The organism is Streptomyces sp. NBC_01520 (assembly GCF_045040375.1).
GTDB lineage: Bacteria > Actinomycetota > Actinomycetes > Streptomycetales > Streptomycetaceae > Streptomyces.
In genome coordinates this window covers 6,985,623-7,043,293 of the sequence record NZ_CP109404.1, presented here as the reverse complement: position 1 = coordinate 7,043,293, position 57,671 = coordinate 6,985,623, and the positions used below count along the sequence as shown (strand labels likewise).

Genomic DNA, 57,671 nt, shown 5'->3' with positions numbered 1-57,671 from the left:
CGTCAGCAGGCCGACGGTTACGTCCTCCAGGACGCTTTCCTGGCGGCCGTCCGCGTCGTCTTCCACGCCGGCCGTGCTGACGGACTCGGTCTCGTCGAAGCCCAATCGGTCGTCCACGGCCGGTACGTCCATCACGGCGACAGGGTCGCCCGCACCCCCGACAGCCCGCTCGACCTGGAGTCCCTGACCGCCGTGGCGAAAGGTACGCGGGGGCGGGTCGTGGCGATCGAGGCCGTCTGGGACGGCGACACCGTCCACGACTGGTTCGTCAACCTGCTGGCCGTCACCGCCGACCCGCCGGGCGAGAACCGACTGGCCACCGTTCACCGGAGCGCGGCCGTACGGCACCTCGGTGGCGAGGACTGCGGCCCGCTCCACCCGTCCGCGGTGGCCGCCGGCAGGGCGGGCAGGGCGCTGGCCGTCCGGCTCTCCGTACCGTTCCACTTCGCGGGCCCGCACACCCCGGACGACGAAGCGCCGCGCTTCCGGCTCTGAACTCCGATGGGGCCGGGGCCCTTCACGTGGCGCTCCGTTCGCTCGCCTCGCGCAGGTCGCGGTCCACCGCGCGGTCGTACGCCGGGTCCGGTGCGCCCTCCGGGCTGCCCGGCCGGCCGGTGCGCAGGAGTGCGCGCCAGCGTTCCTGGCTCCAGTCGGCGGGGGCCGTGGTCCGCATGAAGTCCTCGACCAGTCCCAGGAACCGGACGGGGTCGAAGTGGTACGGGAAGTGTCCCGCGCCCTCGAAGATCTCCAGGCGGCTGCCGGGCATGGCCGCGTGGGCACCGTACGCGTGGTGCACGGGCACCACGCTGTCGCGTGAGCCCCACAGCAGGAGCGTGGGCATGCCCTGGGTCAGGTAGCAACGGTCCAGCATCGTGACCACCTGGCCCCGCCAGTCGACGACCGCCCGCAGGGTGCTGATGAACGCGCTGCGGGAGGTCGCGTCGGGGAGGGCGTCCACGAGGTCGACGAGTTCGTCCGCGTCCTGGCCCAGATCGGTGTCGAGCGCCTTGATCAGGCGGGTGAAGAGGCCGACCTGGCGGCGCATCCCGGGCAGGCGCAGCGTGGACAGCATCAGGTCGGCGCCCGGCAGGGACACGGCGCGCAGGACGGGGTTGACCTCGCGTCCCACGCCGCCCGCGCTCACCAGGATCAGCCGGTCGGTGCGCTCGGGGTACTGGTACGCGAACTGCATGGCGACACCGCCGCCGAGCGAATGGCCGACCAGGGTGGCGCGTTCGATGCCCAGGACGCCCAGCAGGTCCCGGATGCCGTTGGCGTAGGCGGCCACGGAGTAGTCGGCCCGGGGTTTGTCCGAGGCTCCGTGTCCGAGGAGGTCCGGGGCGATCACCGTGTGGTGGCGGGCGAGGCCGGGGATGAGGTCCGCCCAGGTCGCGGAGGAGTCGCCGATGCCGTGGATGAGGAGGATCACGGGGCCTTTCCCCGCCATCCGGTAGGCCCTGCGGTATCCGTGGATCACCCGGTGCCGCAGTTCCGCCGCCTGCTCGCCCCCGTGCCGTGGTGCGCCGGTCACACGATCGCCCCCTGCTCACGGTCCGTCGTTCCGGGTGGTTGTCGCTGCGAGGATTCCTGGGTGAGCGTAGAAAGCTTCCGCGTACAGGCGGTTTCCGCGGGGTTTCGGGCGGTGCCCGGATGGGATCCCGGGGTGGGGCGAGGGCATGCCGCTCATTCCGTAACACGCACGTAGCAGTGGGGGGTCGCGCGCACCCTATGATCGCCCTAGCACATCCGCCGACTTTCTGCCGCGGTTTCGTGCGTCTCCCTCTCCCTGACCGGGTACGGCACCGCGCTGCTCTGCCCGCGAACCCTGGAAGGCGGCCTGAATGGTCTCTCCCGTACGTATCTGGCTCAACCGCACGTACGCGGAGAACGTCTTCTTCATCGATCAGCTCCGACATAATCCTGACGGCCGGCCGGTCGAGGTCCATGCCACGCACGGGGATCCCGACTCGCCCGTACTGGCTGCCGCCGACACCGCGGCGCCGGAGCCGGAGGGTCTGACCCCGGCCGCGTACGCCGAATTCGCCCTGGACCAGTGCGCCCGGCGCGGTATCGACGTGTTCGTGCCCGTCCTGCACCAGGCTGCGGTAGCCGCGCACCGTGAGGAGTTCGCGGAGCTCGGGACGACGCTGCTGGCCCCGCCCGTCGAGGCCTGCGCTCTCTTCCAGGACAAGGCGACGGCGTACGAGACGGTTTCGGCCGTGGGGGTATCGGTGCCACCGTGGTGGCGGGTGCGTACCGAGGACGAGCTGGTCGAGGCCGTGGACGCGATCGAGGCGAGTGGCGGCACGGCCTGTTTCAAGCCGGCGGCCGGTGCGGGCGGGGTCGGGTTCCGCATCATCACCCGGGCCCCGTTCTCCTTGTTCCACCTGGGTGGCTTCCCGAGCCCCTACGTACCGTTGGGTCTGGTCATCGAGGCGCTGCGGAGCGGCGAGGGCTCCGTCGACTGGCTCGTGATGCCGCGCCTGGACGAGCCGGAGGTCTCCGTCGACTGCCTGACCGGTCCGGACGGTGCGGTCAGGATGGCGGTGGGACGTACGAAGAACGGGCGGCGGCGCGGATTCACGCTGCGGCCGTCGCTGACCGAGCCCGCCCGCCTCATCGCCCGGACGTTCGGGCTGCACTGGCTGACGAACATCCAGTTCCGGATGTACGAGGGGCAGCCGGTCCTGATGGACGTCAACACCCGTCCGGCCGGTGGACTGCACCAGCTCTCCCAGTGCGGCATCAACGCACCGTGGGCGGCGGTGCGCCTGGCACTCGGCGACGACCCGGGCGATCAGACTCCTGACTTCCTGGGCGCGGACTACTCGGTCATAGCGGGACCGCGGGCGCTGCGGCCGACGGCGGTGCCGGTGCAGCGTCCGGAGGAGCCGGCTGCCGCCCGCCCTGCCCCTGAAGGGGTCGCCGCCGCGCTCTGAGGCGTGCGCGGGGTGGTCGTGCGGCAGGGTGGGCACCCTGTACATCGGCGTGCGGACGCCGTGCTGTAATGCGTGGCGAAGCCGCCGTGGTGGGTGGCTCGGGGGAACAGGGACATGATGGTTCGGACGGTGCACGTGGCCGGAGTTCTGCTGTCGGCTCTGCTGGTGTCGCTCGTCGGCAGCGACAGTGCCGGTGTCGCTGCCGAGGCGCGGATGACGGCTGCGGCCGGGGCCGCTCGGAATTACCAGCAGGCCATGCTGGAGAAGGACTGGAAGACCATCTGCGAGGCTCGGACGGAACTCCTGCGTGGTGGCAGCGTGGCCGATTGCCTGGACGGGACCGAGGGGCTCGGTCTCGATGACTACGGCCATCTCCGCATAAGTATCGGCAGCGTCTTCGAGGTTGAAGCCGCTGGTCCGCATCCTGCGGGCGTCGGCCTGCGGATATCGCTCCATGAGGTGGACATGCACTACGCCGTCCGAGTCGTTCCCGGTGACGGGAGTATCTGGCTCATCGACCAGTCGTTTGTCCTCGACACGAGCGTGGGTGCGGGCGTCGAGGACATCCGCGAGGGGCTGCAGGCCGGGTGACGGCGGGCACGGGGCCGTTCCGGGCCGACTGGCCGGCTGGTCGGCTGGTCGGCTGGCCGATTGTGCGGGTGCGGAAGCAGGCGCCCGGCCATGCCCGCGCGGCGACGCGCTCGCCGGTCCGCAACGACTTCGGCGGGCTCGGCATCGGCGATCCGGCCTGCGACCTGGCCATCGACTTCACCCTGATGTCGGCCAGGTGCCGGGCCGTCTTCCGCGCACGGCTCGGCGTCGACGACGCCACCTGGACCCGGGGCCGTGGCTGGGCCTTGACCACCGGTCTGAACGCCTACACCGCCTACGCCGCCGTCAACCCCCGTGTCGCCGCGCAGACCACTCGCCAGATCACCGAGGCCCTGATCGCTGACCGGCCCAGGGGGCTCAGGCCCACGTACGGAAGGCCGCGCCGTCAGTGCACGCGGCGCAGGCCGGCGACGAGGATCTCGACCGGTCGACGCGCGTCGTAACGGATGGCGGCACCGGCGCCCGCGCAGATGCCGCCGACGCCCCCGATGCCACGCACGAGCTCGCAGGCGTCCATGTCGGAGCGGATCTCCACCACCTCGGCCTCGGCGTCGAGCAGTTCGCTGCATACGGGGACGAGGCTGACCGGCCCAGGGGCGGACCCCGCCACGAAAGGCCACCGGGGAGGGGCCGTTCCCCATGGGCCGGATCGATTCCAAGTGAAACCCGAGCGGTCCGACGACCTGCGGACAAGGGCGTCTCAAGGCCCTTCGTGGAACCTGCGGGTGGAGCCATCCCCCAGGGGCCCCTGGGGGATATCCCCCACTGAAGTCGGGGCCTTACCGGATCGTTCGGGTGACGCGGAATCCCTACGTTGTGGGGTGGAATCGAAGAACCGTGCCGCACATCTCCCGGAGGATCCCCCGTGACCGCCCCGACGTACCGCCCGCCGCGCACCGCCCACCCGCTCATCGGGGCCTTCGTGCGCTTCGTGGTGTGCGGGGGCGGTGTCGGGCTCGCCTCCGGCGGTGTGCTCGTGCTGCTCAGCGAGCGGATACCGCTGGTCGTCGCCAACGCGCTGATCACCGTCGTCTCCACCGTGATCGCGACGGAGCTGCACAGCCGGATCTCCTTCCGGAGCGACCGCAGGGGGTGGCGGATCCACCTGCAGTCGGGGCTGACCGTCGCCGTGAGTTACGCGTTCACCACCGGCGCCCTGCTCATGCTGTACGCCGTACAGAACTCCCCCTCCATGGTGGTCGAGCAGACGGTGTACCTGTCGGCGTCGGCGGTGGCCGGGGTGGGGCGGTTCGTGTTGCTGCGGTTCGCGGTCTTCACCGGGCCGGCCGTCGTGCAGGCGGAGGGCGGCGCGGCCCTCGGCAAGTCGTCCGTGGTCATCGCCGCGTGAGCGCCCGTCGCTACGGGCGGGAGGCCGCCCGGCAGGGCCACCCCGGCCCGCCGGCGCCCCCGAGGAGCGATGACACACTCGTCATGACAGGTCAGGGCGTGTTTTCGTAGGACGAACAGCACGCTCGTGAAGCCTTGTTGAGCCCCCTGCGCGACTCCCGGAATCGCCGTCATGAATCACTCCGAGAACATCGATCATGATGCGGTGCTGCGCGCACGGACGCTGCTGCTCGGATCCGGCGGAATCACCGTCCCCCATGAGGCCGACGCGTACAGGATTCTCGCCCGGGTGAGCCCGGCCACCCATCTGCCGCACCTCGCCCGAACGCTGCTGACGTTCAGTTACCTGAAGCTGGAGAAGCCGGAGTTGCGGCTGTCGTACTGACCGAGGCCGTCGCCCCGGCCCGGGTAGTGACCGAGGCCGTTGCCCCGGCCCGGGTAGTGACCTAGGCCGTCGCCCCGGCCCGGCGGATGGACGGGGCCGAGCCGAACCGGGCAGCGCCCTGACCGGCCGTTCGACCCTGCTCCTCGCCGGCAAGCGGTACGGCGAGGCGCTCGCCGACTTCCGGGAGGCCACCGACCGCACGTGACGCGGAGGCCGTCGCCCTCGCGTGACCCTGAGGCCGTCGGCCCGCTCGCCTGGCCCGGAGGCGTGGTCCGGGGCTCCTCTACGATCGTCCGCGTGTGCGCACATGTGATAGTCGCGGAAGACGACCCGAAGCAGGCCGAGCTCGTACGCCGCTACCTGGAACGCGAAGGACACGTGGTCACGGTGGTGGGGGACGGTCTCGCCGCCCTGGAGCAGGTCCGGCAGGGCACGCCGGACCTGCTCGTCCTCGACGTGATGATGCCGCGGGCCGACGGGCTGGACGTGGTACGCGTACTGCGCGCCGAGGAACGGGAGTTGGCGGTGCTCATGCTGACCGCCCGGTCCACGGAGGATGATCTGCTGCTCGGGCTCGACCTGGGTGCGGACGACTACATGACCAAGCCGTACAGCCCGCGCGAGCTGATGGCGCGGGTACGCACCCTGCTGCGGCGCACCCGGCGCGACGCGGATCCGGATCCGGTCGACGGGCACGTGCTGCGGGTGGGGGCGCTCGCCGTCGATCCGGTACGTCACGAGGTGGCGGTGGAGGGCGTGCGGGTCGAGTGCACGCCCGGTGAGTTCCGGCTGCTCGCCGCGATGGCCGCCGAGCCCGACCGTGTCTTCGCCCGGGAGCAACTGCTGGAGGAACTGCACGGGTTCGACCGGTACATCAGCAGCCGGACCGTCGATGTGCACATCATGAACCTGCGCAAGAAGATCGAGCGCGCACCGCGCCGGCCGGTCCGGCTGCTCACCGTCTTCGGGGTCGGCTACAAGCTGACGGATCCGGCGAAGGGTGGCGCGCGTGCGTCGGCGCGACGATAGCGGCGGCAGCCGTCACCACCGGCTGCCGCTCCGCAAGAGTCTCCTGGGCCGTCTGCTGGCCGTGTCGGCGCTCGTCGCGGCGTGTTCGGTCGCCGCGACGGCCTGGCTGGCCGTGCAGACCACTTCCGGCGCGATCAAGCAGGAGCAGGGCCAGAACCTCACCGCCGACAGCCGTGTCCACGACACCCTGCTCGGATACGCGGCGGAGCATCCCACCTGGGACGGTGTCGCGACGACCCTGCGCAAGCTGGCGGACGACTCCGGCCGGCGGATCACACTGACGACGCAGACCCGGGAGATCCTCGCCGACACCGCGGGGGCCTCTCCTCCCCCGCCGGCGCTGCCGTCCCAGCCGTCGGCGGTCGTGGACCCCATGTCCGTGGACGCCGCCCTGTCGTCCGGGACGGAGGCCGGGACGGAGGCCGGGGCGGGATCCGTGAGCAGGTCCGTGACCGGTTCCGTAACCGGTTCCGTGACGACCGACGTGGGGGCACGGTCGGGCACCGACCGGATCGATCCCCGCGCCGTCGGCCCGTTCCGCCTGCCGTCGGCCGAGCGCGCGTCACTGATGGGCATCGCCAAGAAGGCGGCAGCCTGCCTCGACCAGGAGGGGATCGCCTCGGACGTCGTGGAGGGGCCGAGCGGGCGGCCCCGGCTGCAGGTCGTGGGCAATGACCCCGCCCGTGTGCAGGGCACCCTGTGCCCCACGGACGCGCTGGGCACCCCGACCCCGACCGAGGAGAAGGCGCTCGCCGCACTCAACGAACTGGTCGACGCGTGCCTGGACCGCCAGGAGCGGGAATCCGTGCGGCTCGACCTGGACCTCTCGTGGGGCCCGGGCACGGGCAGGGAGCCGGAGGTGGCCCCCGGCGCGACGGCGGAGCCCGCTGCCGTACCCCGTGAGGTCGCCCGGCCGACCCCGTCCCCCTCCTTCACCGTTGACGCCCTCACCAGTGAGAACGACCGGGCCATCGCCTCGTGCGTCGGCATCGCCCGCCAGGAACAGCTCAGCTCCTACGTCGCCTCACCCGCGCTGCTGTTCATCAGCGATCCGAGCGGCGGCGCGGTCCCCGGCTTCGAGCTGTCACCCGCCAACACGGCGCGGATCACAGGGGTCGCGGCACTCGTCCTGGCCCTCACCGTGGGCGCGTCGGTGCTCGCCGGGGCCAGGCTCGTACGGCCGCTGCACGCACTCACCGGAGCCGCCCAACGCATGCGGGACGGCGAGGACTCGGCGCCCGTCGTGGTCACCACGGACAACGAGATCGGCAGACTGGCCGTCGCCTTCAACGACATGTCCGCACACCGCGCACGGCTGGAGGAGCAGCGGAAGGTGATGGTCAGCGACGTCGCCCACGAGCTGCGCACCCCGCTGAGCAACATCCGTGGCTGGCTGGAGGGGGCCCAGGACGGGATCGCTGATCCCGACGCCGTGTTCATCTCCTCGCTCCTGGAGGAGGCGGTGCAGCTGCAGCACATCATCGACGACCTCCAGGACCTGTCGGCGGCGGACGCGGGCGCGCTGCGTCTGCACCCCGAGCCGGTACGGATCGGGGATCTGCTCGCCCACGTCGCGGCGGCCCACCAGGCACAGGCCGACATGGCGGAGGTTGCTCTGACGGTGGACTCGTCCGGGGCCCCCGTCCCCACGCTCACTGCCGATCCGGTACGGCTGCGGCAGGCGGTGGGCAACCTGGTCTCGAACGCCGTACGCCACACCCCGGCGGGCGGCCGGGTGACGTTGCGGGCGTACGTCACCGGAGCCGGGGAAGAGGTGGCGGTGGAGGTCGCCGACACCGGCAGCGGTATCCCGGAGGAGGACCTGCCCTACGTCTTCGACCGCTTCTGGCGTGCCGAGAAGTCCCGTAACCGCCGCACGGGCGGCAGCGGTCTGGGCCTGTCCATCGTCCGTAAGCTCACGGAGGCGCACGGGGGAACGGCCCACGTGGTCAGCACGGTGGGCGAGGGTTCGGTCTTCACCCTGTGCCTGCCGCCGGCCGGCCCCGAAGGCACGGAGGCCGCCGCGGTGCGGTGAGTTCCGCCCGGCTCCGGCGGCGGCCTTCGGTTCCGGGCCCTGATGCGATGAACACAGCGTCCTGACAGCTTCCTCATAACTCCACTCCAGTCTGTCGTCATGCCCGGCGCCCGCCACGCATCCGCAGGCGGGCTCCACCAACGCCGGGCCGGAATCGGAGTCACTCAATGTCCCCTCGTGCGTCCCTGCGCGCCGCCGTCCTGACCGCCGTCGCGGCCGGCGCGGTCCTCCTCCCGTCCGCCGCGGCCTTCGCGGACGACGCGGTGAAGCCGAAGCCCACCCCCGAGGTCAGCACCCCCGCGACCGCCGAGCCCAGCCCCGTGCCCACGCGGGACGGCACGTCCGACGCCGAGCGCAAGAAGGCCGAGCCGACGTCGGCACCGGTGCCGGCCGAGTCCGTTCCCGCGGGCACGCTGCCGCGGGGCGGCGTCGCGGCCGGTGAGCGTGCGGCCGAGGAAAGCGGCAGCGCCAGCGCGCTGTACGGCTCGGCGGCAGGCGCGGTTCTGCTGGCCGGCGTCGGCACCTTCGTGCTGCGTCGCCGTTCCGCCGCACACCGCAACGGCTGACCTGCCACGGGTGGCGCCGCTCCGCACGACGGGGCGGCGCCACTTTCCGTAGGCCCGACGCCCCAAGCCCGTACACACCTCCGTACGGCCAGAGCCCCAAGCCCGTACGCACCTCCGTACGCCCAGAGCCCCTACGCCCGGAGCCATCATGTCCCGTACCGCACGCGCCTTCCGGCGGACCGTCATAGCGTCGGCCGCCGTCTCGCTTTTCCTGGTGCCGCTCGCCGGCTGTTCGTCGTCCGGTGCGGCGGAGCCCTCCGCCGCAGTCCAGGCGCCGGGCTCGACCGTCGAGGAGTCCGGGGAATCCGGGGAACGTCTGAAGGCACCGGCGCCCACGCAGGTCACCATCCCGTCGATCGGCGTGACCAGCGAGCTGATGCGGCTGGGACTCAACGCGGACGGCACCGTGGAAGTGCCGCCCGCGGAGAAGGGCATGACGGCGGGCTGGTACGCGGGCGGGGCCGTTCCCGGTGAGCCCGGGGCCGCCGTGCTCATCGGTCACAACGACACCCGGTTGGGAAAGGCCGTCTTCCACGACCTGAAGAAGATCACCAAGGGGGCGGTCATCACCGTCCTCGGCGGGAGCGGCGAACGGGCCCACTTCACCGTCACGGACACCGAGACGGTGAGCAAGAACTCCTTCCCGACGGAGAAGGTCTACGGGTCGACGAGCGAGCGGGTGCTCCGGCTCGTCACGTGCGACGGTTCGTTCGACGCCGATGGGCACCCCGTCGACAACCTCATCGTGTACGCGACGCTCCGCTGAACCGGCGGGCCGACAGGCCGGCGCCCCGTGCGCCGGGCAGCCGCGCGGCTCGCGCTCCACACGTCCGGCGTCGCTACAACTGCCCGTCGTACTCCCGGCATCCGATGTCTACCCATGGGTAACTCCTCCTGCTTTGATGGGCGTCACCAGCTCGACCCCCCACCCCACAGCAGGAGAACCCGTGCTGCACACCGCGATCCGCCGCGCCTCCGGCGCGACCCTGGCTCTGGCCGCCCTCACCGCCCTCACCGCGGCCGCGCCGGCGGCGCACGCCGCGGAGGCCCCGGCCGGGCCCCCGTCGCTGCGCGTCCTCACGTACAACGCGTTCATCTTCAGCAAGACCCTCTATCCGAACTGGGGGCAGGACCACCGGGCCGCGGCCATACCCGGGGAGGACTTCTTCCGGGGCAACGACGTCGTCGTGCTCCAGGAGGCCTTCGACAACGCGGCCTCGGACGCGCTGATGCGGAACGCCGCAGGCCAGTACCCGTACCGCACCCCGGTGGTGGGCCGGAGCAAGAGCGGCTGGGACGCGACGGGGGGCTCCTACTCGGCGACGACACCGGAGGACGGGGGTGCGCCGTGCTCAGCAAGTGGCCGATCGTCCGCAAGGAGCAGCACGTCTACAAGGACGCCTGCGGCAGCGACTGGTGGTCCAACAAGGGTTTCGCCTACGCCGAACTGAACGTGAACGGCGCCCGGGTGCACGTCGTGGGAACGCACGCGCAGTCGACCGATCCCGGGTGCGGTGCGGGTGAGGCCGCCCAGAAGCGCAGCCTGCAGTTCCGGCAGATCGACGCCTTCCTCGACGCGAAGAACATTCCCGCGTCCGAACAGGTCGTCGTGGCGGGCGACTTCAACGTCGACTCGCACTCCTCCGAGTACGCGTCGATGCTCGCCGATGCCGGACTGGCGGACGCCGACGCCCGTACCGGACACCCGTACTCCTTCGACACCCGGGACAACTCGATCGCGGCCGAGCGCTACCCCGACGACCCCCGCGAGAACCTCGACCACGTGCTGCACCGCGCCGGGCACGTGAAGCCGTCCGGGTGGACCAACGAGGTGGTCAAGGAGGAGAGCGCCCCCTGGACGGTGACCAGCTGGGGTACGGACTACACCTACACGAACCTCTCCGACCACTACCCGGTGGTGGCATCCGGACGGTAGGGCACGGACCGCGCGGCGGGGCATCGGTACGGGGTCGTCATACGCACATCTGGCCCTGATTGCCCCGTCTGCGGGGCTAGTAGGGTGAGGGAACGCGCCCCCTACCCCGCACCGTCGACCCACGCCCATGACCGGGGAGACCAGGACTCTGCCGGCTCTGGCACCCGGTTCGACGGACACGACCTTCGTGATCAAGGGGTACGACGAGGTCGTCCCGCACGACATCGTCCGGGGCGACCACTCACACCCCTTCCATGAGCTGTTGTGGAACGAGCGCGGCGCCACCTCCGCGGTGGTCGGTGCCCGGGTGTGGACGGTCCTTCGCTGGGGCTGTGGGTGCCCGCGGGCACACTGCATTCCGACTCGGCCGCGGCGGGCACCTGGTTCCGTGCGAGTTTCTTCGGCTTCCGCACCACGGCGTCGATATCCGACACGCCCGCGGCCGTCGGGATCACGCCACTGCTGCGGCTGCTGCTGGAACGGCTGGGTGAATCCGGTCTTCCCGCCGCCCAGCGCGCGGCGACCGAGGTGCTGGTGCTCGACGTGCTCCGGCCGTCGCCGCGCGAACTGCTCGTCCAGGTGCCCGCCCTCCGCACTGCTGTGCCCGATCGCCGAGGCGGTACGCGCGGACCCGGGCAACCTGCGGACGCTGACCGACTGGGCCTCCGCGCTCGGGGTGAGCACCCGCACGATCACCCGGGCGTTCCACAGGGAGCCGGGGGCGGGCTTCGCACGCCGGGTGGCGGCGGTGCGCGCTCAACACGCGGTCACCCTGCTCTCGCGGGGCTGGGACATCGAGAGCGTGGCGGAGCAGGTCGGCTGGCTACCGGTCGGCGAGCGCGTTCGGCGCGGCCTTCCGGCGGACGACCGGAGTGACTCCAAGCACGTTCCGGCAGAACTGAGCGGTCCCCGGGGCACGCTCCGGCAGAACCGGGCGATCCCCCGACTGCCGCACATGCCGATTGTCAATCCGGCACCTGGGAGGTCTTCTTGTGGGTTACGGCATTTTCGGACTTCCGGGACCGGTATGAACCGTCCTCCGCCGATATCCCCTGGGAAAATGGGTGAACAAACGGCGATTTACAGGTCATTTTAACGTCCCATCAGCCTATGCATCCATACGGCTTGCCCTGATGCTCGGAACGTACCTGAGCACCACACCCCAGGACGAAGGGCACAGACATGGCTGACTGGAAGAACATCCCCGGCGGACTGACCACGATCTCGGTGGGGTCGCGGACGCACGTGTGGGGAATCAACTCCCTGGGCCAGATCTACCGTTACACCGGCCACGACGCGAACCCGTGGATCGGAATCCCGGGCAAGGCGGTCGACATCGGCGTGGCCGCCGACGGCACCGTGTGGCACGTGAACTCCGCCGGCGCCATCTTCCGCTACACCGGAGACCAGGGCTCGACCGACTGGGTGAGCGTCGCCGGCGGGCTGACCCGCATCTCGGTGGGGTCGCGGACGCATGTGTGGGGAATCAACTCCCTGGGCCAGATCTACCGTTACACCGGCCACGACGCGAACCCGTGGATCGGAATCCCGGGCAAGGCGGTCGACATCGGCGTGGCCGCCGACGGCACCGTGTGGCACGTGAACTCCGCCGGCGCCATCTTCCGCTACACCGGAGACCAGGGCTCGACCGACTGGGTGGGGGTCACCGGCGGGCTGACCCGCATCACCGCAGGTTCGAGGACCACCGTGTGGGGAATCAACTCCGCCGACCAGATCTACCGCTACACCAACCACGACTCCAACCCCTGGACCGGCATCCCCGGCGCCGCTGTGGACATCGGCGCCGCCGCCGACGGCACCGTGTGGTGCGTCAACTCCGCGGGCGGCATCTACCGCTACACCGGCGACCAGCCGAGCTGACCCCGGCACCGCGCCCCTCCTGCCGACTACGCTGTCGGCCACAGCCGGCAGGAGGGCGACGCGTGAGCCAGTACTTCAAGATGGGCGACCGGACGCTGTGGAACCCGTCGAACGGGGCCTCCCGGCTGTTCCTGGGTCACCTCGCCGTCTACGAAGCCGAGTTGGGTCTGCCGTCCGGCATCGGACCCCAGCAGGCGGACGAGTACCAGGTGGACCCCGACGCCTTCGCCGCGTTCGTGCACGCCCTGCTGCGGTGGCACCGCGACACCGGCCACCGCGTCATGCGCGCACTGTCCGACGGTCTCGTCGCCACGGCACTGGCTCTCGCGGAGCGGACCGGCATCGAAGTGGACTGGGAATGCGCCGACTTCACCCGGAACCCCGCCTGCCACGACGGCCCTGCCCGGCCCCACACCCCGGCGCAGGACGAGTGGGCGTCCGCCCTGCGCCGGGATGCGCACGAAATGGTCCGCTCCATGGCCTGCTGAGCCTGCCCGGCCCCATATCCGGGCCTTGGCTCCTACGGCCGGATGTAGGGCCGGGTCATGATCTCCATGTTGTGGCCGTCCGGGTCGTCGAAGTACACGCCACGACCGCCGAAGAGCCCGTTGATCCGACCGGGTTCCGTGTGGTTGGGGTCCGCGTAGTAGGTGACGTCGAGCGTCCGCAGACGGCCGATCATGGCGTCGAACTGCGCGTCGGGCACGAGGAACGCGTAGTGCTGCGCCTGGACGGGCTCGTCCCGCTTCTCGTAGTAGTCGAGCGTCACGCCGTTGCCGAGGTCGACGGGCAGGAAGGGGCCGAACGGCGCGCCCACCTCCAGGCCCAGGACCGCGGCCAGGAACTCGGCCGACAGGTACCGGTCCGAGGCGTACACGGCGTGGTGGTTCAGCTGGACGGTGGTGACGCCCTCGTCGAGGGTCTGTTCGTTCCGCATCTGTGGCAACTCTCCGGGTCTTGGATTCCGTTGGGACGGTGCCGCACAGGGCACCGGACGGTACGACTCGGAGATCGGGCGGGCCTCGGGCCCGCCGTGCGGTCATGCCAGGGCCGGGCGCCTCTCTCGTGCATGGCTCAAGGCCGACCCGGTAGTCACAGATCGATCATAGCGTCCGTCGTCCCGCGTTTCCCGGGTGACGGATATCTTGCGTCCATGGACGATGTGGCCTCACTCCGGCGCGCGCACGGCCCCGTCACCGTCAGCCGGCTCGTCCGGGACCTGACCGCGCTCGGGCTGGAGGAGGGCGACGTCGTGATGTTCCATACGCGGATGTCCGCCGTCGGATACGTGGCAGGCGGCCCCAGGACGGTCATCGACGCGCTCGACGACGTCGTCGGGAAGCACGGGACGCTGATGGTGACCTGCGGCTGGAACGACGCCCCGCCCTGCGACTTCACCGACTGGCCGCAGGCGTGGCAGGACGCCGTGCGCGCCGAGCATCCCGCGTACGACCCCGAGCTGAGCGAGGCGGACCACAGCTTCGGCCGTCTGCCGGAAGCACTGCGCCGCCTGCCGGGCGCCGTCCGCAGCCGCCATCCCGACGCCAGTTTCGCGGCTCACGGTATCGCCGCCCGGTTCCTGACGGCGGACCACCCCTGGGACGATCCGCACGGCCCCGGCAGCCCGTTGGCGAAGCTGGTCGCCCTGGGCGGCCGGGTCCTTCTTCTGGGCGCCCCCCTGGACACCCTCACGCTCCTGCACCACGCCGAGGCGCTGGCCGTGGCGCCGGGCAAGCGGTTCGTGGACTACGAGCAGCCGATCCGCGTGGACGGACAGCGGGTCTGGCGGCGGTTCCGTGACATCGACTCGGAGCACGGGGCCTTCGACTACTCCTCCGTCGTGCCCGAGGGGCAGGATCCGTTCGAGGCCATCGCCGAGGACATGCTGGCCGCCGGCATCGGCCGCCGGGGCAGCGTCGGCGCGGCCACCAGCTATCTGTTCGAGGCCGACGAGGTCGTGCGCTTCGGCGTCGGGTGGATCGAGGAGAAGCTGGGTGCGGGAGCCCCGGGGTCCGACACCCGCGACCGGGCCGTATCCGAAGACGGAAGCCCTCGGTAGGGCCCGGAGCCCCGTGTGCACAGCAGGGGTACGGAGCGCCAGGCACGCGCGTAGTCGGGCGGCTCCGCACGGCCGGTCACGAGGACGGCCACCGGTGTCCGGCGGGCGGCGGCCCTGATCCCTTCCGGGGTGGTGCTCGCGTCGTGCCCGCCGGTCTGCCGCGAGGAGCAGCCTGCGCAGTACGCGATGGGGACGGCCTGCTTCCCGCTGACCACGCACGGCGGACGCACCCCGAGCCGGTTCAGCGCACCGGCGACGGCCGCGTAGTCGGCGCTCATGGAGTGGCTGCCGGCGGACACCCGCGAGGACCTGGAGCTGGACGGCGAAGTGTCCGGCCAGGACCAGGGCCAGCAGCGTGACGCCGACGGGCCGCCGGGTCTCCCCCGCCCGCTCCGTCGCCCGTGTGAACAGGTGGATCACGCTTTCGGCCACGGGTACGGCGAGCAGCGCGTAGACGGGGAGGAGGAACCGCGGAGCGGCGTACTCGATCAGGAACAGGTACGGCACCGCCGCTGACCCGCCGTCGTCGTGGCCACCGGGGCGGCGGCCCCCCGGCCCGCACCCACCCGGGCGAAGTGGGCGGTGGCGGGCCTGCCCCGGCAGTCCTCTCCCTGACCGCTTCCGCCGCGGGCCGGCCCCTGATTCCGCGCGTACACCGACCAACATTGCATGATCATGCGAAATGACGCATACTCTTCCTATGTCTAAGGTTCTCACCTCCCTGCCCGCCGGCGAGCGCGTCGGCATCGCCTTCTCCGGCGGACTCGACACCTCCGTCGCGGTCGCGTGGATGCGCGACAAGGGTGCCGTCCCGTGCACCTACACCGCCGACATCGGCCAGTACGACGAGCCCGACATCGCGTCGGTGCCCGGCCGTGCGACGGCCTACGGCGCCGAGATCGCGCGCCTGGTCGACTGCCGCGCGGCACTGGTCGAGGAGGGCCTGGCCGCACTCACGTGCGGCGCGTTCCACATCCGCTCGGGCGGGCGCGCGTACTTCAACACGACGCCGCTGGGCCGTGCCGTCACCGGCACCCTGCTGGTCCGGGCGATGCTCGAGGACGACGTGCAGATCTGGGGCGACGGCTCCACGTTCAAGGGCAACGACATCGAGCGGTTCTACCGCTACGGCCTGCTCGCCAACCCGCACCTGCGGATCTACAAGCCGTGGCTCGACGCGGACTTCGTCACCGAGCTCGGTGGCCGCAAGGAGATGTCGGAGTGGCTGCTGGCCCACGACCTCCCCTACCGCGACAGCACCGAGAAGGCCTACTCCACCGACGCCAACATCTGGGGCGCCACCCACGAGGCCAAGACCCTGGAACACCTCGACACCGGTGTCGAGACCGTCGACCCGATCATGGGCGTGCGGTTCTGGGACCCCTCGGTGGAGATCGCCACCGAGGACGTCACGATCGGCTTCGAGCAGGGCCGCCCGGTGACGATCAACGGCAAGGAGTTCGCCGGCCCGGTCGACCTGGTGATGGAGGCGAACGCCATCGGCGGCCGTCACGGCCTGGGCATGTCCGACCAGATCGAGAACCGGATCATCGAGGCCAAGAGCCGCGGTATCTACGAGGCCCCCGGCATGGCGCTGCTGCACGCCGCGTACGAGCGTCTGGTCAACGCGATCCACAACGAGGACACGGTCGCGCAGTACCACAACGAGGGCCGGCGTCTCGGTCGCCTCATGTACGAGGGCCGCTGGCTCGACCCGCAGGCCCTGATGGTCCGTGAGTCGCTGCAGCGCTGGGTGGGCGCGGCGGTCACCGGCGAGGTGACCCTGCGGCTGCGGCGCGGCGAGGACTACTCGGTCATGAACACCGTCGGCCCGGCGTTCAGCTACCACCCGGACAAGCTGTCCATGGAGCGCACCGACAACTCGGCGTTCGGCCCGGTCGACCGGATCGGCCAGCTCACCATGCGTAACCTCGACATCGCCGACTCCCGCGCCAAGCTGGAGCAGTACGCCGGTCTCGGCATCGTGGGCAACGCCCACGCGGCGCTCCTCGGTGCGGCCCCGGCCGAACCGACGGCCCTGATCGGGGCGATGCCGGAGGGCGGCGCCGAGGTCATCGCCTCGCGCGGCAGGACCGAGGACGACGACGAGATGCTGGACCGCGCCGCGATGGAGTTCGGCACCGACTAGTCGGGCCGGTCCGCCGCACAGGAGGGTCCCGCCACGCTGCCGCAACGGCGCGTGGCGGGACCCTCTCGCGTACGTGGGCGGGTCGGCGAGGAACCCTGCGGACCCGCCCACACCCGCGTCCCGCGCCCGGGCCCCGCGCCATGGGAACGGCAGCCCGGGAACGACCGTCCTGGCGTCGCGCCCGCACAGCCGGAGGGGCGCGGTTCCGGAAAGGGAACGTCGGCCCAACAGTGTTCGGCGGGCGCGTGTCGGCCGGGGAAATCCTCGAATTCACCGCCGGTTTTCGCGGACGGATCTCCGGCGCACGACGTTAACCTCGACCCGTCCACCCGACGATTCCGCGAGGTACCCGTGACGCCCCTCAGCAAGCTCTACCTCCAGCTCGACGACGTCGAACTCCCGGACGCGATCCCCTACTCCCAGGTGAGTGCGTGGGAACTGCGCTTCCTCTACCTGCTGGGACGCCATCGGCTGACCGGGGAGGGCAAGGCGATCGAGCTGGGGTCGGGCGGCGGCGGATCGACGTACGCGTTCGCACTCGGCCTGTCGGAGAACCCGGACTTCGACAAGGAGCTCAACAAGCTGCACGCCTACGACTTCTTCCGGGTCGGGAAGGGCACCTTCGCCTCGGAGAAGTTCTTCTCCGCCGGCGTCGCTCCCGCGGACAGCAACTCCTTCCTCGACGACTTCAAGGAAAAGCTGAAGCCGTTCATCGACTTCATCGAACTGCACCCAGGTGACCTCTGGAACACGTCCGACCCCGAGGACCACAGCCCCATCGAGTTCCTGCACGTCGACATCGCGAAGACGGCGCGGGTCTTCCGCTGTGTGGCCGAGCGCTTCCTGCCCCGCCTGGAGCCGGGATCCGTGCTGCTGCACCAGGACTTCGCCAGCCCCCGGCTGCCGTGGCTGCACTACAGCACCGGTCTGCTGCTGCCGTACATCGAGATCGCCGGGCCGCCCATCCGCTCCACGCTCGCCTTCGAGGTGGTCAAGCCCATCCCGCAGCACGTGCTGCGGGCCATAGCCGAGGACTCCTACACCACGGACAAGAAGCTGAAGCTGATGTCGGCGGTCCAGGACGTCGTCGACCGGGACCACACCGACGGGATCCCGTTCAAGGCCGTGATCGAGCTCGCCAAGGCCTACGTCGCCCACTACGACGGCGACCACCGCCGCGCCTGGAAGATCGCCGAGCCGCTGACCTCGGACGAATACCTGGACCGGACCCGCAAGGACCACTTCGCCCAGCTGCGGAAGGCGCTCGACGGGGCCCCGCCCGGCAGCCGCCCCTCCGGCCTTTCCAAGCTGGTCAGGAAGGTGACGGGGCGGGCCTGAGGAGCTGTCGCGGCGCGGTCGGACTCGCTGCGGAGTACGCAGAACTCGTTGCCCTCGGGGTCCGCGAGGACGGCCCAGCCTGCGCCGTCGGGTTCCCGGCGATCGGCGACGAGGACCGCACCCAGGCTCAGCAGCCGTTCGACCTCCTCCTCGCGCGAGGTCTCCGGGCGCAGGCACAGATGGATGCGGTTCTTGATCGTCTTCGGCTCCGGGACCTGGTTGAAGTACAGCGCCGGGCCCTCGGGAAGCGTCACCTGCGTCTCGTGATCGCCCGGTTCGGCCTCCGGGTCCGGCGGGCACCCGGTCGCCTCGCTCCAGAACCGGGCCAGTTCATAGGCATCCGCACAGTCGATCGCCACGTTCTGCACCACCGAGACCATGCACAGGAGCCTGCCCGATCATGGTCCGGGTGCGCCACCCCATTGTTCCCACGGGTGTCCGGAAGGCCGGCTTTCGGTGCCCGCGTCCGGGGTGCTCCGCTTCGAACCGCCCACCCGGGCGCGTGCTCTATCCGATCTCGACCACGCGGGCCCACGGCGGTGGTGAGTCCGGGACGTAGTCGGGATCGTCCTCGTCCATCGAGCCGCCCCCGTGCCGGGGAAACAGGCCGACCACCGTCCGGCAGGCCGGCTGGGCGCTCGGCCAGGGCGTCTGCCCGTCGGTCAGGACCACGATGACGTCCGGCCGGGGCTGCGTCCGGAGCGCCTTGGCGAATCCCGTACGCAGATCCGTTCCCCCGCCGCCGACCAGCGGGATTCCCTCCGCCCGGCACAGCGGGTGCACGACCCCGGCCGAGGCGTCGCAGCACAGGACACTGACCAGGTCGCGGCGGCCGCCCACGGCACGGGAGATCGCGGCGACCTCGAGGAGGGCACTGCCCAGTTCTGTGTCGCTGACCGATCCGGAGGTGTCGATGACCACGGAGACCCGGGGCGGCCTGCGCCGGAGGCTGGGCAGGACGATGCCGGGCAGGGACGCCGAACGTCTGGACGGGCGGCCGTACGTGTAGTCCTGGCCCGCGCCCGCGCCGGAGGCCGCCGAGCGGACCGCCGCGCCCAGCAGGTCGCGCCACGGCTGCGGCGGGTGGAAGGCCTCGTCCGCCCAGCGCTGCCACCCTTCCGGGGCGTTCCCCGGACGGCCGGTGATGCCCTGCGCCACCCGGAACCGCACCGCGTCACGCTCCTGCGCGCTGAGCCCGTACGCACCGTCCGCTCCCAGGTCCCACCCCCGTTCCAGCCCGTCGGCGCCGCTCCCGCAGTCCAGCCAGACGAGGCCCTGCGTGTGCGGGCCGAGCCGGAACCGGCTCAGGTACTCCTCCATGAGCAGCCCGCCGGGCAGCCCCAGGGACTCCGGGTCGACGGCGTCGTCGGGGCCGACCAGTCCGTCGCCGAACACGTCGTCGTTGATCTCGCAGTCGGCGGCGATGTTCATCCGCAGCCGCTCCCCCGCGCCGGTCAGCCCGCGCTCCCGCGCGACCCGGTCGCTGCGCCCGTGATGGTCGCGCAGCAGGTGGGACACCTCGTGCACCCACACCCCGGCCAGTTCCTCCTCCGAGGTCCCCGCCACGAACGTGGGCGAGACGTAGCACCGCCAGTGCCGGTCGACGGCCATCGTCGGCACCCGTCGCGAATCCACCACGTGCAGGGCGAACAGCGCCGTCGCCAGGTAGGGGCGGACCCGGGCGGCGTGCAGCCGGGCGGCGTAGAGCTTGTCGAGGTCCAGTGCCCCCGGGTCGGCCGTGGTCATCGGCCCGCCCCGGCACCGGCCTTGGTCCGGGACACCGCCCGGTCGGCGGCCCGGTCCGCCCGCCGGGACAGGGAGACCGCTCCGGCGAGCCGTTCGATCGATTCCGGAACGTCCCAGTCCTCCTGGCGCAGGGAGGCGAGTGTGGTCGCGGGGACGACCACGAGGTCCGGGGCTCCGGTGTCCAGCGCCCGGACGAGCAGGGCCCATGCCGCGTCCCAGCGGGATTTGTCCGGGCGGTTGCGGACCGCCGCGACCACCCCGTCGAGGACGGCCTGGCGCAGGTCCCCGCGTTCGGGGAGGACCGCACCGGCCGGGTCGGCGAGCAGCGTCTCGGGGTCCGGGAGGTCCAACCGGTCGAGGCTCGCCAGCAGTTCCAGTCCCGGGCCGTCCCCCACCGTGCCCCTGACCAGGAGGGACAGCACTTCCCGGGAGGAACCGGCGGCGGTCGCGAAGGCGATCAGGCACAGGGTCATGTCCCAGCTCCGGGGCGACGGCCAGGGGCCGCCGCGGCGCGTCTCGCTGCTGGGCATCTGGTGCACGAGTTTGGGCCGGGCGGCGAGGAGCCCGCACACGGCGCGGCGGGCGAAGTCCACTGCCTCGGGAAGCTTCCCGGGATCGAGCCGCGGCAGGGTGGCCCGGGGCCACGTCCCGCCGAGGCCGCGCACCACGACCTCGTGGTCGTGGATCCACTTCAGGTGGACGAACCGGTTGGCCAGCGGCGGGCTGAGTTCCCATCCGTCGGCGGCCGAGGAGCGCGGGTTGGCGGCGGCCACGATGCGGACCCCGGGCGGGAGTTGCAGGGTGCCGATCCGCCGTTCGAGGACGAGGCGGAGCAGGGCGGCCTGGACGGCGGGCGGCGCGGTGGACAGTTCGTCCAGGAACAGCAGCCCCCGGCCGGCCCGGACGAGGCGTACCGCCCAGTCCGGCGGGGCCATCGGGACACCGTTCCCGGCCGGGTCGTCGCCGATGACGGGCAGGCCGGAGAAGTCGGACGGCTCGTGCACGCTGGCGATGACCGTGGTCAGCGGGAGGTCCAGGGACACGGCGAGCTGCGTGAGGGCCGCGGTCTTGCCGATGCCGGGCTCACCCCACAGGAGTACGGGCAGGTCGGCGGCCACCGCGAGCGTCAGGGCCTCCAGCTGCATGTCGGGACGTGGTTCCGTGGTGGTGTCGCGCAGCAGGGCCATCAGGCCGTCGGCCACGTCGAGTTGGGAGGCGCGGGGCCGGTCGGCGGGGGTCGTGGTGGTCAGGGCGGGCGGGGTGCATGTGGACATGTGTGATCACCTTTCGGGTTCGTGTCGGGGCAAGGGGGTGCCGCGGGCGTGGCGGCGGGCGGACGAAGGACCCGGCGGTCAGCGGAAGTTCGGTTGGCGCGGGCGTGCGTGGGGATCGCGGATGAGGGTGTGGTCCGGGCGGTAGCGGACGGGTCCGGGTCCGATCAGGTCCGCCCTGAACAGCCCGTAGGTGATCCGCCGTCGCGCGGCCGCTTCGAGTTCGTCCCGCAGGGCGCCGCTGCGCAGCACCGCGCCGGGGCCGAGCAGGCCCTCGACGACGGCCAGAGCACCGGCGGTGTCGCCGTGGTCCAGTCGCTCGCGGACACCGGCGAGGCAGTCCGGATGCCGGTGCGCCTCGTCGATGGCCCGCAGGCAGGGCAGCGGGGTGCCGGTCAGCGCGACGAGGAGTTCCTCCCGGCGGATCTCGCCGGGGTCGTGGTCCAGCGGGACCAGGACTCCGTCGACCAGGCCGATCCGGTGCCGGGCGCCCCGGCACTCGACGAGGCGCGGCCTGCCCGCCTCGTACGGCGGCGGGGGGTCCCCTGCCGGTGTGTGGTCCGGGACCAGGGCCGCGACGACCAGCGGATGGAGCAGGCCGGGCTCGATCGCTCCGGTGCGCAGGAGTTCCAGGTCGGGCAGGACCCAGGTCGCCGCGTCCGGCAGGATCGGCGGCGCGGGGGCGCCGTCCCGGGTGTCCGGTTCCGCGACGCGCAGGGAGCGCGGGCCGTCCCGGTCCGCGGCGAGGTCCAGGTGGAGCCGGTGCCGGGACCCGAACCGTACGGCCACACGACCGTCCGTCCGCCCCTCGGCACGGAGCAGCGTCTCCGCCTCGGCACCCCACCGGTCCAGGGCGCAACCGCGTCCCGGCGGCACCCGTTCCCGTACCTCCGGGTCCACGTCGAAAGGGTCTGCGGGCCGGGTGCCGGCCCCGGAGCGGGTCCGCAGCTCGCCGGTCCTGCGCGCGTCCCACAGGTGGCGGTGCAGGTCGAGGCGGAAACGCCGGTTCGGGTGGGGGTGCGGATGGCGGCGAGCACCTGCCCCGGCGCGGGAGCCGTCCCACAGGGCGAGGCTGATCCGCTGGCCGGCGTCCGCCCAGGCGGGCGGCGTCCGGACCACGAGCCGCAACGGTGGCGCGCCATCACGCCCCACGGTGTCGTACGCGGCCAGGGCGATGGTCAGACCGGGGCGCAGCAGACCGTGCGGAGCGATCCTCGGCATGTGCCAGCGCAGCAGGTCGGGTGCGAGATGGCGCAGATCGGTCCGGATCCGGGCCGTGTACGCATGTCCGTGGGTACGCGCCACGGACCGTAGGTCGAGATCGACGTCGAAGCCTGCGGCGGCGCACGCCCCTGCCCAGTCCCCGGCGGCACGGCGGGCGGTCGCAGTCTCGATCATGGAGGGCGGCACGGCGAACTCGCGCACGCGCAGCCAGAAGGACGGGTGGGAATCCCGATTCGCGATCTGAGTGAGCATCAGCACTCACCTTGCGCGGACGGGTCCCCCAATCTGTGAACAGAGTGAGTCATCATCGCGGGCAGCCTAGCGCGCGCTTTCCCGAACTGCCAGTATTTTCGGCTCTGTACGCGAGGGCGACGGGAAGCCCCGAGGGCTCCCGTGCGAAAACCTGCGCACCGGGCAGTTAACGGGATTGACCGCATCGCCCGTGCTTCCGTCCTCCAGAATGGCGGTGACGGAGGGGGACCCTCATGCCACACTCCGACCGGCCCGGTCCGGACGGCGAAGCAGCGCGTGAGCGCTGCACGCGAGACCTTCGCGGGGACAGGCAAGCTGTACGGCAGTTGCTGCGGGCAGATGTCGGTGGTGCCCACCTCGGTCTGGCCCTAACCATAGGCGCGCTGCTCGTGGCCGCCGGTTTCTCCGGCCCCCGCTGGGTCCTGATCGTCTCCGGAGTCTGCACGGCGTGGTTCGCCCTCGCCCTGGCGGTCGTCCACATCCGGGGTGCGCGTGGGCGCGACGCGGTCCGGCGGGCGTACATCGCGACGTTCGGCTGGGGCGAGTACGTCACGCCCTGAGACGTCAGTCCCCGGACAGTCTCTTCTCGACGAGGATCCTTCCGGCCGAGTCGTACACGGTCAGACCGTCCAGAACCGCCGGCTCCCCCGCCCCGTGCGTCGGGAGGCCCACGTACCACGCGCCCCATCCCGGTTTCCCGGCCGGTGTGATCAAGGTGCCCTCGCACGCACCCCCGGCGTCGCGCACCACCGCACGGGCCGCGCCCGGCACCTCGAAGTCCCCGATCCAGTGCTGCCGGTCCGACGTACCCGTACCCGTGACCAGACCGACGAACGGCCCATCGGTATCGGTCAACGGATAGCAGCCCTTGACCCTCTTCACCTGATCACAGACCCGACGGTCCCCGGTCAGCCAGACACTCGCGTCCCGCGTCACCACAACCCGCTCTCCGGGAGCGACGATCCGCACAGGGGTCTGCGTGTCCGCTGCGTGGGGAGGAGCGGAAGGGCCACCGTGGCTGCCGTACCCGCCGAGGGTGCCGTGGTCGTGGGTGAGCCGACAGCCTGCTCGACGCCCTGGACAGGCCCATCAGCACGGCCGCCGTGCACGCGGCGTAGGTCGGCGATCTGTCGGTCCACTTCGTGGGGTAGCTCCTCTTCGGCGTCGCCGCGTCAGCGGCAGGGGCGGTTCTCCACCCCCTCAACGCCACGCCACCCGCCCACGGGTGACACCTAGGACCGGTTCCCCGGGTGTCCGGGGCCGCGGTCCTAGGTCTTCAGCCTGTTACGCCGCCGAAGGGTCTCGCCTACCGTCCTGACCATGGACACGACGGGCATTCTCGACGAGGCGCTCCAGCGACTGCACGGTTCGGGACCGGAGCGACTGGGGCGGCTGACCAATCACGCGCCGATGGCCGTCGAGGCCCTGGCCGCTCATGGCCGGGCGGGTTCCGTGCACCGGTGGCTCGATCTGTACGCATCCAGGCTGGAGGAGTTCCCGCCCGGGGTGGAGCCCGTCACGGACGTCAACTGGCGGGCAGCGCTGGGCGATCCACGCCGTGCCGCGGACTGGATCGACTACTTCGGCCGGGAGATCACCGACCGCCCGTGGCGCGACGTGCTCACCGTGTGGTGGCCCCGTCTGCTGCCCGGCATGTACGGCGGCGCGACGCACCCGGTGATCCGGGTGGGCCACGCGGTACGCACCCTGCTGGCCGACGGGGCGACCGGGGCGACCCGCAAGGCCACCGAGCCGCGCCTGGCCGAGCTCGCCCACGGCCTCGGCTACTGGGCCGCCCGCTTCCGCCCCGTCGACGGACTCGCTCCGCTGCCCGGCGCCGACAGCGCGGCCGCCGCCCTCGACGCGGTCGCGCCGATCGCCGGACGCGACGGCGGCTTCCCCGACCGGCTCGGCCGTGTCACCGGTCTGCCGGTGTGGGCGGCGGCGATCACGGACCCGGACGAGGCGTACGGCCGCCTCACCGAACTGGTGCGGGCCGCCACCCACCGGTACGCCACGCACGGCCACGGCGAGGCGACCATGCTGGTCCACGCGGCCACCGCGCCGAACGCCGTGCTGCGTACCCTGCCCGCGCTCCCGCGTGTCCTGTGGGTACCCGGCCTGCGGGCCGCCTGGACGGCGTCCGCGGCGGTGACCGCCATGTACGCACCCGACGCCCCGGCCGCGTACGACCCGCCGGGCACCCTCACCCCGGAAGAGGTCTTCGAGCAGGCCCTGGCACACGGCGACGAACACGTCATCAAGCTGACCGACACCGCCCTCGACGTCGGTGACGCACAGGCGCTGGCCGCGGCGCTGCGTTCCGTCGAGCTGAGCGAACCGCTGGTGGCGTGAGGGTCCGCGGGCGAGGACACAGCCTGCCCACGGATCAGAAGAAGACCCCGCACCGCAACAGCACATTGGCGTACGGGCGGGCCTCCCCCGTCCGCACCACCAGCCGCGCCCCGGCCGACAGTGCCTTGAGCTCCGCGTGCGGGACATGGGTGAGCACCGGGAGGCGGGCGGTCAGGAGGCGGGCGGCGTCCGGGTTGGCGTCCCGTACCTCCTCGGCCGCTGTGGCGGACTCCACCACCAGCTCGTCGAGCAGGCCGTCGAGCACCTCGGAGAAGGCCGGGACGCCTGCCCGGAAGGCCAGGTCGACGACTCGGGGACCGGGCGGGACGGGCATGCCGACGTCGCAGACCAGGACGCCGTCGCCGTGGCCCAACTCGGCCAGCGCACCGGCGAGATGGCGGTTGAGGATGCCTGACTTCCTCACGGTGCGACGACCTCTTCGGCGGTGGGGAAGGACGCCTGCGCGCCCTGTCGGGTGACAGCCGCGGCGCCCACCCGGACGGCGTACGCGGCGGCCTCGGCCAGTTCCTCCCCGAGGCCGAGGCGCCAGGCCAGGGCGGCGGTGAACGCGTCACCGGCGCCCGTCGTGTCCACCGCGTGGACCTCGGGGCTCGGTACGCGTACGGGGTCGTCGTCGCTCCGGCTGTCGGCGACGAGGGCGCCCGCCGCGCCCAGGGTGACCACGACGGAGCGCGGACCGTGCCTGAGCAGGGCGGTCGCCCAGTCCTCCGGTGCGGTGCCGGCCGGCTCCCCCAGGATGCCCAGGAGGTAGCGGGCCTCGTGCTCGTTGACCACGAGCGGGTCGCAGGCCGTCAGCACGTCCTCGGGCAGGGGTGCTGGCGGGGACGGGTTGAGGACGAGCCGGGTGCCGGGGGTGAGGGCGCGGGCCGTCTCGGCCACGGTCTCCAGGGGGATCTCCAGCTGTACGGAGACGACCCGGGCCGCGTCGAACAGGGGTGCTGCCGCCCTGATGTCCTCGGGGGTGAGCCGGGCGTTGGCCCCCGGGGAGACGACGATGCTGTTGTCGCCCGAGGGGTCCACCGTGATCAGGGCCACCCCGGTGGGCGCCCCGCCGACGAGGACTCCGCCGGTGTCGACGCCCGCCGCCCGCTGCGATTGCAGCAGGAGCCGTCCGTGGGCGTCGTCACCGACCCGGGCCAGCAGGGCTGTACGGGCGCCGAGGCGGCCGGCGGCGACCGCCTGGTTGGCTCCCTTGCCGCCCGGGTGGACGACGAGGTCGGTGCCGAGCACCGTCTCCCCCGGTGCGGGGCGGCGGTCGACGCCGACGACCAGGTCGGCGTTGGCCGAACCGACGACCAGGAGGTCGTACCGGGCGGGGGCCGGGTCCCGGGCGGGGGCGGCGGAGTCCTCGTTCTCGTACATCTGTGGTGCTGCCTTCCTTGGGCCTGCGGGTCAGGAGAAGTCGGCGACGTTCTTCTGGGTGACGACCTTGACCGGCACCTTCACCATGTCCTTGATCTTCTCGTCGTCCGCGGCCCTGACCGCGTTCTGCACGGCGATCCTGCCCAGTTCCTTCGGCTGCTGGGCGACGGACGCGTACAGCGTGCCTGCCTCGACCGCCTTCAGGCCGTCCGGCGTGCCGTCGAAGCCGACGACCGAGACGGACGTTCCGGCCTTGCTGCCGAGGGCCTTGGTGGCGCCGAGCGCCATCTCGTCGTTCTCGGCGAAGACACCGGTGATCCCGGGGTGCGACTGGAGCAGGTTGGTCATGACGTCCAGGCCCTTGGTCCGGTCGAAGTCGGCCGGCTGGGTGGCGACGACCTTGATGCCGGGGTACGCCTTGATGCCTTCGGCGAAGCCCGCGCCGCGCTCACGGCTCGCGGAGGTGCCGGCGGTGCCCTGGAGGACGACGATGCTGCCCTTGCCGCCGAGCTTGTCGGCGAGTGCGTCGGCGGCGAGCTTGCCGCCTGCGACGTTGTCGGAGGCGACGAGCGTCGCGGTCTCCGCCCCGTTGACACCGCGGTCCGCGGCGACCACCGGGATGCCGGCCTTGTTGGCACTGCGGACACCGGGCCCGACGGCGTCGGAGTCCACCGGGTTGACGATGATGGAGCCCACCCCTGAACTGGTGAAGTTCTGCAGCTGGTTGGCCTGTTGCGCGGCGTCGTTCTGGGCGTCGGTGACGGTGAGGTCGATCCCGGCCTTCTTCGCCTCGGCCTGGGCACCCTCCTTCATCTGGACGAAGAAGGGGTTGTTGAGGGTGGAGAGCGACATGCCCACCTTGGTGGTGCCGCCGGAGGAACCGGAGTTGAAGAACGTCACGGCGGCGATGACTGCGGCCACGCAGACCAGCGCGAGGCCGGCCTTGAGCGCTCCCTTACGGCCGGACCCCGGCGCTCCGGACGTGGCGGAGGAACCGGACGCGGACGCGGCACCCGATCCGGCCTTGCGGCGCAGGGTGTCCAGCAGCACCGCGAGGGCGATGACGACACCGATGACGACCTGCTGCCAGAACGCGGACACGGACAGGAGGTTCAGGCCGTTGCGCAGCACGGCGAGGATGAGCGCGCCGATCAGGGTGCCGGACGCCTTGCCGACGCCGCCCGCGAGGCTGGCGCCGCCGATGACGACCGCGGCGATCGCGTCGAGTTCGTACCCCTGCGCGGCCTGCGGCTGTGCGGAGACCAGGCGGGAGGCGAGGACGATGCCCGCGACGGCGGCGAAGAGGCCCGCCAGGGCGTAGATGGCCAGCTTCTGCTTCTTGACGCGCAGACCGGAGAGCCGTGCCGCTTCCTCGTTGCCGCCGATGGCGTACATGGAGCGGCCGATGTAGGTACGGGCCAGGATGAGCGCGGTGAGCAGGCCCATCACGATCATGACGAGGACCGGGACGGGGAGCCAGCCGCCGAGCGTGTCACCGAGTACGGAGACGGAGTCGGGGAAGGGGATCGGCTGTCCCTGGGAGATCACCAGGGACAGTCCGCGGGCGACGGAGAGCATGGCCAGCGTCGCGATGAACGACGGCAGCTTCCCGTACGCGACGAGGGCTCCGTTGACGAAACCGCAGGCGAGGCCCGTGGCGAGGCCAAGAACGACGGCCAGCCAGACGGGAACCCCCTCGGACGTCGCCGCCCATGCGATGACCGTCGCGGAGAGCGCGGCGACCGAGCCGACGGAGAGGTCGATGCCCGCGGACACGATGACGAACGTGACACCGAAGGCGAGGATCGCGGTGACGGCGGCCTGCACGCCCACGTTCAGCAGGTTCTGCGTGGTGAGGAAGTCGCCGGAGAGCAGCGACATAGCCACCAGCAGGACGACCAGGGCGCTGAGGGCACCGTTGTCGAGGAGAAGGCGGCGGGCCGTGCGTCCTGTGGTGCCGCCCGAGCCCTTCTTGCTCACAAGCGTGTCAGTGGCCACGGGGGCCCTCCTCTTCGTTCACTGCGTTCCCGGCGTCTTCCGCGGGGGTGGGGGTGGGGGCGGCGCTGACGGCGAGAGCCATCACGGCGTCCTGGGTGGCTTCGTGGACGGGGAGTTCACCGGCGATGCGGCCCTGGGCCATGACGAGCACCCGGTCGCTCATGCCGAGGACCTCGGGCAGGTCGCTGGAGATCATCAGGACCGCGTGTCCGGAGGCCGTCAGCTCGTTGATGAGCTGGTAGATCTCGACCTTGGCGCCGACGTCGATGCCACGGGTCGGCTCGTCGAGGATCAGCACACGGGTGTCCGCGAGCAGCCACTTGCCGATGACGACCTTCTGCTGGTTGCCGCCGGAGAGCGTACGGACATGCTGGCCGAGGCCCGCCATGCGTACGCCCAGCTGCCCGGCGATCCTCGCGGCGGCCGTGCGCTGTCCCTTGAGGTCGACGAGGCCGGAGCGGGTCGCGGAGCGCAGGGTGACGAGGCCGAGGTTCTCCTGCACGGAGGCGTCGAGAACCAGCCCCTGGCCCTTGCGGTCCTCGGGCACCAGACCGAGTCCGGCACCCATGGCGGCGGTCACGTCGTGCTTGCCGAGCCGCTCGCCGAGCACGTCGACGGTCCCGGCGTCGTAGGGGTCCGCACCGAAGACGGCACGGGCGACCTCGGTGCGGCCTGCGCCGACGAGGCCCGCGAGGCCGACGACCTCGCCGGCCTTCACCTCGAAGCTGATGTCGTGGAACACCCCGTCGCGGGTGAGTCCACGCACGGAGAGCAACGGCTCTCCCGTTTCCGGGCGTTCACGGGGGTACTGCTGGTCGATGCTGCGGCCGACCATCAGCTGGACGAGCTCCGCCTCGGGCGTGGACGCGGGCACCTGGTCGATGCTGCGGCCGTCGCGCAGGACGGTCACGCGGTCGCCGAGCGCCGCGATCTCGTCGAGATGGTGGGTGATGAAGACGACGCCGACACCGTCCTCGCGCAGTTTCCGCACGATCCGGAAGAGCTTGTCGACCTCCTCGGAGGTGAGGACGGCCGTCGGCTCGTCCATGATCAGGACGCGTGCCTCCAGGCTGAGCGCCTTGGCGATCTCGACCATCTGCAGCCGGGCGATGCCCAGTTCGCGCACCTTGGCCCGGGGGGAGACGTGCAGGCCGACACGGCGCAGCAGCACCTCGGCGTCGGCTTCCATGCGCCGCCGGTCGATCATGCCGAGGCGGCGCGGCTGACGGCCCAGGAAGATGTTCTCGGCCACGGTCAGATCGGGAACCAGGTTGAACTCCTGGTAGATCGTGGCGATCCCGAGCCTCTCGGCGTCCTGCGCGCCGTGGATGCGGACCTCGTGCCCGTGGGCGAAGATCCGGCCGCTGTCCGGGCGGTAGGCACCGGAGAGCATCTTGATGAGGGTGCTCTTGCCCGCCCCGTTCTCACCGAGCAGGACGTGCACCTCGCCACTGCGCAGGTCGAAGTCGACGCTGTCCAGGGCCACGACGCCGGGGAAGGTCTTGCGTACGCCTTCGATGCGCAGCAACTCGTCTGACTCGCTCACAAGTTGCTCCTCCGGTCCGAACGGTTCGGGGTGGTCGCGCCTGCGGGCTCGCCGCAGGAGCTGCGGACGACGAGGCGGGCGGGCAGGGTGACGGACTGCGGGGGGCGGCCCTCGATGACGTCGACCAGCGCGCGTACGGCGGCACGGCCGAGGTCTCCGGTCGGCTGGGCGATCGCGGTGATCGGCGGTCCGGTGTGCACGAACCACGGGATGTCGTCGAAGGCCGCGATCCCGATGTCCTCGGGGACCCGCAGGCCGTGGGTGCGGATGGCGTCCAGTGCGCCGAGCGCCATCAGGTTGTCGGCGGCGAACACGATCTCGGGCGGTTCGGGGAGCGACAGGAAGTACTCGGTGGCGCGCCGGCCGCTGTCCGCCTGGAAGTCGCCCTGGCCGATGTAGGCGTCGGGCAGCGCGAGTCCGTGGGTGCGCATCGCCTCACGGAAGGCCTCGACGCGCTCGTCGCCCGTGGTGGTGGCGGCGGGGCCCGCGATGATGGCGAGTCTGCGGTGGCCCAGCGCGTACAGATGGGCGACCAGGTCCTGGATGGCCCGGTGGCCGTCGGCGCGTACGACGGGGACGTCCACGCCGGGCATCCAGCGGTCCACGAAGACCATCGGGGTGCCGGTGCGTGCCACTTCCAGCAGCAGGGGCGATTCGCCGTCGGCGGGCGAGACGAGGAGCCCGTCGATCCTGCGGTCCAGCAGGGTGCGGACGTGGTGGTCCTGCTGCTCGGTCCGCTCGTCGGCGTTGCCGATGATCACGCTGTAGCCGAGGGCGCGGGCCTCCTCCTCGACGGAGCGGGCGAGCGCGGTGAAGTACGGGTTGAGCACGTCGCTGATGACCAGGCCGAGGGTGCGGGTCTGATCGGTGCGCAGTGAGCGGGCCACGGCGTTGGGCCGGTAGCCGAGGGCCTCGACGGCCGCGAGGACGCGACTGCGTGCGTCCGGGCTGACGGAGGGATGGCTGTTGAGGACGCGGGAGACCGTGGCGACAGAGACTCCTGCCTGGGCCGCGACATCCTTGATGCTCGCCATTTCCGGACCACCTCCTTGTGGTTTCCGTGAGCCTCGATCCAGCGGACTACACCGTGGAATCGATTACACGGATGATTGGAAACGATTACATGGCTGAAATCAAGACCCTGCCCGTGCTCCGAGACCGGATCGTGACGCGGCGGCCCGCACACACGCCTCCCGTCGGCGTCACCGGCCGAGCCGCGGGGGAAGCGGCCTCCGCGAGGACCACCGTCACGCTGTGCCCCACCGGACGTCCGGAGCGGGGAGTGACGGGCGACCCCGAGGGGGCCTCCATGAGGGCCACCGCCACGCCGCCCCACACCGGGCGTCCGGAGCCGCACCCCCGACGCCACCCCACCCGGCCGGCAAAGGCAAAGACACGCGTGTCCGAATATCCCTGTCCTGATTCACGCGCCGGATATCCAGGACCCCACCGGGCAGCCTCGCGACGAACCTCTCCCGCCGCGAACTCCCCGCCACCCAGAGATGAATTCCGAACCGACGAATCCCACCCCGGCAGCCCGGACCTGTGTGCGAATTGCAGGCGTTGCCAACCCCGCCCATTCGAACGGGAAGTGACCATCAGGACACGTGGGAAACCCTGTTGACCTGGCCGTACAACTGCTGACGGGGGGCCGGAAAGGGGTACCGACAAGAACTCCCCCGCCCCTCGGTCTTCACCACACCGATTTCCCCCATTCGAACCGTGACTTTCAGACTCTTCACACGAGTTCAACTCGGCGGGCCTTTTCGCCTGTTAGCTTCGATAAACGCGCGGACGAAGTCCGGAAGGAGGCTCAGGTGCGAGGTGCGACAGCCCGGTTCGTGCTCACGATCCTGACCGCCCTCCTGCTGGCCCTGCAGTTTCCCGCGCCCACCACGCTCCTCCCGGCCGCCCACAACACCCAGGCCACCGGTTCGCCGGAGCGGCTCACGGGCGCCACCGCCGGCCAGGTCGCGCACCACCCCGTGCGGACGTACCACGGCACGGTCCATGACGGCGAGCCCAACGGCCTTCTGCGTAACCGTGACCGCCACCATCGCGCCGCAGCCGGCTCCGCGACCGACACACTCGTCCGCTGCATCGTCGCTGACGTCTCCGCGGGCCGCCGCTCCCTGGCCGCGCCTGCCGCGCCGGGTGCCACGTCCCGGGTGTCGAGACCCCCTGCCTCACCCACTCCTGCGTCACTTCAGGTGTTCCGCTGCTGAGCCGTTCCACGGCGCGCACCGGCCTCACCCACCCGCTTCGCACCTCCGGGTGCGTCCGCGTGGGGTCATGCCTTCGCGCCCGTCAGCACCTCGCTCCCGCTCGTACACCGACGCGCCGCCCACGGCGCGCCAGGAGGAACCACAGATATGCGCCCCCTCGTCGAACACGTCCGGTCCTTTCGCGAGCAGCCGGCGGAACACCCCGAGGCGTCCGCCCGACTTCCCCACGGCCGGTCCCCGCGGGCGCTGCCCATCGCCCGCTCCGGACCCCGAATCACCCCTGCGCCCGACACCGGCACCCGCCCCGCGGCGGCGGTACGTGCGGGCGCCGTACGGGCCCCCGGCGTGTGCTCCGACACCGCCCGGACGCCGTGAGGGCCGTCCGGGGCGACCGTGCGGCCTTTCCCCATCTGCGGCAGGACTTCGCCGCGTCGGTCGTCGTCTTCCTCGTCGCCCTTCCGCTGTGCGTGGGCGTCGCCGTGGCCTCCGGTGTACCGGCCGAGCTGGGGCTGATCACGGGCATCGTCGGCGGCCTCCTCACCGGCATGATGCGCGGCAGCAGTCTCCAGGTCTCCGGTCCGGCCGCCGGACTGACCGTGCTCGTCTTCGAGGCCGTCCAGACCTTCGGCCTGGCCACGCTCGGGGTGATCGTGCTGTGCGCCGGACTGCTCCAGCTCACCATGGGCGCCCTGAAGCTGGGGCGCTGGTTCCGGGCCATCTCCGTCTCGGTCGTCGAGGGCATGCTCGCCGGGATCGGGCTCGTGCTCATCGCCGGCCAGCTCTACACCGCGGCCGGGCTGGAGGCACCGGTCTCCGGCGCGGGCAAGGTCGTCGGACTCCCCGATGCCCTGGCGGGGGCCTTCGCCGACACCGATGCCCTGGCATCGCTCGCGGTCGGCGCCGCGACGATCGCCGTGGTGGTGCTGTGGAAGCACACGTCGGTACGGCTCCGTGCCGTCCCGGGCGCACTCGCCGCGGTCGTACTGGCCACGATCGCGACCCTGGTGTTCAGCCTGCCGGTCGCCACGGTCGAGGTCCGGGGCCTGCTCGGCGCCGTCCAGTTCCCCGGGCTCGACGACCTCGGCCGGCTGGCGAGCCTGGGCGTGCTGGGGACCGTGCTGGCCTTCACCCTGATCGCCTCCGCCGAGAGCCTGTTCAGCGCCGCCGCGGTCGACCGGCTCCACGACGGACCGCGTACCGAGTACGACAGGGAGCTCATGGCCCAGGGAGCCGGCAACGCCGCGTGCGGGCTGCTCGGTGCGCTGCCGATGACCGCGGTCATCGTGCGCAGTGCCGCCAATGTCCAGGCGGGTGCGCGGACCAAGGCCTCCCGGGTCCTGCACGCGGTGTGGCTGCTGCTCTTCGCGGCACTGCTGCCGTCGGTCCTCGCGCTCGTCCCGCTGCCCGCTCTGGCCGGGATCCTCATCCACGCGGGCTGGAAGCTGATTCCGCTGCGCACCCTCGCGACACTCTGGCGCGAGCACCGGGGCGAGGCCCTGATCCTGCTGGTCACAGCCGTGGCGATCGTCACCGTGAACATGTTCGAGGGCGTCCTGATCGGACTGGCCCTGTCGGTGGCCAAGACCGCGTGGGACGCCTCGCAGCTCAAGCTCGACGTCGTCGACACGGGCGGGGGCCCCATCCGGGCCTACCTGTCGGGCAACGCGACCTTCCTGCGGCTGCCGAACATACTCGACAGTCTGGAGGCACTGCCTCAGGACCGGCCGATCGAGCTGGACCTCGCCGGGCTGCAGCACCTGGACCACGCGTGCCGCACCGCGCTGGAGAACTGGGCGGCGCGCCACAGCTCCCCCGGGACCGAACCCGTGCAGCTGACCGAACCGGCGCCCGTGACCACCGCCTCCGGCTGACACCCGGTGAGCCCCGGCCATCCGGCCCCCTGGCCTGTGGTCGGGGTTCGCCCGCCGCCGGACGGGAGTACGCGGCATCCACGGAACGCAAAAGAACCCCACCGTGGTGGGGTTCCCGCTGGTGTCCGAGGGGGGACTTGAACCCCCACGCCCGATAAAGGGCACTAGCACCTCAAGCTAGCGCGTCTGCCATTCCGCCACCCGGACAAGGTGTCTGTCGTTCACGGTGTGTTCCCCGTGGCGACAAAGAAAACAATACCAGGGGTTTGGGGTGCCCCTCACCTGCGTTTTCGGTGGTCAGTGCGGTGCGGGCGGGTCCGGGCGGACGGCCCGTCCCACCCGGAGCCGACACCCGTACGGTAAGTGGCGTTCCGTGTACTCACAGTGGCTGGAGGCTACCTTCGCGGGCATGGACGGCAGCGGCGGCACGGGGGGCACGAGCGGGACCGACGGGCCGGGCGAACCCGACAGGCCTGGCGGGTTCGGCGGGCGGAGTGGGATCGGCGGGCCGGGCAGCATGGCTGACCGGGCCGTCCGCCCGCCCCACGCCCTGGCCAACCTGCGTGAGGGACTGCGGGACACGTTCTGGTTCGCACCGACCGTGGGACTGCTGTGCTCCTTCGCGCTGTGGTGGGTCCTCTCCGAGATCGACACGCGGATCGTCGCCTACCTGCAGGAGGAGCAGGCGTACGAGGAGCTCGGGGACCTCATCGCGATCGTCCTGGACGCCCGGACGATCGTCACGACGATCAGCTCCGCGATGATGACGTTCATCGGTGTCGTCTTCAGCATCTCGCTGGTGGCGGTGCAGATGGCGAGCGGGCAGCTCACCCCGCGAGTGGTACGGATCTTCGTACGGAGCCGGATCAGCAAGCTGACACTGACGGTGTTCCTGGCGACGTTCGCGTTCTCGCTGCTGGTGCTGTCCTCGTACGAGGGCGGGGCCGAACCGGATCCGCGGCGGGTCACCTCGGTGCCGCTCCTGCAGAGCGTGCTGACGCTGGGCATGGTCGGGCTGAGTCTGCTGCTGTTCATCGCCTACGTCTCGGCCACCCTGCGGCTGATGCAGGTCGGGCCCGTCCTGAACAACATCGCCCGTGAGTCGTTCCGGGCACTCGCGCGGCAGCCCGGTGGGGAACCGTTCGACGGGGCGCCGCTCGCCGCGGAGACGGCACGGCTCGCGCACCGGGAGCGGGCGGGGGTGCTGCGGGGCGTGAATGTGGCGCGGCTGGTACGGGTGGCGCGCCGTCAGGGGGTCGTCCTGCGGCTGATCCCCCGGATCGGGGACTTCGTGGTGCCGGGGACCCCGGTGCTGGCCGTGCACGGCGGGACCGCGCCGTCGCCGTACACGCTGAGGTACACGGTCGCCGTCGGGGTCGAGCGCACCCTGCGGCAGGATCCGGCGTTCGGGCTACGGCAGTTGTCGGACATCGCGCTGCGGGCCCTGTCGGCGTCCGTGAACGATCCGACCACGGCGGTGCAGTGCCTCGACCGGATCGTGCAGTTCCTTTCGGTGGCCGTGCACCTGCCGCTCGGGCCGATGCACCACCGGGACCGGCGGGGTGCGGTACGGCTCGTCCAGGAGGTGCCGGGGTGGGCGGATCTCGTGGATCTGGCCTTCGAGGAGATCCGGGGGTGCGCGGCCGACAGCCCGCAGGTAACCCGGCGGCTGCTGGCCGGGCTCGACGACCTGCTGCTGCTCGCGGCCGAGGAGCGGCGGAAGCCGCTGCTCAGGCACCGTGCGCTCCTGGTCGAGGCGGTGGAGCGGACGGTGCCCGAGGCGGCGGGGCGGGCGTTCGCGCTGCAGCCGGACCGTCAGGGGATCGGCTGACACGACGTTCGGTCGGTCACGGCACGGGGCTCGCTTCTCCGGTCGGTCACGGCATGAGGTGGTGGTCCGGGGTGGCGGCCACGCGGGCGCGGCGTTCGGGGAGCGGGATGTGGCGCCAGGCGCGGTGCTGGTCGGGGGGCCCGTACGGCGTCACGGGCGGTCGCCGCGTCCAGGCCGGGCGGGCAAGCGACGGGGGTGTTGTCGACGGGGCTGGTGGCGGGGAGGGTGCGGTGCCGTCCCCTGGGACAGCGGCCACATCTGCTGGATGATGACCGTCTGGGTGTTCTTCCAGGCCGCGGTCGCGATGCCCGCGGGCAGGCTGCGGGAGACCGGCAGGCTGCCGGCCCGCTGGGCGATGGTGCTCGGCGCGACGGGCACCCTCCTCGGCTACCTGCCATGGCGTACGCGCCGCACGTGATCTTCGCGTAGTCGCTGAAGGCGATCGTCAACGGCACCGGGCGCGGCGTCATCGGCTGGCTCTCCGACCTCTACGGCCGCCAGAAGTGCCTGCTGTACGTCTGCGTCATCCTGGGGCTCGCCCAGGTCGGCATCATCTGGTCGGCCGAGATGAAGTGCCTGCCGCTTTTCCTGCTCTTCTCCGCGATCTCCGGCTTCGGCGGCGGCGGCGTGATCTTCCCGATGTTCGCCGCGATGGCCGCGGACTGCTTCGGTGAGAACAACAACGCCACCAGTGACGGCATGGTCTACAGCTCCAAGCTCGTCTCCGGGCTCGGGGCGGGTACGGGCTTCATGGTCGTCGACGCCTGGGGACTCAACGGTGCGTTTCCTGGCGGGCAGCATCTCGTTCTTCGCGGGATTCCTCGCCCTGTTCCTCGCGGCACCCGGCCGCGACCGGAAGGGCAACCCGCTGGTGAAGGCCGGCCCGGCCCCCGTACGGGAGACCTGCTGAGCGCGTGCCCGAAGCACACGCGTGGGGCCCGGTTCCCGGAACCGGGCCCCACGCATATGTACGGTCGGGCGTCAGTCCCCGCAGCGGCTGTCGCGGAGCGAGTGCAGGTGCTCGCTGGACTTGCGGGCGAAGGCGAAGGACTCGGCCGGGTTGTCGTGCTCGGTCTGCCAGTGGTGGTAGGTGCGGCCCCGGTGGGTGCGCTCGGTGACGCGGCTCAGGAAGGTCTTGTAGTCGATGTCGCCGTCGCCGACGTCCGACATGCGGTAGCCGTCGCGGGCCGTGTCGTCCCTGATGCCGTCCTTGACGTGGAACAGGGGGTAGCGGTCGGGCTGCTTGAGCACGTAGTCGATGGGGTTGAAGGGGGCCGGGGTGCCGTCGGCCTTCTTCCCGAAGCGGAACTGGGCGGCGAAGGCCCAGTAGATGTCCATCTCCAGATGGACCAGGTCGGGGTCGGTCTCGGCGAGCAGGACGTCGTAGAGGCGTACGCCGGGCTTGTCGGTGGCGAAGGAGAACTCCTCCGCGTGGTTGTGCTGGTAGAACTTCATGCCGCGCTTGCGGGCGGCGGCACCGTAGGTGTTGAAGTCCTCGGCGGCACGCTTCCAGCCGTCCACGGTGGCCCCGTAGCGGAACGGTCCTGAGGCGGTGCCTATGTGCTTGAGGCCGAGGGCCTGGGCCTCGTCGAGCACCTTGGTGAGGTTCTGGGCGAAGGTGTAGGCGCCGGGGTTGTTGTCGTCGTAGTAGCCGACGTGGCTGCCGATGGGGTTCAGCCCGTGGTCCTTGGCCAGCTTCTTCAGCTGGGCGAGGGTGATGGCGCCGGCCGATCCCTGGGTGTATCCGGCGAACTCGATCTCGTCGTAGCCGTACTTCTCCAACTCGGCGAAGACGGGGGCGAAGCCGAGGGTGGAGACCTTGTCACGGAGGCTGTAGAGCTGGATGCCGAGGCGGCCGGGGGGCAGCACGGCACGGCCCTGGCCGTGCCCCTGGCCCGGGTTGCCTGCCGCCTGGGCGGTCGCGGCTCCGAGGAGGGTGGCGGCCGTGGCTCCGGCGGCGACGCCGAGGACGTTGCGGCGGCTGAGTCTGCGCGCGAGTTCGGAGTCCTTCGGGGTGCGGCTCATGATCACGTATCTCCTGTGTGGGTGTGCGGGTGGGTCGGACGGTCAGTGCAGTCCCGCGAGCTGGAGGAGCAGGGACTTCACCTCGGTGGCCTGGACTCGGCCGGTGAACGCGTGGGGGGCGGAGCAGAGGATGAGCGGACCTTCGTCGTCGCTCTCGGGGAGGCGGCCGTGGCTGCCCCGGATGGGTGAGGGGTCCAGCGGGACGACCGCCATGCGGTAGCGCATCCCGAGCTTCTTGCGGGCGACCGCCGAGGCGGCCCTGACCCGGACATAGGGGTCCTGGGGGTCCATGAAGAGCTCGACGGGGTCGTAGCCGGGCTTGCGGTGGATCTCCACGAGCTGCGCGAAGTCGGGTGCGCGGGCGTCGTCGAGCCAGTAGTAGTACGTGAACCAGGCGTCCTTCTCCGCGACGGCGACGAGCTCCCCGGAGCGGGGATGGTCCAGGTGGTGGGCCTTCTTGCCCTCGTCGTCGAGGAGCCGCTCGATGCCGGGGAGGTCGGCGAGGGCTTCCCTGGCCGCCTCCAGGTCCTCGGGGCGGCGTACGTAGACGTGGGCGATCTGGTGGTCGGCGACGGCGAAGGCGCGGGAGGCCATCGGGTCGAGGTACTCCATGCCGTCCTGGGTGTGGACCTCCAGCAGCCCGGCGCGGCGCAGGGCGCGGTTGATGTCGACGGGCCGGTCGACTCGGGTGATCCCGTACTCGGAGAGGGCGACGACGGTGCGGCCCTCGGCGCGCGCGTCGGCCAGGAGCGGTGCCACGGCCCGGTCGAGGTCCGCTGCCGCCCGGTGGGAGCGGGGGTCTTCGGGGCCGTGGCGCTGGAGGTCGTAGTCGAGGTGCGGGAGGTAGCAGAGGGCCAGGTCGGGGCTGCGGGTGGCGAGGATGTGCCGGGTCGCTTCGATGATCCACTGCGAGGAGACGAGGTCGGCGCCGGGGCCCCAGAAGTGGAAGAGGGGGAAGGTGCCGAGCTTGTCGGTGAGCTCGTCGTGCAGGGCGGGGGGCCGGGTGTAGCAGTCGGGTTCCTTGCGGCCGTCGGCGTAGTACACGGGGCGGGGGGTGACGGTCCAGTCGGTGTCGGCGCCCATGGCGTACCACCAGCAGATGTTGGCGACGGTGTAGCCGGGGTGCGCGCGCCGGGCGGCGTCCCAGAGCTTGTCGCCCTCGACGAGCCCGTTGTGCTGGCGCCACAGGAGGACGTCGCCGAGCTCGCGGAAGTACCAGCCGTTGGCGACGATGCCGTGCTCGGCGGGGGTGGTGCCGGTGAGGAACGTGGACTGGGCGGCGCAGGTGACGGCGGGCAGGACGGTGGAGAGGGGCGCCTGGGCTCCGCTTCCCGCCAGGGCCCGGAGGTTCGGCATGTGTTCCAGCAGTCGGGGGGTGAGGCCGACGACGTCGAGGACGAGGAGCGGGTTGGGCGTGCGCGTCATGGGAGCTCCTTCAGCCCGAGGTCGGTCAGGAGGTCGCGGGCGAGGGTGAGTTCGGCGGCGATGCCGTCGGCGAGCTGGGAGCGGGTGCGGGGGCGGAGTTCGGCCGGGAGTGCCTGCCAGGTGTACGTCTCGACCTCCAGGTGCCGGGTCCGGGGCACCGGCCCGCCGACGAGCCGGTTCAGCACGGACTGGAGTACGGGGAGCGTGGAGGTGAGCGGGGGCGCCGGCGGCGCGTGCAGGGGTACGTGGAAATGGGAGCGCCAGGGGGTGCTGTCGGGGAGCACCCCGCCGGACACGGCCTCGTCGAGGTCGTCGGTCCCGCGCAGGCCCGCCGCGGTGAGGGTGCGGGTCTGGTGCAGGAAGCGGGGTTCGGCGAAGGCGCCGAGTGCGGCGCGGACCTCCGGCAGGTGGGGGTGTTCCGCGTGCAGGGCGGCGGAGAGCTGGGCCTTGGCGACGGGGACGCCGGCCGCTTCCAGGGCGCCGAGTGCGGTGTCCGGGTCCTCGAAGGAGGTGGCGAGGTGGCAGGTGTCGACGCAGATGCCGATGCGGTCGTGGCCCACACGGGTGAGGGGTGCGATGGCGTCGGCGGTGGTCTCCACGGTGCAGCCCGGTTCGGGTTCGAGGCCGATCCGGATGGATTTCCCGGTCAGTTCGGCGAGGGCGTCGAGCCGCTGCGCGAGCGTGACCAGGGCCTTCTGCGCGGTGCCGGCCGCGGTGGGGTCGGTGGCGTACGGGGTGCGCCAGGCGATCGGGAGGGTGGAGATGGTGCCCTGGGTGACGTCGTCGGGCAGCAGGGAGGCGAGGAGCCTGGCCAGGTCGGTGGTGTGGGCGAGCCGTTCGGGGTCGGTCCAGTCCGGGGTGTAGACGCGGTACTTGACCTCCTGGGCCCCGAATCCCTCGTACGGGAAGCCGTTCAGGGTGACTACTTCGAGGCCGCGGTGCTCCAGCTCGGACCGCAGGGAGCGCAGCTCGGAGGGGTCGTTCGTGAGGGCGCGGGCGGCGTCCTTGGCGAGCCAGAGTCCGATGCCGATGCGGTCCCGGCCGAGCCGTTTGCGTACGGGCTCGCAGTGGTCGCGGAGCTGGGCGCGGACTCCTTCGAGGTTCTCGGCGGGGTGCACGTTGGTGCAGTAGGCGAGGTGGACGGTGGAGCCGTCGGGGTGGCGGAAGCGCATCGGGTCACTCCCCGCCGCGGAGGATGGAGTTGCCCTCGTGGAGCGGGTCGGGGGTGGCGGTGTCGAGCTGGAGCCGGCCGCTCTGCCCGTAGAAGGCGACGGGGTTGCGCCAGAGGACCTTGTCGACGGCGTCCTCGTCGAATCCGGCCTTCAGCATGGCGTCGGCGACCTTGCGGGTCTTCAGCGGGTCACTTCTGCCCCAGTCTGCGGCCGAGTTGACGAGGATCCGGTCGGTGCCGTGGTTCCTGAGGATGGTAACCATGCGGTCCTCGTCCATCTTGGTGTCCGGGTAGATGGAGAAGCCGGCCCAGCAGCCGCTGTCGACGGCGTCCTTCACGGTGGTCTCGTTGAGGTGGTCGAGCAGGACGAGCTCGGGGCGGAGGTCCGATTCGCGGATGACGTCGATGGTGCGGTGCAGTCCGGCGAGCTTGTCGCGGTGCGGGGTGTGGACGAGCGCCGGCAGGCCGTGGTCGGCGGCGAGCTGGAGCTGGGCGGCGAGCGCGGTGTCCTCGGCCGGGGTCATGGAGTCGTAGCCGATCTCGCCGACGGCGACGACGGAGTCCTTGACGAGGTAGCGGGGCAGCGCGTCGAGGACGGGTGTGCAGCGGGGGTCGTTCGCCTCCTTGGGGTTGAGCGCGATCGTGCAGTGGTGGGCGATGCCGTACTGGGAGGCGCGGAAGGGCTCCCAGCCGAGCAGCGCGTCGAAGTAGTCGAAGAAGCTGGCGGGCGAGGTGCGGGGCTGGCCGAGCCAGAAGGAGGGTTCGACGAGGGCGCGGACGCCCGCTTCGTACATCGCCCGGTAGTCGTCCGTGGTGCGGGAGGTCATGTGGATGTGGGGGTCGAAGATCCTCATCGGGTGTCCTCCGTGGACGTGGGGGCGGGAGCGGGGGCCGTGAGGTCGAGGACGGTTCGCAGACCGGCGGGGACCACGCGGCCGGCCGCGGCGCGTTCGGCCGCGAAGTCGCCGAGCATGCGGGCCAGTTCGGCGTCACCGCGGGCACGGTGGCCGAGCTCGGCGACGGTCTCGACGGGGACCTCGGTGAACAGGCACTTGAGCACGGCGTGCCGCCAGGCGTGCGGGGCGAGGTGGGCCGCGGCGTAGGGCCCGACGGCCGCGGCGACCAGCCGGGTGTCGTTGGTGCGCAGGGCGTCCTCGACGAGCGGCAGAGCGGTGGCGCCGAGGTCCAGCCGGTGCAGGGTGAGCAGGACGGCCCGCCGTTCGGCGGCGGTGCCCTGCTCGTAGAGCCGGGTCACGGCGGGCAGACCGGCCCGGGCTTCGAGGAGCAGCAGGGCGCGTACGGAGTCGGCGTGTTCGAGTCCGCAGTGCCGGCCGGCGGAGGCGAAGCGCAGCTCCCAGGGCGGGTTCCCGGTGTCGGCGTCGGGGTGGGCGGCGGCGTGCGCGGCCTCGGCGAGTGCTTCGTCGAGCCAGGCCCTGGCCGCTCCGCGGAGCCGTTCGTCGAGTTCCTTGTGGCTGATCAGCACGGCGCGGCTCCGTTCCTGGCCCTGGCGGCATTTCGCAGGAACTCCATTGAGCTGCGGGCGAGTTCGGGGCCCGCGTGGGAGTGCCGGGGCAGCTCGACGACGGTGAGGCCGTCGTAGCCGGTGGCGGCGAGGGCTTCGAGCACGGGCGGGAAGTCGATCTCGCCGTCACCGAACGGCAGGTGTTCGTGGACCCCGCGTCGCATGTCCTCGATCTGGACGTGCCGCAGCCAGGGGGCGGCGTCCTTGACGCAGTCGGCGGGCGGGCGGGGTTCCAGGCACTGGCAGTGGCCGATGTCGAGGGTGAGCCCGAGGGGTTCCGGGTCGCCGAGGAGCGTGCGCAGATGGTGGAAGTCGGCGAGCGTCGCGAGGAGGTGGCCGGGTTCGGGCTCGATGGCGAGGGGGACGCCGGCGCGGGCCGCGGCGTCCAGTACGGGGGCGAGCGCGTCGGTGAGCCGCTGCCAGGCGGTGTCCGTGGCGGTGTCCGGCGGGGTGACGCCGCTGAAGCAGTGCACGGCGTGCGCGCCCAGTTCGGCGGCGATGCCGACGGCGCGGACGAGCAGCGCGGTGCGGGCCGCGCGGGCCTCGGGGTCGGGGTCGAGGAGGGAGGGGCCGTGCTTGCGGCGCGGGTCGAGGACGTAGCGGGCACCGGTCTCGACGGTGACGCCGAGGCCCGACTCGTCGAGCCTGCGGGCCACCTGGCGGGTGCGGGCGCCGAGGTCGGGGGCGAGCGGGTCGAGGTGCATGTGGTCGAGGGTCAGCCCGACCCCGTCGTACCCCAGGTCGGCGAGGAGCCCGAGGGCGTCGTCGAGGCGGAGGTCGGTCAGGCCGTTGGTGCCGTAGCCGAGGTGGAGGCTCATGTGGGGCTCACCTTCCGTGCGAGCGAGCGGGCGACCGGGACGAGCCCCATGACGGCGAGCCCTCCGAACGGCGACCCGGCGCGGGCGGCCAGTGCGGCCTGGAGCGGGATCATGGCCCGGATGCCGCCGCCGACGGCACGCTGGGTGAGGGGCGGGGACGGGTTGAGGGCCGCGTGGAGGAGGGGTGGCTCCGCGGTGCGGAGGTAGGCACCGGTGAAGGCGGTGAGCAGGATCCGGTCCGGGGTGGCCGGGGCGCTCCGGGCCGCGACGGCCGCACCGAGCGCCGCCGTCGCGGCGAGGGCGGCGAGCGGTACCACGGTCGATCCGCCCTGTGCCTCGTGACGGGAGACGGAGGTGACGGCGTAGGTGTGCGCGCCGAGCAGCAGGGCGGCGGGGAGGGCGGCACGGGGGGCGACCGGAACGGAAGCGGAGGTGGAAACGGAAGCCGGGACCGGGGCCGGGCCTTTGCCGACGGGTGGCGGGTGCGCCGCACCGCCGCGCCCGGTCGTCCCCGTCCCGGCAGCCGCGGCCGTCCCGGTAGCTGTCGCGCCGAGCAGCAGGTCCAGCGCGCGGGCCGAGGCCATCGCGGCGGGCCCCAGCCGCGTGTGCTTCAGACGCAGGTCGTACGCCCAGACCGTGGCCGCGAGCCCCGATGCCACCACCAGTGCGGGTCGCCCCGCGCGGGCGGCCAGGGCCAGGCCCGCCGCGGTGAGGGCGCCCGCCGCCGCCAGGGCAGCCCCCGGTGCGACGCGCCCGGAGGGGATCGGGCGGTGCGGGCGGTCGACGGCGTCCTCGGCGCGGTCCGCCCAGTCGTTGAGTGCCATCCCCGCCTCGTACAGGCACAGGGACGCGCCGACGGCGAGGGCGGTCCCGCCGTTCGGGCGGCGGCCGATCGCGGCGGCCCCGGCGATCGCGTCGCCGGGCACGCTGAACAGCGCGGACACCCGCAGCAGTTCCGCCCAGGCGCGGAGGGTGTTCCGGGTGCGGGGCCTGTCCGGTGCGGGCGCAGTCCCGCCCGCACCGGACAGGCGGTCCTGGGGTGCCGCCGCACGGGCGCCGCGCAGCGTCGGCGCGCCCGCCGCGGCGGCGGCGAGCAGCCGCAGCGGCCTCACCGGGCAGCCTTGAGGCGTTCGGCGAAGGCCAGCAGTTCGGCGCACTGCTCGGGCAGTGCGGCGGGGCCGCCGTCCGGGTCCTTGAAGTAGAAGCCGAGCTCGGGCCGGGGGCCCGTCAGTCCGGCCTCGTGGGACCGGGCGAGCAGCCGGGCCAGGTCGAGGACCAGTGGAGCGGCCAGCGCCGAGTCGCAGCCCTGCCAGATCGTCTGGAGGATCATCCGCGAACCGAGGAAGCCGTCGAACGCGATGTGGTCCCACGCGGTCTTCCAGTCGCCCATCGCCGGGACGTCGTCGATGTGGACCTCGCCCTCCGGGGCGGCCCCGAGGGTGTCGGCGAGCACGCGTTCCTTGCCCGCGTTCTTCGCCGCGGCGGCGGCCGGGTCGGCCAGCGCCGCCCCGTCCCCGCCGCCCAGCAGGTTCGTGCCCGACCACGCCCGTACCGGCAGGGCGCGCTGGACGAACATCGGGGCGAGTACGGAGCGGAGCAGCGTCTGGCCTGTCTTGCCGTCGCGTCCGGCGTGGGGAAGTCCGCAGGTGTCGACGGCGTCCTGGAGCCGCGGGCTGCGCAGGCCCGTGGAGGGGGTGAAGTTGACGTACGGGCAGCCTGCCCGGAGGGCGGCGGCCGCGTAGAGGGAGCTGGCGGGCAGGCGGGGGGCGTCCTCGGCGGGTGCGGGTTCGGTCGAGGCGACGTTGATGACGACGGTGCGGCCCAGGTCGTGGCGCCGGGCGAAGTCGGTGAGGTCGGCGGCGAACGCGGCGATGATCTCCTCGTCGGTCCGGGTGTCGCCGGGGTGGGGTCCACCGGGGCGTATCTCCGCGTCGGCGGCGGTGAGTTCCGCCCGTACGGCCGGGGGGAGTCCGTGCGGGAGCACTCCGCCGGCCGCCAGGGCCTCGGCACGCTTGGGCAGCGGGCAGTCGAGGGTGTCGTGGCCGCCGAAGACGAGGGAGGTCAGGGGTGGCAGTCCGCTGTCGGCGAAGGGTGGTGTCTCGGTGACCATGCCGGTCGCCGGGTGGAGGCCCGCCGCGATGGCGGCGCACCCCGCGGTGGCGGTGGTGGCGACGGAGCCGCGTGCTCCGATGAACCAGACTCCGGTACGAACGGCATGTGCGGTCACGGGCTGCCTCCCTGGGGGGACGAAGAGGGGTGGGTGGACGGTGGGCGGGGAAGGCGCGCTTTCCCGCCCACCGTCGGCAGAGGTGGCCGCCCTACGTGGAGGGCAGCTCCTTCAGCTGGATGTTGCGGAAGGACACCTGGTCGGCGGCCCCGTGGTTCTGGAGGCCGATGTAGCCGCTCTTGAGGCTGCGGACCGGGTCGGTGTTGGTGAAGTCGTTGATCTTCACCCCGTTGAGGAAGACCTGGAGCCGCTCGCCCTGGACCCTGATCTCGTAGCTGTTCCACTGGCCGGGCGGCCTCAGGACCTGGTCACGGGCCTTGGTGTTGGCCGACTTGAAGGTGTAGACGGCCCCGGTGGTGCGGTCCGCCGCGTCCGTGGCGTCGATCTGGACCTCGTAGCCGTTGTTGACGGCCGACCAGGGGTCGTCGGACTCGGGGAAGCCGACGAAGATGCCGGAGTTGTCGTCTCCCGCCATCTTCCAGTCGAGCTTCAGCGAGTACGACTTCAGCTCCTTGGCCTGGTAGGTCAGCAGGCCCATGCCGCCCTCGGAGCGCAGCTCACCGTCGGCGACGGCGAACTTTCCGGGACCGGCCTGCTTCCAGCCGTCGAGCGTCCTGCCGTTGAAGATCGACCGGTAGCCGGTGTCCGGCTTGCAGTTGGCCTTCACCTGGCCGGCGGCGTAGCGCAGTCCGCCCAGCAGGTGCCGGCGCAGGGCGGGTTCGGCGTAGGACTCCTTGGTGTGGCCGAGGCCGGTGTAGAAGGAGCGGCCGCCCTGGTAGGTCTGGCACCAGGCGATCGGGTGGTCGCCCTTCATGTTGCCGCCGGTGTAGCTCGTCTCGTCGAGCGTGGCCAGGACCTGGGCCTTGTCCCGGGGGTTGGTGCGGTAGTTGTACCACTCGTCGGTGCGGTCCCAGGCCTCGTCCAGGTGTGCGGTAGCCGGGTGGTCGTGGTTCTCGACGCGGACGGTCGCGGGCTGGATCTGCGGGTGCGAGTCGAAGTACGCGCCGACGAGTCCGCCGTAGAACTCCCAGTCGTACTCGGTGTCGGCGGCCGCGTGGACGCCCATGTAGCCGCCTCCGGTGGCCACGTAGTTCTCGAACGCCTTCTGCTGGTCGCCGTTGAGGACGTCACCGGTCGTGGAGAGGAAGACGACGGCGTCGTACCGGGCCAGGTTGCTGGTGGTGAACTGGCCGGCCTCCTCGGTGGAGTCGACGGTGATGTCGGTGGTCTTGCCCAGTTCCTTCAGGGCGGTGATGCCGGTCGGGATGGAGTCGTGGCGGAAGCCGCCGGTCTTGGAGAAGACGAGGACCCGCTTGGCGGTCCGGTCGACGGGGCTGCTGGAGAGTTCGAAGTCGTCCACGTCGTAGAGCGCTCCGTCGCCGCCCTTGAAGACCAGGAAGAGTTCCGTGGCCTTCTTCGGCGCGCCGCGCAGGGGCACGTCGATGTCCTGGAACGTGTCCCAGCTGCCGGTCACCGGTACGGGTGCCGAGCCGAGGATCTTTCCGGTGGCGGAGCCTGCCCGCACCTCCAGGAAGCCTCCCGCACCCGCGGAGGACGTGCGTGCGGTGAGCTTGGTCGTGCCGCCGAGGATGTACGGCGTGAAGGAGATCCAGTCGTCGTTGTGGATGTCGCCGACGGTCCGGCCGCCGTGGGCACTGGTCTTGCTCGGTGTGGTGACGCCGGAGGAGTCGTCGTAGTGCTCGGCCTGCCGGTGGCGCGGCTGGAGCTGCGCCTGGTCACGCCCGGTGAGTGCCGCCTGGCCGCCGCCTCCGCCGTCCGTGTAGGAGGCGGAGATGCCGCCGTAGATGTTGGCGTTCGGGTCGTGCCCGCCTTCCATCGCGGTCTTGATGGTGCCTTCGCAGCCGTGCTCGGTGGTGATGTCGTGGCCGTGGCTGTCATGGCCCAGGGTGAACTTGACCTCGACCTTGGTGCAGTCGATGGTGCCGTCCTCCGGGTCGGTGACGGTGACCTTGAACGGCACCTCGTCCCCGAACGCGAACTGCTGCCCGTCGCCGGGGGCCTGCAGCACGACGGTGGGGGCGGTGTTGCCGACCGTCACGTGCACGCTGGCCGAGCCGGTGCGGCCGGTCGGGTCCTCGGCGGTCACGGTCGCGACGTACGTGCCGTTCTTCTTGTACGTGTACGTGGGGTTCGCGGCGGTCGACTTCCCGCCGTCGCCGAAGTCCCAGGTGTACGTGAGGGCGTCGCCGTCACCGTCGGTGGTGCCGGCCGAGGAGAACTTCACCCTGAGCGGTGCGACGCCGGAGGTCTTGTCGGACGAGGCCTCGGCGATGGGCGAACGGCCGCCCGTGGCGTTCTCGATGCGGTACAGCGCGGAGTTCTCGTCGCCGCCGAACCAGGCGAGGCCGTAGTCCAGGACGTACAGCGCCCCGTCGGGCCCGAAGGCCATGTCCATCACCTGGGTCCCGGACCACGGGATGTCGTTGATCGACCGGACCGCGCCTTCGCCGTCCTGCTCGATGCGCTTGATCCACTGCCGGCCGAACTCACCGGCGAAGAAGTCCCCGTCGTACTCCTCGGGGAACTTGACCGGCGAGTCGAGGTCCGCGTCGTAGTGGTAGACGGGCCCGCCCATCGGGGACTCGGAGCCGGTGCCGAACTCGGGCACGGACCCGCCGTCGTACGGGATCCAGGCGGCCTGCGCCGGGGGCAGGTCCACCAGGCCGGTGTTGTGCGGCGACTCGTTCTTCGGGGCGGCGCAGTCGAACGGGGCGCCGGAGGTCTTCGTCGCGAAGTCGTAGTCGTTGAAGGCGTCGTTGTCGCCGGTGCAGAACGGCCAGCCGAAGTTCCCGGGCTTCGTCACCCTGGCGAACTCAACCTGTCCGGCCGGTCCGCGGTTCGGGTCGGCGGCACCCGCGTCGGGGCCGTAGTCACCGACGTACAGGGTGCCGGTGGCCTTGTCGACGCTGAAGCGGAACGGGTTGCGGAATCCCATCGCGTAGATCTCGCCGCGGGTCTTGTCCGTCCCCGGGGCGAAGAGGTTGCCCTCCGGGACGGTGTACGAGCCGTCGTCGGCGACCTTGATGCGGAGGATCTTGCCGCGGAGGTCGTTGGTGTTGCCGGAGGTGCGGCGGGCGTCGAACGCCGGGTTGCGGTCCGGGCGTTCGTCGAGCGGAGCGAATCCGTCGGACGCGAACGGGTTGGAGTCGTCGCCCGTCGACAGGTAGAGGTTTCCCTGCGCGTCGAAGTCGATGTCGCCGCCGACGTGGCAGCAGATGCCGCGGGTGGCGGGGATGTCGAGGATCTTCTTCTCGCTGGCGTTGTCGAGGGTGCCGTCCGCCTTCAGCACGAAGCGGGAGAGGCGGTTCACCCCGTCGAACTTCGCGAAGTCGGCGGCGGTTCCGGTCTCCGGGGCGTCTCCGGCGGGGGTGTCCAGCGGAGGCGCGTAGTAGAGGTAGATCGCCCGGTTCTCCGCGAAGTCCGGGTCGATGCCTACGCCCTGGAGCCCTTCCTCGTCGTGCGAGTAGACGGGCAGGGTGCCGGAGACGCGGGTGTTGCCCGCACTGTCGGTGATCCGCAGCTCGCCGTTGCGCGAGGTGTGCAGCACGCTGCGGTCGGGGAGCACGGCCAGCGACATGGGTTCGCCGGTCTCCGCGGCGCCCTTGGCGAGCGTGACCTGCTGGAAGTCCTCAGCTGCGTCCTGCGCTGCCGGGGCCGCCGGCGCGTCGTCGGCGGTGGCGGGCGAGGAGCCCAGGGTGAGGGTGGCGGCTGCGAGCAGTCCGCCGGTGAAGAGGGCGAGTGATTTTCGGGCGCGGAGCCGTCTGCTGCTTCTGTGCACGTGCGTCCTCCGGAGTGTGCCGGTTGTTCGGGCGGGTGCGTTCTGCCGTTCCGCGCGGGGACTGCCGCGCTCGTCACCGGGGCTGTGGGGCCCCGGTGACGCGAGTCATGTCGTATACACGTTGGGGACGGTAGCTGCGTTCGTCCGGCACGGAAAGCCCTTGCGCAGGGGTCGAGTTGAACTTTTACCCGAGGCAGGACAAAGCCGTTTCCGGGCACGCCGAAGCGCCCCGTAGCGGCCCCTTCAAGCCCTTCCGGCGGCCCCCTCAAGCCTCCTCGGCAGACCCCCCAAGCCCCTCCGGCGGCCCCCTCAAGCCTCCTCGGCAGACCCCTCGAACCCCCCCGCCGGCCCCCTCAAGCCTCCTCGGCAGACCCCCCAAGCCCTTCCGGCGGCCCCCTCAAGCCTCCTCGGTAGCCCCCCCCCAAGCCCTTCCGCCGGCCCTCTCAAGCCTCCTCGGCAGACCCCTCGAACCCCTCCGCCAGCCCCCTCAAGCCTCCCCGGCAGACCCCTCGAACCCCTCCGGCGGCCCCCTCAAGCCTCCCCGGCGGACCCCTCCGGCGGCCCCCTCAAGCCCCTCCGGCGATTGAGGAGCGGGGGTCCGGGGGCGGAGCCCCCGGAGGAGCCGCAGGGCGGCGCCCCGGCTAGTCCCCGCCCCCGAACGCCGCGTCGAACGACGCACTCGGCGGGTCGAAATCGAACCGCTTCAGCGAAGCGAGCGCCTCCGGCGCCCCCGTCAGCCGGTCCATGCCCGCGTCCTCCCACTCCACCGACACCGGCCCCTCGTACCCGATGGACCGCAGCATCCGGAAGACGTCCTCCCAGGGCACGTCACCGTGCCCGGCCGAGACGAAGTCCCAGCCGCGCCGCGGGTCGCCCCATGGCAGATGGGAGCCGAGCCGGCCGTTGCGGCCGTCGAGGCGCTTGCGGGCCTCCTTGCAGTCGACGTGGTAGATCCGGTCCCGGAAGTCGTAGAGGAAGCCGACCGGGTCGAGGTCCTGCCACACGAAGTGGCTCGGGTCGAAGTTCAGTCCGAACGCGGGCCGGTGGCCGACGGCCTCCAGGGCGCGGTGCGTGGTCCAGTAGTCGTACGCGATCTCGCTGGGGTGCACCTCGTGGGCGAAGCGCACGCCCTCCGCGTCGAAGACGTCCAGGATCGGGTTCCACCGCTCCGCGAAGTCCTCGTACCCGCGCTCGATCATGCGCGGCGGGACCGGCGGGAACATGGCGACCAGATGCCAGATCGAGGACCCGGTGAAGCCGATGACCGTGTCCACACCGAACGCGGCCGCCGCCCGCGCGGTGTTCTTGATCTCCTCCGCGGCCCGCCTGCGTACGCCTTCCGGCTCCCCGTCGCCCCAGATCCGGCCGGGCAGGATGCCCTGGTGGCGTTCGTCGATCGGGTTGTCGCAGACGGCCTGGCCCACCAGGTGGTTGGAGATCGCCCAGCACTTCAGCCCGTACTTGTCGAGCAGCTGCCGCCGCCCGTCCAGGTAGCCGGGATCCGCGAGGGCCTTGTCCACCTCGAAGTGGTCGCCCCAGCAGGCGAGTTCGAGACCGTCGTAGCCGAAGTCCCGGGCGTGCCGGCAGACCTCCTCCAGCGGCAGGTCGGCCCACTGGCCGGTGAAGAGTGTGAACGGACGGGGCATGCGCGGGACCTCCTAGAAGGGGACCGGGGTGTGGACGGAGTTCTTCGCTGCGCTCTCCTCGACGGCGGCGAGCACCCGCTGCACCTGGAGGCCGTCGGCGAACGACGGTACGGGCGCGGTCCCTGTGGCGATGGTGTGCACCACGTCGCGGGCCTGGTGGACGAACGTGTGCTCGTAGCCCAGTGCGTGGCCCGGCGGCCACCACGCTTCCAGGTAGGGGTGTTCGGGTTCCGTGACGAGGATCCGGCGGAAGCCGGCCGAGGTGGCGGGTTCGGTGTGGTCGTGGAAGGACAGTTCGTTGAGCCGTTCCAGGTCGAAGGCGATCGACCCCAGCTCGCCGTTGACCTCCAGGCGAAGGGCGTTCTTGCGGCCGGCCGCCATGCGCGTCGCCTCGAAGGAGGCCAGCGCGCCGGAGGCGAGGCGCCCGGTGAACAGGGCCGCGTCGTCGACGGTGACCGCCCCCCGTGCGGTCCCGTCGGCGGTGCCGGACAGTCCGGCCGCCGGGCCGGCGAGGACGGGGCGTTCGCGGACGAACGTCTCGGTCACCGCCGACACCCCGACGAGGAGTTCCCCGGCCAGGTACTGGGCGAGGTCGACGATGTGCGCCCCGAGGTCTCCCAGCGCGCCGGATCCGGCGTGCTCGCGCTTGAGCCGCCAGGTCAGCGGCGATTCGGGGTCGACCAGCCAGTCCTGGAGGTAGGTGGCCCGCACGTGGCGCAGGGGGCCCAGCCGGCCCTCGGCGATCAGCGTGCGGGCGTACGTGATGGCGGGCACCTTGCGGTAGTTGAAGCCCACGATCGCCACCTGGCCGCGGGCCGCGGCCCGTTCGGCCGCGTCCACCATGGCCTCCGCCTCGGCGACCGAGTTGGCGAGCGGCTTCTCGCACAGCACGTGCTTGCCCGCCTCCAGGGCGGCGATGGCGATCTCCGCATGGCTGTCGCCGGGTGTGCAGATGTCGACCAGTTGCACGTCGTCCCGGGCGATCAGGGCGCGCCAGTCGGTCTCCGTCGCCGCCCAGCCGTGACGGGCGGCGGCGGTCTCGACGGCCGTACGGTCGCGTCCGCAGACGGCGGCGAGAGCGGGTCTCATCGGCAGGTCGAAGACGTGTCCTGCGGTGCGCCACCCCTGGGAGTGGGCGGCGCCCATGAACGCGTACCCGACCATGCCGACCCCGAGCGTCGCCGGCCGCTGTGCCGGCGGCGGGGCCTCGGTCTCCTGCTCCGTCTCTTCCCTACGGGCCATGCGGGCTTCCTCCTCGTCGGTGGTTCGGTGGCGGCGGTGGTGCGGGATCAGCTGAAGCCCGTCGGCAGGTACTGGTCGATGTTGTCCTTGGTGACGACGGCCGAGTACAGGGTGAGCGAGGTCGGGATCTCCATTTCGGAAAGACCCAGGACGCCCTTCCCCTGGCCGAGGGCGCGCGCCAGGTCGATGGCGGAGGCGGCCATCGTCGGCGGGTACAGCACGGTGGCCTTCAGGACGCTGTTGTCGGCCTTGATGGCGTCCATCGCGGACTTGGCCCCGGCTCCGCCGACCATGATGAACTCGTCGCGGCCGGCCTGCTGGATGGCCCGCAGGGCGCCCACGCCCTGGTCGTCGTCGTGGTTCCACAGGGCGTCGAACTGCTTCTGTGCCTGCAGGAGTTGAGCCATCTTTGCCTGGCCGGACTCGACGGTGAAGTCGGCGGCCTGACGGGCCACCAGCTTGATGTTGGAGTAGTTCTTCAGCGCGTCGGCGAAGCCCTGGCTGCGCTGCTTGGTGAGCTCCAGGTTGTCGATGCCCGCGAGCTCGACGACCTTGGCGTTCGCCTTGTCCTTGAGCTGCTCGCCGATGTAGTGGCCGGCGTTGAGGCCCATGCCGTAGTTGTCACCGCCGACCCAGCAGCGGTAGGCCTGCGGGGAGGCGAAGACGCGGTCCAGGTTGACGACCGGGATGCCCGCCTTCATCGCCTCCAGACCGACCTGGGTGAGTGCCTTGCCGTCGGCGGGGAGGATGACGAGGACGTCGACCTTCTTGTTGATGAGGGTCTTGACCTGGCCGATCTGGGCGGCGGTGTCGTTGGAGCCCTCGGTGATCTCCAGGGTCACCTCGGAGTACTTCTCCGCCCGCGACTTGGCGTTCACGTTGATCGCGTTGAGCCAGCCGTGGTCGGCCTGCGGTCCGGCGAAGCCGATGGTGACGGCCTTGCCCGGCTTGTCGTCGGCGGCGGGCCGGTTGTTCTGGGCGGTTGCCTGGGCCTTGGGCTCGTTGCTGGTACAGGCGGTGAGGAAGGCTCCCGCGGAGACGGCCGCGGTGCCGAGGAGCAGTCCTCTGCGGCTGGTTTCTGGCATGGCTGTCAAACCCTTCATCCGGTGTCTTGGCTACGGAACTGCGGGTGGCTGGTCGGTGACGCGGAGAGGTCAGGTCTCGCCGTTGCGGAGCGTGCGGCGCTGGACCAGGACGGCGGCGACGATGATCGCGCCCTTGGCGATCTGCTGGACGTCGCTCTGCAGGTTGTTGAGCGCGAAGATGTTGGTGATCGTGGTGAAGACGAGGACCCCGAGCACGGAGCCGACGATGGTGCCGCGGCCGCCGCTGAGGAGGGTGCCGCCGATGATCGCGGCGGCGATGGCGTCGAGCTCGTACAGGTTGCCGTTGGTGTTCTGTCCGGAGCCGGACAGGATGATCAGCATGAAGGCGGCGATGCCGCAGCACAGGCCGGAGAGCAGGTAAAGGTAGAGCCGCTGGCGGCGTACGTCGATGCCGGCGAGCCTGGCCGCTTCCGCGTTGCCGCCGATGGCGACCGTACGGCGGCCGAACGTGGTCCGGTTGAGGACCAGCCAGCCGACGACGGTGACCGCGGCGAAGACCAGGACCAGGGGCGGGATGCCCAGGACGTACGCGTCGGGCAGGCCCAGGTCGAGGACGGACTGGACGGTGACGATCTGGGTCTTGCCGTCGGTGATCTGCAGGGCGAGCCCGCGGGCCGAGGCGAGCATGGCGAGCGTCGCGATGAAGGGGACCATACGCCCGTAGGCGATGAGGACCCCGTTGACGAGCCCGGCGGCGAGTCCGACGATCACGGCCGTGAACAGGATGCCCGCGAAGCCGAAGTCCTGGGTGGCGAGCGTCGTCGCCCAGACGGAGGCGAGGGCCACCATCGCGCCGACCGACAGGTCGATGCCGCCGCCGATGATGACCAGGGTCATGCCGACGGTGACGACTCCGATGACGGAGGACTGCGTCAGGATCAGCTGGAGGTTCCCGGTGTCCAGGAACGCGTCGGGTTCGGTGAGACCGCCGACGGCCACCAGCACGGCGAGTACGCCGAGCAGGGACAGGTTGCGGACATCGGCGCGCAGACCGAGTGCGCGCAGACCGCCGGGGGTCGAGGGTGGCGCGGCGGCGCCGGTCGCGGGCCCCTTCTCCGGCCCCTGGTGCTGCGCCGACGGTGCGGGCTGTGTCATGACGTCGGGCTCCCTTCCATGACGAGGTCGAGTACGCGGTGCTCGTCGAGCTCCTGGGCGGCGGCCGTGTGTACGACGCGGCCTTCGCGGAGCACCAGCACCCGGTCGGCGAGGCCCAGCACTTCGGGCACTTCGCTGGAGACGAGCAGTACGGCGAGGCCTTCGTCGGCCAGCCGGCGGATCACGGCGTAGAGCTCGGCGCGGGCGCCGACGTCGACGCCGCGGGTGGGTTCGTCGAGCAGCAGGACCCGGCAGCCGCGCAGCAGCCAGCGGGCCAGGACCGCCTTCTGCTGGTTGCCGCCGGAGAGGGTGCGGACCGCCGCGTCGGGGTTGTCCGGCCGCAGGGAGAGCTCGCGGGTCGCGGTCCTGGCGGCGGTCCGTTCGGCTCCCCGGTCGATCCAGCCGGCGCGGGCGAAGCGGGAGAGGGTGGAGACCGAGACGTTACGGGTGACGGATTCGGTCAACAGGAGGGCCTGCGCCTTGCGTTCCTCGGGGGCGAGGCCGATTCCGGCGGCGACGGCCGCCCGGACGCTACCGGGTTTCAACGGCCGGCCGGCGACGGTGACCCGCCCCGCGGTCGGCTTGCGGGCGCCGTAGACGGTCTCCAGGATCTCGGAGCGGCCGGAGCCGACGAGTCCGGCGAGACCGACGATCTCACCGGGCCTGAGCTCCAGGTCGATCGGTTCGAACTCACCCTTGCGGTACAGGCCTTCGACGGTGAGCACCGGCTCCGCGTCGCGTCCGGTACCGGGTGCGGGACGCTCGGGGAAGACGTACTCGACGTTGCGGCCGGTCATCCTGGCAACGATGTCGCGCGTGGGGGTGGACGTGGCGGGAAGCCCTACGGCGACGGCCCGGCCGTCCTTGAGCACGGTGACCCGGTCGCCGATGCGGCGGATCTCCTCCAGGCGGTGCGAGATGTAGACGACGGCGACGCCGTCGGCGGTGAGGCCGTCGACGATGCGGAAGAGGTTGTCGACCTCGTCGGGGTCCAGGGCGGCGGACGGCTCGTCCATCACGATGAGCCGCACGTCGTGGGAGAGTGCCCGGGCCATGGAGACGATCTGCTGGTGGGCGGCGGAGAGGTCGCCGACGGCGCGGGCGGGGTCGATCTCCGGGTGGCCGAGGCGCTTGAGGAGCGCGGCTGCCGCGGTCCTGGCGTCACGGATGCGGACGACGAAGCCGGCGGTGGTGGGTTCGTGGCCGAGGAAGACGTTCTCGGCGACCGACAGGCCCTCGACCAGGTCGAGTTCCTGGTAGATGGTCGCGATGCCGAGGCGCATCGCGGTGATCGGCGAGGAGAGTCTCACGGGTTCGCCGCGCCAGGTGATGGCGCCGCCGTCGGGCTGGTGGGCTCCGGCCAGCACCTTGATGAGGGTGGACTTTCCGGCGCCGTTCTGGCCGAGGAGGCAGTGGACCTCGCCGGCCTGTACCTCCAGGTCCACACCGTCGAGTGCGCGCACTCCGGGGAAGGACTTGGTGATGCCGGACATGGTGAGCAGGGGTGGTTCAGATGCCATGACGAATCCCCTCGGCGAAACGGGGTCTCCCCTGCTCAACGGGGTCTCCCCTGCTCGGGCGAAGCCGAGAGCTTGGGGGAGGAAGCCGAGAGCGCGGGGTAGGCCGGTGAGCGGGCAGGGCGCAGTACCGGCGGTGCCGTACTGCTGACGGAACTGCTGGCGGGTGCGGGCGCGGGGCGCGGATCGGGCAGCTGCGGGTGCGGGTACGGGTACGGGGCGGAGCTCGGATCAAGCTGCTGGGCGGGTACGGGTGCGGGGCGGAGCTCGGATCAAGCTGCTGGGCGGGTACGGGTGCGGGGCGGAGCTCGGATCAAGCTGCTGGGCGGGTACGGGTACGGGGCGGAGCTCGGATCAAGCTGCTGGGCGGGTACGGGTACGGGGCGGAGCTCGGATCAAGCTGCTGGGCGGGTACGGGTACGGGGCGGAGCTCGGATCAAGCTGCTGGGCGGGTACGGGTACGGGGCGGAGCTCGGATCAGGCTGCTTGCTGCGGTGGCTGTGCGGTGTGGGCCGCACGGCGCACCGGCCCGGGCATCAGGCCGGCGAGAACAGGTGGTCGCTGATGAGCCTGGCCGCGCCGATGACTCCGGCGGTCGGCCCCAGCTCACCGAGGACGATGGGGAGGTTGCCCGTGGCCAGCGGCAGGGACTTCCGGTAGACCTGGGTCCGGACGCTGGCCAGCAGGTTGTGGCCGAGCCCGGTCACCCCGCCGCCGATGACGACGAGGCCCGGGTTGAAGAAGCTGACGAGTCCCGCGATGACCTGGCCGACCCTGTTGCCGCCTTCGCGGATCAGGTCCAGCGCGGTGGGGTCCCCGGCCGCCGCGGCGGCGGCCACGTCGACGGCGGTGAGTGTCCCGGCCGCGTCCAGCCGGGCCGCCAGCTCCGCGGACAGGCCCGCACGGGCGGCGTCCTCGGCGTCACGGGCGAGGGCGGCGCCGCTGAAGTGGGCCTCCAGGCAGCCCCGGTTGCCGCAGGCGCAGGAGCGTCCGTCGGGTTCCACCTGGATGTGGCCGATGTCGCCCGCGCTGCCCGTCGTACCGCGGTAGACCTCGCCGCCGACGACGATGCCGCAGCCGATACCCGTACCGATCTTGACGCAGAGGAAGTCGCCCACGGAGCGGGCGACGCCCGCGTGCTGCTCCCCCATGGCCATCAGGTTCACGTCGTTGTCGACCATGACGGGGCAGCCCAGTTCCTGGCTGAGCGCCTCGCGGACCGGGAAGCCGTCCCAGCCGGGCATGATCGGCGGTGCGACCGGTATGCCCTCCGGGAAGCGGACCGGTCCGGGTACGCCGATGCCGGCGCCGTCGAATCCTTCGGCGAGGCCGGAGGCCCGGAGCTTGGCCGCCATGGACAACACCTGCTCGAAGACGGCGACGGGTCCCTCGCGTACGTCCATGGGGTGGTTGAGGTGTCCGAGGACCTCCAACTCCGCGTTGGTGACGGCCACATCGATCGAGGTGGCGCCGATGTCGACGCCGAGGAAGCGCAGCGCGGGGGCGAGCCGGATGTTGTGCGAGCGGCGTCCGCCGCGGGAGGCGGCGAGCCCGTCGGCGACGACGAGTCCGGTCTCCAGCAGCCGGTCCACCTCGACGGCCAGCTTGGAACGCGAGAGGTCGACCTGGTCCCCCAGCTGTGCACGGGAGTTGGGTCCTCCGTCGCGCAACAGCCGGAGCAGCCGCGCCTGATGCGTGTTCGCGGGTCGTGCCGTCATCCGTCTCACGCGTCCCTCCCCGCCACATCGGCCAGTCCGTCGGGCTTTCGAGTGGGAACGTAGCAGCGGTTTACCGGAGTGGGAAGAAGTTGCGCACGAATTCGCTCCAACTTTCTCCACACTCAGGACAAAGCCGGGGCTCCTGGCCACGCGCCGGGGATGCGGAAGGGGCCGGAACGCCTGCGTTCCGGCCTCTGCCCCGCGCGCGTCCTCAGCCCTTTTCGCGCTGGTGGTACGTCGTGCGTGTGTGTTCCGTGTGCGCCCGCACGATCTCGGTCGCCCGCCGCTCGTCCCGCGAGGAGATCGCCTCGATCAGCGCGCGGTGCTCGATCCAGGACCGGGTTCCGCGCTGACGGGCAACCGGCGTCTAGTACCAGCGGAC

47 protein-coding genes, 1 tRNA gene and 7 pseudogenes (2 of these 55 cut by a window edge) are annotated in these 57,671 nt (G+C 71.6%); 24 read left to right on the top strand and 31 right to left on the bottom strand.

Translation table 11 applies throughout. The features are described from left to right. Positions 1-495, top strand: the 3' portion of a protein-coding gene (locus tag OG524_RS31765) for a hypothetical protein (RefSeq protein WP_405387116.1). 51 nt of this gene lie to the left of the window's left edge; the window shows 495 of its 546 coding nt (coding positions 52-546); its start codon lies off the left edge, out of view; its stop codon occupies positions 493-495. A gap of 22 nt (positions 496-517) precedes the next feature. Here OG524_RS31765 and OG524_RS31760 read toward each other — a convergent pair whose 3' ends face one another. Next, a complete protein-coding gene (locus tag OG524_RS31760) occupies positions 518-1,531 on the bottom strand; it encodes an alpha/beta fold hydrolase (protein WP_405387117.1) in 1,014 nt (337 codons plus the stop codon). 310 nt (positions 1,532-1,841) lie between these two features. Here OG524_RS31760 and OG524_RS31755 point away from each other — a divergent pair, with 310 nt between their 5' ends. The 3 genes and pseudogenes from OG524_RS31755 to OG524_RS31745 all read left to right on the top strand — a co-directional run. After that, complete coding sequence (locus OG524_RS31755) at positions 1,842-2,939, top strand: ATP-grasp domain-containing protein (RefSeq protein WP_405387118.1); 1,098 nt, start codon at positions 1,842-1,844, stop codon at positions 2,937-2,939. Between the two features lie 114 nt (positions 2,940-3,053). Further along, positions 3,054-3,530 (top strand): hypothetical protein, encoded by a 477-nt coding sequence (locus OG524_RS31750; RefSeq protein ID WP_405387119.1) that lies wholly within the window; start codon positions 3,054-3,056, stop codon positions 3,528-3,530. 125 nt (positions 3,531-3,655) lie between these two features. After that, positions 3,656-3,889: pseudogene (locus tag OG524_RS31745) on the top strand (phosphotransferase); the annotation flags it as partial. Between the two features lie 47 nt (positions 3,890-3,936). On the opposite strand, the gene OG524_RS31740 reads toward OG524_RS31745, so the two are convergent. After that, positions 3,937-4,161, bottom strand: coding sequence for a hypothetical protein (locus OG524_RS31740; RefSeq protein WP_405387120.1), 225 nt, complete (start codon positions 4,159-4,161; stop codon positions 3,937-3,939). Positions 4,162-4,416: 255 nt separating this feature from the next. Here OG524_RS31740 and OG524_RS31735 point away from each other — a divergent pair, with 255 nt between their 5' ends. The 10 genes and pseudogenes from OG524_RS31735 to OG524_RS31690 all read left to right on the top strand — a co-directional run bounded on the left by OG524_RS31735 (position 4,417) and on the right by OG524_RS31690 (position 13,218). Continuing rightward, the gene (locus OG524_RS31735; protein WP_405812133.1) at positions 4,417-4,899 is read left to right on the top strand and encodes a GtrA family protein; all 483 of its coding nucleotides are present in this window, start codon (positions 4,417-4,419) and stop codon (positions 4,897-4,899) included. 171 nt (positions 4,900-5,070) lie between these two features. After that, complete coding sequence (locus OG524_RS31730) at positions 5,071-5,283, top strand: hypothetical protein (RefSeq protein WP_405812132.1); 213 nt, start codon at positions 5,071-5,073, stop codon at positions 5,281-5,283. Positions 5,284-5,580: 297 nt separating this feature from the next. Next, a complete protein-coding gene (locus OG524_RS31725; RefSeq protein WP_405387125.1) occupies positions 5,581-6,312 on the top strand; it encodes a response regulator transcription factor in 732 nt (243 codons plus the stop codon). Further along, a complete protein-coding gene (locus tag OG524_RS31720; RefSeq protein ID WP_405812131.1) occupies positions 6,293-8,347 on the top strand; it encodes a sensor histidine kinase in 2,055 nt (684 codons plus the stop codon). Before OG524_RS31725 ends, OG524_RS31720 begins: the two co-directional genes overlap by 20 nt. A 167-nt stretch (positions 8,348-8,514) precedes the next feature. Then, on the top strand, positions 8,515-8,913 hold the full coding sequence (locus tag OG524_RS31715) for a hypothetical protein (protein WP_405387129.1): 399 nt from the start codon (positions 8,515-8,517) through the stop codon (positions 8,911-8,913). A 148-nt stretch (positions 8,914-9,061) separates the two neighbouring features. After that, entirely contained in the window at positions 9,062-9,679 is a 618-nt protein-coding gene (locus OG524_RS31710) for a class F sortase (protein ID WP_405812130.1), read from the top strand. A 136-nt stretch (positions 9,680-9,815) separates the two neighbouring features. Then, a pseudogene (gene sph, locus OG524_RS31705) lies at positions 9,816-10,849 on the top strand (sphingomyelin phosphodiesterase). Positions 10,850-10,976: 127 nt separating this feature from the next. Next, positions 10,977-11,751, top strand: a pseudogene (locus tag OG524_RS31700) (AraC family transcriptional regulator). A gap of 280 nt (positions 11,752-12,031) precedes the next feature. Next, a complete protein-coding gene (locus OG524_RS31695) occupies positions 12,032-12,730 on the top strand; it encodes a tectonin domain-containing protein (protein WP_405387133.1) in 699 nt (232 codons plus the stop codon). Positions 12,731-12,792: 62 nt separating this feature from the next. Beyond that, on the top strand, positions 12,793-13,218 hold the full coding sequence (locus OG524_RS31690; protein WP_405812129.1) for a DUF6086 family protein: 426 nt from the start codon (positions 12,793-12,795) through the stop codon (positions 13,216-13,218). Positions 13,219-13,250: 32 nt separating this feature from the next. On the opposite strand, the gene OG524_RS31685 is transcribed toward OG524_RS31690, so the two are convergent. Beyond that, the gene (locus OG524_RS31685) at positions 13,251-13,667 is read right to left on the bottom strand and encodes a VOC family protein (protein WP_405812128.1); all 417 of its coding nucleotides are present in this window, start codon (positions 13,665-13,667) and stop codon (positions 13,251-13,253) included. Between the two features lie 216 nt (positions 13,668-13,883). Between OG524_RS31685 and aac(3) the strand changes: the two genes are divergently transcribed. The 4 genes from aac(3) to OG524_RS31665 all read left to right on the top strand — a co-directional run bounded on the left by aac(3) (position 13,884) and on the right by OG524_RS31665 (position 18,276). Next, positions 13,884-14,789: an aminoglycoside 3-N-acetyltransferase gene (gene aac(3) / locus OG524_RS31680; RefSeq protein WP_405812127.1), complete on the top strand. Its 906-nt coding sequence runs from the start codon at positions 13,884-13,886 to the stop codon at positions 14,787-14,789. A 276-nt stretch (positions 14,790-15,065) separates the two neighbouring features. Continuing rightward, the gene (locus OG524_RS31675; protein WP_405387141.1) at positions 15,066-15,305 is read left to right on the top strand and encodes a hypothetical protein; all 240 of its coding nucleotides are present in this window, start codon (positions 15,066-15,068) and stop codon (positions 15,303-15,305) included. 184 nt (positions 15,306-15,489) lie between these two features. After that, positions 15,490-16,938, top strand: a complete 1,449-nt coding sequence (gene argG, locus OG524_RS31670) for an argininosuccinate synthase (RefSeq protein ID WP_405812126.1) — start codon at positions 15,490-15,492, stop codon at positions 16,936-16,938. A 351-nt stretch (positions 16,939-17,289) separates the two neighbouring features. Beyond that, positions 17,290-18,276: a hypothetical protein gene (locus tag OG524_RS31665; RefSeq protein ID WP_405812125.1), complete on the top strand. Its 987-nt coding sequence runs from the start codon at positions 17,290-17,292 to the stop codon at positions 18,274-18,276. Between the two features lie 5 nt (positions 18,277-18,281). On the opposite strand, the pseudogene OG524_RS31660 reads toward OG524_RS31665, so the two are convergent. From OG524_RS31660 to OG524_RS31645, 4 genes and pseudogenes are all read right to left on the bottom strand, one after another. Further along, positions 18,282-18,656 (bottom strand): annotated as a pseudogene (locus tag OG524_RS31660) (VOC family protein); the annotation flags it as partial. Positions 18,657-18,783: 127 nt separating this feature from the next. Then, a complete protein-coding gene (locus OG524_RS31655) occupies positions 18,784-20,022 on the bottom strand; it encodes a DUF2201 family putative metallopeptidase (protein ID WP_405387147.1) in 1,239 nt (412 codons plus the stop codon). Further along, complete coding sequence (locus OG524_RS31650) at positions 20,019-21,296, bottom strand: AAA family ATPase (protein ID WP_405387149.1); 1,278 nt, start codon at positions 21,294-21,296, stop codon at positions 20,019-20,021. Before OG524_RS31650 ends, OG524_RS31655 begins: the two co-directional genes overlap by 4 nt. Before the next feature lie 78 nt (positions 21,297-21,374). Further along, entirely contained in the window at positions 21,375-22,769 is a 1,395-nt protein-coding gene (locus OG524_RS31645) for a hypothetical protein (RefSeq protein ID WP_405387152.1), read from the bottom strand. 389 nt (positions 22,770-23,158) lie between these two features. Here OG524_RS31645 and OG524_RS31640 point away from each other — a divergent pair, with 389 nt between their 5' ends. Continuing rightward, the gene (locus tag OG524_RS31640; RefSeq protein ID WP_405812124.1) at positions 23,159-23,329 is read left to right on the top strand and encodes a hypothetical protein; all 171 of its coding nucleotides are present in this window, start codon (positions 23,159-23,161) and stop codon (positions 23,327-23,329) included. A 4-nt stretch (positions 23,330-23,333) separates the two neighbouring features. Here OG524_RS31640 and OG524_RS31635 read toward each other — a convergent pair whose 3' ends face one another. After that, positions 23,334-23,624 (bottom strand): hypothetical protein, encoded by a 291-nt coding sequence (locus OG524_RS31635; protein WP_405812123.1) that lies wholly within the window; start codon positions 23,622-23,624, stop codon positions 23,334-23,336. A gap of 465 nt (positions 23,625-24,089) precedes the next feature. On the opposite strand from OG524_RS31635, the gene OG524_RS31630 reads away from it, so the two are divergent. Beyond that, positions 24,090-25,124 (top strand): questin oxidase family protein, encoded by a 1,035-nt coding sequence (locus OG524_RS31630; protein WP_405387157.1) that lies wholly within the window; start codon positions 24,090-24,092, stop codon positions 25,122-25,124. A 34-nt stretch (positions 25,125-25,158) separates the two neighbouring features. Here the strand turns inward: OG524_RS31630 and rbsD are convergent, their stop codons facing one another. The 5 genes from rbsD to OG524_RS31605 are packed head-to-tail and all read right to left on the bottom strand — an operon-like array spanning position 25,159 to position 31,085. Next, entirely contained in the window at positions 25,159-25,548 is a 390-nt protein-coding gene (gene rbsD / locus OG524_RS31625; RefSeq protein ID WP_405387159.1) for a D-ribose pyranase, read from the bottom strand. After that, positions 25,545-26,507, bottom strand: coding sequence for a ribokinase (locus OG524_RS31620; RefSeq protein WP_405387161.1), 963 nt, complete (start codon positions 26,505-26,507; stop codon positions 25,545-25,547). The genes rbsD and OG524_RS31620 overlap by 4 nt, the downstream gene beginning before the upstream one ends. A 30-nt stretch (positions 26,508-26,537) precedes the next feature. Continuing rightward, positions 26,538-28,505, bottom strand: coding sequence for a substrate-binding domain-containing protein (locus OG524_RS31615; RefSeq protein WP_405387163.1), 1,968 nt, complete (start codon positions 28,503-28,505; stop codon positions 26,538-26,540). Beyond that, entirely contained in the window at positions 28,495-30,051 is a 1,557-nt protein-coding gene (locus OG524_RS31610) for a sugar ABC transporter ATP-binding protein (RefSeq protein ID WP_405812122.1), read from the bottom strand. Before OG524_RS31610 ends, OG524_RS31615 begins: the two co-directional genes overlap by 11 nt. Beyond that, on the bottom strand, positions 30,048-31,085 hold the full coding sequence (locus OG524_RS31605) for a LacI family DNA-binding transcriptional regulator (protein WP_405387166.1): 1,038 nt from the start codon (positions 31,083-31,085) through the stop codon (positions 30,048-30,050). The genes OG524_RS31610 and OG524_RS31605 overlap by 4 nt, the downstream gene beginning before the upstream one ends. Before the next feature lie 783 nt (positions 31,086-31,868). Here OG524_RS31605 and OG524_RS31600 point away from each other — a divergent pair. Further along, entirely contained in the window at positions 31,869-32,276 is a 408-nt protein-coding gene (locus OG524_RS31600; RefSeq protein ID WP_405387169.1) for a hypothetical protein, read from the top strand. 347 nt (positions 32,277-32,623) lie between these two features. After that, positions 32,624-34,147, top strand: coding sequence for a SulP family inorganic anion transporter (locus OG524_RS31595; RefSeq protein WP_405812121.1), 1,524 nt, complete (start codon positions 32,624-32,626; stop codon positions 34,145-34,147). Positions 34,148-34,266: 119 nt separating this feature from the next. Here the strand turns inward: OG524_RS31595 and OG524_RS31590 are convergent. Continuing rightward, positions 34,267-34,354, bottom strand: a tRNA-Leu gene (locus OG524_RS31590). A 310-nt stretch (positions 34,355-34,664) separates the two neighbouring features. Between OG524_RS31590 and OG524_RS31585 the strand changes: the two genes are divergently transcribed. Then, entirely contained in the window at positions 34,665-35,978 is a 1,314-nt protein-coding gene (locus tag OG524_RS31585; protein WP_405812120.1) for a DUF2254 domain-containing protein, read from the top strand. A 64-nt stretch (positions 35,979-36,042) separates the two neighbouring features. On the opposite strand, the pseudogene OG524_RS31580 reads toward OG524_RS31585, so the two are convergent. Next, positions 36,043-36,208: pseudogene (locus OG524_RS31580) on the bottom strand (aldehyde dehydrogenase); the annotation flags it as partial. Between the two features lie 11 nt (positions 36,209-36,219). On the opposite strand from OG524_RS31580, the pseudogene OG524_RS31575 reads away from it, so the two are divergent. Then, positions 36,220-36,888: pseudogene (locus OG524_RS31575) on the top strand (MFS transporter); the annotation flags it as partial. A 71-nt stretch (positions 36,889-36,959) separates the two neighbouring features. On the opposite strand, the gene OG524_RS31570 reads toward OG524_RS31575, so the two are convergent. The 16 genes and pseudogenes from OG524_RS31570 to OG524_RS31495 all read right to left on the bottom strand — a co-directional run. Further along, entirely contained in the window at positions 36,960-38,003 is a 1,044-nt protein-coding gene (locus OG524_RS31570; protein WP_405387175.1) for a sugar phosphate isomerase/epimerase family protein, read from the bottom strand. A 42-nt stretch (positions 38,004-38,045) separates the two neighbouring features. Then, a complete protein-coding gene (locus OG524_RS31565) occupies positions 38,046-39,428 on the bottom strand; it encodes a nucleotide pyrophosphatase/phosphodiesterase family protein (RefSeq protein WP_405387177.1) in 1,383 nt (460 codons plus the stop codon). Next, positions 39,425-40,600: a metabolite traffic protein EboE gene (eboE, locus tag OG524_RS31560; protein WP_405812119.1), complete on the bottom strand. Its 1,176-nt coding sequence runs from the start codon at positions 40,598-40,600 to the stop codon at positions 39,425-39,427. The genes OG524_RS31565 and eboE overlap by 4 nt, the downstream gene beginning before the upstream one ends. Before the next feature lie 4 nt (positions 40,601-40,604). Further along, a complete protein-coding gene (locus tag OG524_RS31555; RefSeq protein WP_405387182.1) occupies positions 40,605-41,453 on the bottom strand; it encodes a TatD family hydrolase in 849 nt (282 codons plus the stop codon). After that, the gene (locus OG524_RS31550; protein ID WP_405387184.1) at positions 41,450-42,082 is read right to left on the bottom strand and encodes an EboA domain-containing protein; all 633 of its coding nucleotides are present in this window, start codon (positions 42,080-42,082) and stop codon (positions 41,450-41,452) included. The genes OG524_RS31555 and OG524_RS31550 overlap by 4 nt, the downstream gene beginning before the upstream one ends. After that, complete coding sequence (locus OG524_RS31545) at positions 42,076-42,939, bottom strand: sugar phosphate isomerase/epimerase family protein (protein WP_405387186.1); 864 nt, start codon at positions 42,937-42,939, stop codon at positions 42,076-42,078. Before OG524_RS31545 ends, OG524_RS31550 begins: the two co-directional genes overlap by 7 nt. Continuing rightward, on the bottom strand, positions 42,936-44,051 hold the full coding sequence (locus tag OG524_RS31540) for an SCO3242 family prenyltransferase (protein WP_405812118.1): 1,116 nt from the start codon (positions 44,049-44,051) through the stop codon (positions 42,936-42,938). The genes OG524_RS31545 and OG524_RS31540 overlap by 4 nt, the downstream gene beginning before the upstream one ends. Then, complete coding sequence (locus OG524_RS31535) at positions 44,048-45,166, bottom strand: inositol-3-phosphate synthase (RefSeq protein ID WP_405812117.1); 1,119 nt, start codon at positions 45,164-45,166, stop codon at positions 44,048-44,050. The genes OG524_RS31540 and OG524_RS31535 overlap by 4 nt, the downstream gene beginning before the upstream one ends. A 91-nt stretch (positions 45,167-45,257) precedes the next feature. Next, positions 45,258-48,965: a ThuA domain-containing protein gene (locus tag OG524_RS31530; protein WP_405812116.1), complete on the bottom strand. Its 3,708-nt coding sequence runs from the start codon at positions 48,963-48,965 to the stop codon at positions 45,258-45,260. Positions 48,966-49,606: 641 nt separating this feature from the next. Further along, entirely contained in the window at positions 49,607-50,611 is a 1,005-nt protein-coding gene (locus OG524_RS31525; protein WP_405812115.1) for a sugar phosphate isomerase/epimerase family protein, read from the bottom strand. 12 nt (positions 50,612-50,623) lie between these two features. Continuing rightward, entirely contained in the window at positions 50,624-51,853 is a 1,230-nt protein-coding gene (locus OG524_RS31520) for a Gfo/Idh/MocA family protein (protein ID WP_405387195.1), read from the bottom strand. A gap of 47 nt (positions 51,854-51,900) precedes the next feature. Next, the gene (locus OG524_RS31515; protein WP_405387198.1) at positions 51,901-52,938 is read right to left on the bottom strand and encodes a substrate-binding domain-containing protein; all 1,038 of its coding nucleotides are present in this window, start codon (positions 52,936-52,938) and stop codon (positions 51,901-51,903) included. Between the two features lie 69 nt (positions 52,939-53,007). Further along, positions 53,008-54,054 carry an ABC transporter permease gene (locus tag OG524_RS31510; RefSeq protein ID WP_405387200.1) on the bottom strand — a complete coding sequence of 349 codons (1,047 nt, stop codon included), beginning with the start codon at positions 54,052-54,054 and terminating at the stop codon, positions 53,008-53,010. Beyond that, entirely contained in the window at positions 54,051-55,574 is a 1,524-nt protein-coding gene (locus OG524_RS31505) for a sugar ABC transporter ATP-binding protein (protein ID WP_405387201.1), read from the bottom strand. Before OG524_RS31505 ends, OG524_RS31510 begins: the two co-directional genes overlap by 4 nt. A 533-nt stretch (positions 55,575-56,107) precedes the next feature. Beyond that, positions 56,108-57,289 carry an ROK family protein gene (locus OG524_RS31500; protein WP_405387203.1) on the bottom strand — a complete coding sequence of 394 codons (1,182 nt, stop codon included), beginning with the start codon at positions 57,287-57,289 and terminating at the stop codon, positions 56,108-56,110. A 211-nt stretch (positions 57,290-57,500) separates the two neighbouring features. Further along, a pseudogene (locus tag OG524_RS31495) lies at positions 57,501-57,671 on the bottom strand (GntR family transcriptional regulator); it runs 534 nt beyond the window's last position.

What these genes read in the sequence shown, in the direction of transcription:
- OG524_RS31510 (WP_405387200.1), bottom strand. Translation starts at nt 54,054, where the DNA reads ATGACACAGCCCGCACCGTCGGCGCAGCACCAGGGGCCGGAGAAGGGG.
- OG524_RS31630 (WP_405387157.1), top strand. Translation starts at nt 24,090, where the DNA reads ATGGACACGACGGGCATTCTCGACGAGGCGCTCCAGCGACTGCACGGT.
- OG524_RS31620 (WP_405387161.1), bottom strand. Translation starts at nt 26,507, where the DNA reads ATGTACGAGAACGAGGACTCCGCCGCCCCCGCCCGGGACCCGGCCCCC.
- OG524_RS31545 (WP_405387186.1), bottom strand. Translation starts at nt 42,939, where the DNA reads ATGAGCCTCCACCTCGGCTACGGCACCAACGGCCTGACCGACCTCCGC.
- OG524_RS31605 (WP_405387166.1), bottom strand. Translation starts at nt 31,085, where the DNA reads ATGGCGAGCATCAAGGATGTCGCGGCCCAGGCAGGAGTCTCTGTCGCC.
- OG524_RS31515 (WP_405387198.1), bottom strand. Translation starts at nt 52,938, where the DNA reads ATGCCAGAAACCAGCCGCAGAGGACTGCTCCTCGGCACCGCGGCCGTC.
- OG524_RS31565 (WP_405387177.1), bottom strand. Translation starts at nt 39,428, where the DNA reads ATGACGCGCACGCCCAACCCGCTCCTCGTCCTCGACGTCGTCGGCCTC.
- OG524_RS31650 (WP_405387149.1), bottom strand. Translation starts at nt 21,296, where the DNA reads ATGTCCACATGCACCCCGCCCGCCCTGACCACCACGACCCCCGCCGAC.
- OG524_RS31715 (WP_405387129.1), top strand. Translation starts at nt 8,515, where the DNA reads ATGTCCCCTCGTGCGTCCCTGCGCGCCGCCGTCCTGACCGCCGTCGCG.
- OG524_RS31730 (WP_405812132.1), top strand. Translation starts at nt 5,071, where the DNA reads ATGAATCACTCCGAGAACATCGATCATGATGCGGTGCTGCGCGCACGG.
- OG524_RS31750 (WP_405387119.1), top strand. Translation starts at nt 3,054, where the DNA reads ATGATGGTTCGGACGGTGCACGTGGCCGGAGTTCTGCTGTCGGCTCTG.
- OG524_RS31710 (WP_405812130.1), top strand. Translation starts at nt 9,062, where the DNA reads ATGTCCCGTACCGCACGCGCCTTCCGGCGGACCGTCATAGCGTCGGCC.
- OG524_RS31520 (WP_405387195.1), bottom strand. Translation starts at nt 51,853, where the DNA reads ATGGCCCGTAGGGAAGAGACGGAGCAGGAGACCGAGGCCCCGCCGCCG.
- OG524_RS31570 (WP_405387175.1), bottom strand. Translation starts at nt 38,003, where the DNA reads ATGAGCCGCACCCCGAAGGACTCCGAACTCGCGCGCAGACTCAGCCGC.
- OG524_RS31585 (WP_405812120.1), top strand. Translation starts at nt 34,665, where the DNA reads ATGGCTGACCGGGCCGTCCGCCCGCCCCACGCCCTGGCCAACCTGCGT.
- OG524_RS31675 (WP_405387141.1), top strand. Translation starts at nt 15,066, where the DNA reads ATGGAGTGGCTGCCGGCGGACACCCGCGAGGACCTGGAGCTGGACGGC.
- OG524_RS31525 (WP_405812115.1), bottom strand. Translation starts at nt 50,611, where the DNA reads ATGCCCCGTCCGTTCACACTCTTCACCGGCCAGTGGGCCGACCTGCCG.
- eboE (WP_405812119.1), bottom strand. Translation starts at nt 40,600, where the DNA reads ATGCGCTTCCGCCACCCCGACGGCTCCACCGTCCACCTCGCCTACTGC.
- OG524_RS31500 (WP_405387203.1), bottom strand. Translation starts at nt 57,289, where the DNA reads ATGACGGCACGACCCGCGAACACGCATCAGGCGCGGCTGCTCCGGCTG.
- OG524_RS31505 (WP_405387201.1), bottom strand. Translation starts at nt 55,574, where the DNA reads ATGGCATCTGAACCACCCCTGCTCACCATGTCCGGCATCACCAAGTCC.
- OG524_RS31755 (WP_405387118.1), top strand. Translation starts at nt 1,842, where the DNA reads ATGGTCTCTCCCGTACGTATCTGGCTCAACCGCACGTACGCGGAGAAC.
- OG524_RS31685 (WP_405812128.1), bottom strand. Translation starts at nt 13,667, where the DNA reads ATGCGGAACGAACAGACCCTCGACGAGGGCGTCACCACCGTCCAGCTG.
- OG524_RS31645 (WP_405387152.1), bottom strand. Translation starts at nt 22,769, where the DNA reads ATGCTCACTCAGATCGCGAATCGGGATTCCCACCCGTCCTTCTGGCTG.
- OG524_RS31555 (WP_405387182.1), bottom strand. Translation starts at nt 41,453, where the DNA reads ATGAGGATCTTCGACCCCCACATCCACATGACCTCCCGCACCACGGAC.
- argG (WP_405812126.1), top strand. Translation starts at nt 15,490, where the DNA reads ATGTCTAAGGTTCTCACCTCCCTGCCCGCCGGCGAGCGCGTCGGCATC.
- OG524_RS31695 (WP_405387133.1), top strand. Translation starts at nt 12,032, where the DNA reads ATGGCTGACTGGAAGAACATCCCCGGCGGACTGACCACGATCTCGGTG.
- OG524_RS31655 (WP_405387147.1), bottom strand. Translation starts at nt 20,022, where the DNA reads ATGACCACGGCCGACCCGGGGGCACTGGACCTCGACAAGCTCTACGCC.